This window comes from Vibrio sp. V08_P9A1T1 (assembly GCF_963874405.1).
Classification (GTDB): Bacteria; Pseudomonadota; Gammaproteobacteria; order Enterobacterales; family Vibrionaceae; genus Vibrio; species Vibrio anguillarum.
In genome coordinates, this window is sequence record NZ_CAWNIB010000250.1 from 1 (window position 1) to 57,671 (window position 57,671).

Genomic DNA, 57,671 nt, shown 5'->3' on the forward strand with positions numbered 1-57,671 from the left:
TGGCAATGACGAGCAGGATCGTTAAACTAGTTGGATATTGGAATCAATATCACGAGAATGAATTTGTTACGTATCTACTTGCTGTTAATTTTAGCAATTAACTTACTTTTTAATACTGTTTATGCCGCCGATTATTTATCAGATTCGGAACGTACCTATTTAAAAGCAAAAAAAGTCATTGTAATGGGTGTATTGTCTGAACCTTGGCTACCTTATTGGGGCGGCATTGAGAATACAATCGGTATTCAACATGATTATGCGGTAGGGATAGGAAAAGAGCTTGATGTCAAAATTGAATATCGTAGCTATCAATCGATAACTGATCTTGTTGCTGCTGTGCATGATGGTGATGTGGATTTTGCTATTGGTTTTAGCAAAACAAAAGAGAGAGAAAAAAACATTTTATTCAGCTTGCCACTCTATAATAACCTACGAGTGATTTGGCTAAGGGACAAAAAATTAAATCAGCAAGATATGAATCATTTGAAATGGGTTTGCGTACAAGGTTCATCTTATTGTGAAACATTAGAGCAGAGCCATTACCCACACATATTACTAGCACAAAGTTTCTTAGAATCAGCAGAAATGATGAAGCAAGGTTTAGCCGATGCAACGATAACCAACTATATATCACTCAATCATTATATCAGCCCTAATTCTGGATATGACGGTGAGATTATTGCAGATGGTCGATTAGGTGTCGAAATAAATAGAATTATTTTGCCGATGGGAAATAATGAATTAAAAAACATTTTTGATAAACTCATTCTTGCTGAAGCAACAGGAAATACAGCTAATAAGATAGACTCGACTAATATTTATTTTTTGAATAATAAAGACAGCCTAAAATTATTAAGTCAAGAAAATAGCAATCAAATTGTCAGATACACCATAGAAGAAGATATATATCCACTCTCTTATTGCGATGAGGGGGATAATCAGGTGAAGGGATATGTCCATGATTTACTCAAGCTCATTGAGTCAAAAAGCTTTCTTAAATTTCAGTATGTGCCGGCCAATGGTAGAGATATTAGACAAATGCTTATCGATAATGAAGTCGATTTATTGCCTTCATTAAATGTCGATGACATCGATAATCGTGATTTTATAGCGACCCCACCTTACACTAATTTGCAATTTGGTTATGTGGTCACTAAAAAGCCTTTTCAACAGAAAAAATTAGCGATATTAGATCGTACTGGTTACTTATATAGCCACTTAAAAATCTATGAAGATAATAAAAAAGTTAAAGTTTATAGAGATCTTAAAAAGGTTATTCTAGATTTAAAATCAGTAAGATAACTCATGCCTTAATGAATCAAGATATTATAAATCAGCAAATGGCATACCTTGGTGATAAGTTTTTGATACTTCCAGCAATAGATAATGAAGGTTACTCTATTAATATCGGTATGGTCTTTCGAAAGGACGAGTCGATATTGTTTGAAATGCTCAGCCGATCTTTAACTATGGTAACTGAGTCTGAGATTAATGCACTAAAATCACTCCATAAGAAAGTAAATGTGAATTATGGTTATGATAAGCAGCAAGTTATAATCTATTCTTTGATTGCAATGTGTATTTTTCTGTTTTTATTATTATTTGGAATAATTATATTTTATAAGTTAAAAAGTTCCTTAAAATACAGTCAAATCAGTTCAAAACTTTCAGAAGTTCAAGTGCAATGGCTGACAGATTTGCTCGATAAAATACCCAGCATGATCTTCATTTCAGATGTGAATGGGAAAGTAGTGTTATCTAACCGTTCATATAAGCAATGTAGCAAGGCTTCTCTAATTAGTGATGATGTGAATTGCCTCATATGTACTGGCATCGGATCTGTCGATCTGTCGAATAAACACTATCAGATTGATGAGAAATATTATGTCATTAATCATGAATCGATTGCGCATCCCAAGAGTGGGGATACTCATTACTTGACCGTTTGCAGTGATATCACAGAACTCAAGCTCTCAGAATTGGCATTACGTGATTCTAATAATAAGGCACTAGAAGCTGTAGATGCGAGGAATCATTTTTTAGCTGTAATGAGTCATGAGCTTAGAACGCCAATTGCGGCCATGCTAGGGTTGATGGAGATTTTATCAACTCGAATTAAAAACGATGAGAGCCGTTTGTTATTGACGAATGCAATTCGTTCTGCCGAGAGAATTAAGCACCATGTCCATGAGATTTTAGATTTTTCAAAAATGGAAGCTCAGCAATTACAATTAGATATACGCCAGCATAATATTTTAGAAGAGTTATGTCCCACGATTAGAAGCTTTGAAGCGAGTGCTAAGTTGAAAGGCGTTGAGTTCGTTGTTGATTGGGTGCCGACAGCTATTATTTACGCAAAGTTTGATGCATTACGCTTAAATCAGGTTCTTACCAATGTATTAGCCAATGCTGTTAAATTCACTACGGCAGGTACGGTTTCCATCCACGTTGAATTGACGGAAGAACAGATAGTCTTTGCCGTAAAAGATACGGGGTGCGGAATGAATGAAGCGCACTTGGATTCGTTATTTAAGCCATTTATGCAAGCGGATAAAACCATTACTCGCCAATATGGCGGTACTGGGCTTGGTATGTCAATAGTATCGAATTTAGTCAATCTAATGGATGGTCATATTACAGTTTCCAGTACGCTGAATGAGGGGACTCAAGTAACAATAGTGCTTCCCATTTGTGGTGAGCCGCTATCTGAACCGTTGAGTCAACGTAACTACCGTTGCACTAACGAACGCATTATCGAGTGGTTGAAGTGTTGGCAAGTTTCGGTGAGTCAAGGTGGTGTATCCTTGGTCGATTTTGACGCGATAATGACCAAAAAACATCTCTATCCTGACCTTCTTATTGATAAGATAAAAGATAGTGAACAAGTGCTGGTTCAACCGAAAAAAATGAAACTTTGTGGGCATGTTTTGGTGGTTGATGATGACGCTATTAACCGTTTGTTATTAAAAAAACAGCTACATGAACTTGGTGTGCAAGCAACCATTGTTGGTGATGGAGAAGAGGCATGCCATCTTTTACAAAACGAAGACAGCCAGTTTGATTTACTACTAACGGACTGCCATATGCCTAAAATGGATGGTTTCGCTTTAGCAAGATTTGTTAAAAATCATATTCCGCAAGAGAGATATAAGGTGGTTATCGGTTGTACGGCAGAAGACTCACGGTTGATCGCAGAGAAGGCTCACCAGTCTGGTATGGAACACGTGTTGTATAAACCCTACTCGTTGGCGTCGCTGTATACTATGTTGAGTGGTTATCTTTCTATGTATCCTTTAGTAAATGCTGACTCAAAAAGCTGGCTTGAGAGCTTTTTACCGGGTGAAAAAAGTGAAATTGCTTCTGTTGTGGCAGAATCTTTAGCGGCCGAGGTCGATAGACTCGAAAAGCATGATTCTGATTACAAAATGATAGCCCATCGTGTTAAAGGCTCTGCCGGAGCGCTTCAACTGGATTATCTCGCGAATCTTGCGGTTAGCTTGGAGCGCGAATTAGAACCACAAGCTGTTGTATCTGCAAAACAACGACTGATAATGGAAATGAAAATCGTGATTACACAAGCACAAGAATGGTTAGATAAACAGCAACGAGTAGATGACGAATGAACATTTTGATTGTCGAAGATGATCGAATTCAAGCCACGAGTTTGAAACTGAAACTCAGACAGCTTGGGTTGAATAACGTCGATATTGCAGCAAATGGACACCAAGCGTTGGCTTTATGCTTGCGCAAAGAGATATCGCTGGTTTTTTGTGATATTCATATGCCGGAAATGGACGGAGTTACGCTTTTGTCGATGCTTGGGGATAAACATCCTTCACTCGGAATTATTATATTGAGTGCTGTTGACGATGCCGTGTTAGACCTTACTTATAACATGTGCTGTTTAGCGAGCTTTAATTTTGTCGATGTTTTGCGAAAGCCCTATTCTATTGAGCAACTTGAAACTGTGATTCATGCGTTTCATGTGAAGTGTGAACAACAGGCCGCAAGCATTACGCCTATCTCATTAGGGTACAAAGAGATAGAAACAGCATTCAGTGAAGATTGGTTATTCAATTACTATCAACCTCAGTTTGATTTTAAAACGGGTGCCATGGTTGGAGTCGAGGCACTTGTCCGACTCGATCACCCAGTTCATGGTGTATTAAGCCCTGCGCATTTTCTGCCTCTTATTGAAGAGCTGAATTTGATGGATAAGCTGTTTTTAATTGTTTTGGATAAAGCATTATCGGCTTTAGGCAGTTTGTCAGCCGATCTTCAGTTATCAATCAATATCTCCCAGAGTAATTTACAACAGCTGATCTGTGACCCTATTCTTACTCTCTGTCACAAATACGCGTTTCCCACTGATAAACTCACGCTCGAGCTGACGGAAGATCATGTCTATAACGGTACGACAGCATCACTGGCTAATCTTGCGCGTTTAAGAATGCATGGTGTTGGTTTATCCATTGATGATTTTGGCACAGGCTACGCCTCTCTAAGTCAGCTTTCGAAATTACCCTTTACAGAACTTAAAGTAGATCAAAGCTTTGTCCGCGATCTCTCCACCAATTATAAAAACCAGCAACTCACCAACATGTGCTTATTGCTAGCGCAATCCTTAGGCTTGCATTGTGTTGTCGAAGGTGTGGAGGACGAAGATACTTGGCAATATTTACGTCATTTAGGCGTGGATACTTGTCAAGGTTATTATTCGGCGATGCCGATGCCGATTGGCGATCTCGCTGAACTGTATAGCAAAAATATCAGCAAGCAGTTAAGCCATCAAAGTATTGAAGATGGTGTGTATTGCTTATTAGTTGGAGAAAATTCGACTAGCGCTAATGCCCTAAGAAAAATGTTGATGAGAGAAAAACGCGTTACGCAAGTGGTCGTTGCCAGTGATCTCGCTTGCGCTGTAAAGAGATTGCGTGATTTACCTTTTAATTTAGTGGTTGTGGATAGCTACTGCAGTAAAGACGCTAGTTTGCAGTTGCATCAGCATATTGAATCGATGAATTTTAAGGGAAGACTTATTTTTCTCAATGAATATCATGAAGCAATATCTGCAGAACTTGCACATGCGCGCCACATTGTGAAATCAGCTGCATTGACTGACACCATTCAGAGCATAATGGGGGAGGTTGGGCGAACAGTTAATTTTCAACCTAGTTTTCGACTCAATGAAAGACTATCCAGCAGAGAGTTGAGTGTGGCAAATTTGTTGATTCAAGGTTTGACCAATAAGCAGATAGCTAATCAACTGGATATTAATCAGAAAACAGTCAGTACTTACAAAGCGAGAATTCAAAGTAAATTGGGCATTCGTTCGGCCATGGAGCTGATTCGTTACATTGAGCTCGATCATCTTAGTGCCAGTTTGAGCATCGCTTAAACTGAATGTCGATTTGCGTAAGCATTAGATTACACTTTTCGGTGAAAGTGTTTATTTATTATTACCAATCAACACGTTGTTAATTTATTGTTAATCGATTTTAGTGACACTCTTCACGGATTTTATTTTCAGATGGCAGGATTATCCCTTTAAGTTAGATCTAACGTAACTAAGATGTTAAAAAAAGGCTGATTTTCCAGTGAAACGTGCTGAAAATGTACTCAACACTAGATGATTTAGCACTATGGTCTGACCAGATAGCGCTTGGTAACTTTAATTCACTGAGTTTGAGTTAATTGTTGGGCTATTTATCTATTCCATTAGGTAAACCATGGAATTATGCATTTTTTTGCTACGATTTTATGGCAAATTACTTCAATGGTTGCTAATGTGTGCCGCTATCCTTAGGAGTTTTTAGATTTTTCTGCTTAGTTTTTGCGCTAAATAAATCTAAAGTTCTAGCGATGCTAGAGAGCTCTCAAGGAAGTCATGGATGCAAAAATAAAAACTTGGAGTTTATGCATGTATAAAAATAAAATCACCCAAGCCCTTCTTCTAGGGGCGGGTATGGCAGTGGCTGCCACTTCTACTTTTTCTATCGCGGCTGATGTTCCAGCCGGCACCAAATTGGCCAAAGTTCAGGAAATCGTTCGTGGTAACGGTACTGAAGTCGCCACACTCGATCCTCACAAATCCCAAGGTGTTCCTGAGTCGCACGTAATTCGTGACTTATTGGAAGGGCTTGTGAACCAAGACGCGGATGGTAAAACCATTCCTGGGGTTGCAGAAAGTTGGGAAACGGCAGACAACAAAACATTCATTTTCCATTTGCGCAAAAATGCAAAATGGTCAAATGGTGATCCTGTCACGGCTGGTGATTTTGTTTTCAGCTTCCAACGTGCAGTCGATCCTGTAACGGCTTCTCCTTATTCTTGGTATATGGAATATACTAAGATGAAGAATGCAAAAGATATTGTGGCAGGAACGAAAGACAAAAGTGAGCTTGGCGTTAAAGCTAAAGATGACCACACACTCGTTGTTGAGCTTGAAGATGCTGTGCCTTATTTCGTCATGATGATGGGCCACACAACCGTGAAACCCGTTCATAAAGCAACCGTAGAAAAGTTTGGTGACCAATGGACCAAGCCTGAGCATTTTGTTGGTAACGGTGCCTACGTTGTTGATCAATGGGTTGTCAATGAGCGTTTAGTACTAAAGCGTAACGAGCAATACTGGGACAATGACAAAACAGTCATTAACAAAGTTACCTTCCTGCCTATTGAAAACCAAGTATCAGAAATGAACCGTTTCTTATCAGGTGAAATCGATATCTCTTATGAATTACCCACCGAGCATTTTAAGCGTCTGAAGAAAGAGCATCCAGAATCAGTATCGATTCAGGGTAACTTGTGTACTTATTACTACCTGTTCAATACCAAAAAGGCACCATTTGACGACGTTCGTGTGCGTAAAGCGATTTCTTACGCTATCGACCGTAACATTGTGAGTGATGCGATTTTAGGTCAAGGCCAAAAACCAGCTTATTTCTTAACACCTGAAATTACGGCGGGCTTTAATCCTCAAATGCCAGCATATGGCAAGATGACGCAAAAAGAGCGCGATGCAGAAGCGGTAAAATTGTTGGCTGAAGCGGGCTTTAATAAAGACAACCCTCTGAAATTCAGCCTCCTCTACAATACATCGGAAAACCACAAGAAAATCGCTGTAGCACTGGGTTCTATGTGGAAAAAAACGCTCGGTATTAATGTCGTATTAGAGAACCAAGAGTGGAAAACCTATCTAGATTCTAAAGATCAAGGTAACTTTGAAGTGGCACGTGCTGGTTGGTGTGGTGACTATAATGAAGCGTCTTCATTCCTAACCTTAATGGTGAGCAATAACACCACGGGTGGTTTGCACTACCAAAGCGCTGAATACGATGCAATTATTGATAAAGCGTTAAAATCAACCTCTGAAGAGGAGCGCACTAAGCTATATCTGGATGCAGAAAAACTATTAACCAAAGATATGCCGATTGCCCCTATCTATCAGTATGTTAAATCTCGTTTATTATCTCCTAATGTAGGCGGCTTCCCGATGAATAACGCGGAAGAGAAGATCTACTCAAAAGATCTTTATATCACAGCAAAGTAAGTCCACTTACGCTGATAAAAATATAACGACTTAGACACTGCATGTAGCTATCTTCAGATAGTAATTTACATGCAGCGTCTTTCTAATTTTCATTGTCACAGACTGAAAGAGTGAGTTTATGCTTAAATTCATCGCAAAAAGGATATTAGAAGCGATACCAACCATGTTGGTGTTGATCACGGTATCTTTCTTTCTCATGCGTTTCGCTCCTGGTAACCCATTCTCAAGCGAACGTCCTTTACCACCGGAAGTGATGGCCAACATTGAAGCCAAATATGGCTTAGACAAACCCGTGTCTGAGCAATACTTCACCTACTTGACCAATATTTTGCAAGGTGATTTTGGCCCATCATTCAAATACCAAGATTATACGGTGAATGAATTGATCGCCGTTGCCTTGCCTGTCTCGGCAAAAGTCGGCTTTATCGCTTTTATTTTTACCGTTATCGCGGGTGTTTCCATTGGTACGATTGCCGCACTAAAACACAACACTTGGATTGACTACACCATCATGTCGACGGCAATGATTGGCGTGGTGATGCCGTCGTTTGTTCTCGCCCCAGCTTTAATTTATCTCTTCTCCTTGCATTGGAAAATATTCCCGGCTGGTGGTTGGTTAGATGGAAGTTTCCAATATTTAGTACTGCCAGTGCTGGGTATGTCGATGCTCTATATTGCCACCTTTGCCCGTATCACCCGTGGCTCAATGATAGAAACACTCAACAGTAACTTTATTCGCACGGCACGCGCGAAAGGGTTGAGTTATCCCTATATCGTTGTTAACCATGCTTTGAAGCCTGCTTTACTGCCTGTTGTGTCGTACATGGGACCTGCGTTTGTCGGTATTATTACGGGGTCTGTGGTGATTGAAACGATTTTCGGTCTACCGGGTATCGGTAAGCTGTTTGTTAACGCTGCATTTAACCGCGATTACTCATTGGTGATGGGTGTAACCATTTTAATTGGTTTCCTATTTATTCTTTTCAACGCCATTGTTGATATTTTGCTTGCGGTCATTGACCCGAAAATTCGCTACTAACAGGGACGTATGGTTATGTTAACGAAAAGAGAAAACCTAGCCGCGGTTGAGAAGTTTTCTGAAAACTTAGAAATAGCTGGCCGCAGCTTATGGCAAGATGCGCGAATTCGCTTTATGCGTAACAGAGCGGCAATGGTCAGTTTGTGTATTTTGACGATGATGACCCTTGCGGTGATCGTACTACCGATGATGGCCCCGTATACCTATGACAATACGGACTGGTATTCAATGCACGTTGGGCCCAATGCGGATCATTGGTTCGGCACCGATAGCCTTGGGCGTGATTTGTATGTGCGTACCTTAGTGGGTGGGCGAATTTCGTTGATGGTTGGCGTAATGGGCGCGTTGGTTGCTGTTCTGATCGGCACACTTTATGGTGCGGCGTCGGGCTTCATTGGCGGTAAAGTAGACCGCATTATGATGCGTATTTTGGAGATTCTATACGCTGTTCCTTTCATGTTCCTTGTGATTGTGTTGGTGACTTTCTTTGGCCGAAATATCGTGCTTATCTTCGTCGCTATCGGTGCAATTGCATGGCTTGATATGGCGCGAATTGTGCGTGGCCAAACCTTGAGCCTACGCAGCAAAGAGTTTATTGAAGCGGCGCATGTGTGTGGCGTCAGCAACTGGAAAATTATTACACGTCATATTGTGCCAAACGTGTTGGGTATTGTAGCGGTCTATTCGACGCTGTTGATCCCAAGTATGATTTTGACAGAGTCATTTTTATCTTTCCTTGGTCTTGGTGTTCAAGAGCCGATGACAAGCTGGGGAGCACTTCTACAAGAAGGTTCACAAACAATGGAAGTCGCTATTTGGCAACTTGCTTTCCCAGCCGCGTTCATGGTGGTCACCCTGTTTTGCTTTAACTATGTCGGTGATGGTCTGCGCGATGCGCTTGATCCTAAAGACCGATAATTAAAAGATTAAGGAAGCAATAATGAGCTTATTAGATGTCAAAGATCTGCGGGTCGAATTTACCACTCAAGATGGTATTGTTACCGCTGTCAACGATTTAACTTTTTCACTGGAGCAAGGCGAAACCCTCGGTATCGTAGGGGAGTCTGGCTCTGGTAAATCGCAAACCGTGTTCGCTATTATGGGCCTACTTGCCAAAAATGGTATTATCACGGGTAGCGCAAAATTTGAAGGGAAAGAGATCCTCAATTTGCCAGAAAAAGCCTTGAATAAAGTGCGCGCTGAACAAATTGCGATGATCTTCCAAGATCCAATGACGTCACTGAATCCCTATATGAAAGTCAGCGAGCAGTTGATGGAAGTGCTGATGCTGCACAAAGGAATGAGCAAGTCGGCCGCGTTTGAAGAGTCGGTACGTATGCTAGAGGCGGTTAAAATCCCCGAAGCGCGTAAGCGAATTACCATGTATCCGCATGAGTTTTCTGGCGGTATGCGTCAACGCGTTATGATTGCAATGGCGTTGTTATGTCGGCCTAAGTTACTGATTGCCGATGAACCCACCACCGCATTGGACGTAACGGTGCAAGCCCAAATTATGGATTTGTTGAATGAACTCAAAAGCGAATTCAATACCGCCATTATCATGATCACCCATGATCTGGGTGTGGTTGCGGGTTCATGTGACAAAGTATTGGTAATGTATGCAGGGCGTACGATGGAATATGGCTCTGTGGATGAAATTTTCTACAACCCGAGTCACCCTTACGCTGAAGGTTTATTAAAAGCCATTCCTCGTTTGGATACGGAAGGTGAAATCTTACCAACGATTCCTGGAAACCCACCTAACTTGCTACGATTGCCACCGGGTTGCCCTTATCAAGAGCGCTGCCACCGAGTGACAGAACGCTGTAAACGTGAAGCACCTATTTTATTGCCATTTGCCGATGGTCGCCAACGTGCCTGTTTTTCTGATTGGGAGGCTTGGGTTAAATGAGCGAACAAAAACCATTATTACTGGATGTAAAGAACCTCAAAGTTCACTTCAACATTGCCTCTAAATCCGCGTGGCCGTGGTCTAAACCATCCAACCTAAAAGCCGTAGATGGCGTTAATGTGCGCCTATATGAGGGTGAAACTCTCGGTGTAGTAGGCGAATCAGGTTGCGGAAAGTCTACTTTTGCGCGAGCGATCATTGGTTTAGTCGAAGCCACCGAGGGTGAAGTGGTGTGGCTAGGAAATGATTTGACGAAAATGCATGAGGTTGAGCGTCGCAAAACCCGTAAGCAAATTCAGATGATTTTCCAAGACCCACTGGCGTCATTGAACCCAAGAATGTCGGTTGGCGATATTATTGCAGAGCCACTTCAAACCTTTTATCCAGAACTTTCGAAGCAAGAAGTAAAGGATCGTGTAAAAGAGATGATGACAAAAGTCGGTTTATTGCCGAACGTCATTAACCGCTATCCCCATGAATTCTCTGGTGGTCAGTGTCAACGTATTGGTATTGCCCGTGCGCTCATTTTAAAACCGAAAATGATCATCTGTGATGAGCCAGTTTCTGCTTTGGATGTTTCAATCCAAGCGCAAGTGGTTAACCTGCTCAAAGAGCTGCAAAATGAGCTTGGTTTAAGTTTGGTTTTTATTGCCCATGATTTATCGGTAGTGAAACACATCTCTGATCGTGTACTCGTGATGTATTTAGGCAATGCGGTCGAGCTTGGCACCTCGGAGGCGTTGTTTGCGAATCCATCACACCCTTACACCAAAGCTTTGATGTCGGCTGTGCCAATTCCAGATCCAAAACTGGAGCGTGCTAAGAAAATTCAGATGCTAGAAGGGGATTTACCCTCGCCAATCAACCCGCCTTCTGGATGTGTTTTCCGTACCCGCTGTCCTCAAGCGACGGAAATTTGCGCACAGCAAAAACCGCAGATTAAAGGTAGTGATGAACATGCTGTGTCTTGTTTGCATGTCGAACTCTAAATTTAGCCTGTGACAGGCTTAAGCGCGGCGCATTTCTGGGTCGCGCTTTTTTTATCTGTGCGCTTAGCGGGGTAAATCGCACTGTTCAAAATTTCTGAATAACAAGGACAACTTCCTCCGGTTTTACCATTTTCTATCCTACTTATAATAAAAAAGTCATCGGAATGAGGAGTGGAGATCATGGGAAAATTAGTTGAAGGCGTCTGGCACGATGTTTGGTATGACACCAAAAGCAGCGCTGGGCATTTTGTACGCGAAGACGCAGGATTCAGACACTGGGTCGACAGCCAGCCAGATGCACGATTTCAACCAGAATCGGGCCGTTATCATTTGTATGTCTCTTTGGCATGCCCTTGGGCTCACCGTACATTGATTTTTCGCCAACTCAAATCACTCACCGAACACATTGATGTTACGGTCGTTTGTCCTGACATGCTAAGTGAAGGCTGGTCTTTTGGTATTCCTGAACCTCTGTTCGGCTATACCAAACTCCACCAAATCTACACCAAAGCAAAGGTAGATTATTCAGGGCGAGTAACTGTGCCTGTGCTGTGGGATAAGAAGACCAATACTATTGTTAGCAATGAATCTTCTGAGATTATTCGCATGTTTAACAGTGCATTTAATGAGTTAACGGGTAACCAGCAAGACTACTATCCGCAAGCACTCAGCAAAGCTATCGATGAATGGAATGCGTATATCTACCCCAATATTAATAATGGCGTCTATCGATGTGGGTTTGCGACCACGCAAGAGGCCTATGACGATGCTTATGATGCACTCTTTACGGCATTAGATAAGGTCAACAATCATTTAGCGACGTATCGCTACTTGGTCGGTAACCAGATCACCGAGGCGGATTGGCGTTTATTCACTACACTTATCCGTTTTGATGCTGTTTACGTCGGTCATTTTAAATGCAATAAACAGCGGATCGCCGATTATGAGAACTTAAGCGGTTACTTAAAAGAGCTTTACCAAATCGACGGTATCAAACAAACGACCGATTTTTACCACATCAAACGCCACTATTATTTCAGCCATATCGGCATTAACCCAACGCAAGTGGTACCTAAGGGGCCGGATCTTGATCTTGATACGCCCCATGAGCGCGGCTTTATTGGGTTATAACGAGGGTGGAAGTGTGCTATAAAAAAGGCTCTTATGTGATACATAAGAGCCTTTTAATCAGCAAGTTAAGCTAAGAATTTTATTTTGTTTCTTGGCTTGCTTGAATCGCCGTTAACGCGATTGTGTAAACAATATCGTCAACCAACGCACCGCGAGACAAATCGTTTACTGGTTTACGCATGCCTTGCAGCATTGGACCGATAGAAACAAGGTCTGCTGAGCGTTGTACCGCTTTGTAAGTTGTATTACCTGTGTTTAGGTCAGGGAAGACAAATACCGTTGCTTTACCAGCGACTGGAGAGTTTGGTGCTTTAGAAGCCGCCACGTTTTCCATGATTGCAGCATCGTATTGCAAAGGACCGTCGATAATAAGATCTGGACGTTTCTCTTGAGCAATGCGCGTCGCTTCACGCACTTTATCTACATCAGCACCTTTACCTGATTCACCCGTCGAGTAGGAAATCATCGCCACGCGCGGGTCAATGCCGAATGCTGCCGCAGAATCGGCCGATTGAATCGCAATTTCAGCAAGCTGTTCAGCATTTGGATCTGGGTTGATGGCGCAGTCGCCGTATACCAACACTTGATCAGGCAATAGCATGAAGAAGATAGAGGATACAATCGAGGCATTTGGCGCGGTCTTAATGATTTGGAATGGAGGAACAATGGTGTTGGCTGTGGTATGAACCGCACCAGAAACCAAACCGTCAACTTCATCCGCTTCAAGCATCATTGTGCCAAGGAATACTGAATCTTGCAGTTTTTCACGAGCCACAACTTCCGTCATACCTTTTGAACCACGCAGTTCAACCAAGCGAGCAACGTAGTTTTCGCGCACTGAGTCAGCATCGATAATTTCAACGCCTGCACCTAACTCAACACCTTGCTGCGCAGCAACGCGGCGGATTTCGTCAGGGTTACCAAGTAAAACACAAGTCGCAATACCGCGCTCAGCACAAATAGATGCCGCTTTCACTGTGCGTGGTTCATCCCCTTCAGGAAGCACAATACGTTTACCTGCACGACGAGCATACTCAGTTAACTGGTAACGGAATGCTGGTGGGCTAAGGCGACGAATACCTTGCGTGCCCTCAGTAAGCGAATTAATCCAAGGGCCATCGATGTGGCTAGCAACATGATCGCTGATGAACTCGATACGTTCTTTATCGTCAGCTGGAACTTCTAGGCTAAAGCTTTGTAGGTTGAGTGACGTTTGCCAAGTGTTACCTTGTGCTTTAAAAATAGGCAATCCGCTTTCAAAGGCTGGTTTACATAGGTTCACAATCTCTTGTGGCATATCGTAACCGCCAGTCAGCAGCACCGCACCAATTTCAACGCCATTCATTGCGGCCAGAGAGGCGGCAACAATCACGTCAGGACGATCGGCTGATGTTACTAAGAGTGACCCTGGCTTAAAGTGCTCAATCATGTGTGGCAAAGAACGCGCACAGAAAGTGATGCTCTTAATACGGCGAGACTTAATTTCACCTTCATTAATGATTTCAGCTTTCAGGTGTTTGGCCATATCAATAGCACGAGTCGCGATAAGATCGATACTCCAAGGCACGCAACCTAACACACGAATTGGGCTAGTGTTGAAGATCTGCATCACTTCTAAATTGGCTTGTTTCGCGCTATCTGCATCATCAAAAATTTCTGATAAGTCAGGGCGAGTACGGCCTGCTTCATCAACAGGGGCATTAAGCTTGTTGATAATAACACCTGAAATGTTTTTATTTTTTGTTCCACCAAAGTTTGAGCACGCAACTTCAATACGCTCTTTCAACTGAGTTGGGTTGTCTGTTCCCGGTGTCGCGACAAACACAATTTCTGCGCCCAGTGTTTTGGCAATTTCTGCGTTCACTTGGTTCGCGAATGGGTGTTTGCGTGTTGGCACAAGGCCTTCAATCAGCGTTACTTCAGAATCTTTATTGATGTGGTTGTAACGCTCAACGACGGTTTCAAGCAACACATCCATCTTTTCGCTACCGATCAACGTTTCTGCCGCTGACATCATCATCGGTTCTGCAATGCTGATGTCGCTGTTGCGACCGATAATCGTTGAAGTGAGATCAGGTTGATCGCCACCCGAGCGAGGTTGTGCAATAGGCTTATAAAAAGAAACGCTAACACCTTTACGCTCCATGGCGCGAAGGACACCCATGCTCACGCTGGTAAGACCAACACCAGCGCTGATAGGGATAAGCATAATAGTACGGGACATGAGTAGAGTACCTCAAACTATTGAAATCAATCTAACCGAAACTAGATTGAAAAAGGAACAAAGCCCAACATGACCTTCTTTGGAAATAAGCCTGCTGACCTAAATCGCTAGAAACTAAGGGTTGAGCCCCGGTAAAAAACTGGCTAACTCAGAGAGTTAGCCAGAAAGTCAATTAAAGGCCTGCCAGACGAGCAGTATCTTCAGCAATCACTAGCTCTTCATTGGTCGAGATAACCATAGCTGGAATACGGCTGTTTGCCGTTGTGATCACACCTTCGCCGCCAAAACGTGCTTTTAGGTTTGCTGCGCTGTCGACTTCGATACCGAAGATAGCCAAACGGTTTAGTACCATTTCACGGATAGGGCCTGAGTTCTCACCGATACCACCAGTGAAGACGATAGCGTCTAGGCGACCGTCAAGGCTTGCTGTGTAGCCAGCCACGTATTTTGCTAGGCGGTGGCAGAACACGTCCATTGCACGAGTTGCTTCTTCTTTCTCACCGTAGTTATCTTCAACAAAACGGCAATCCGAAGTCACTTGAGTTAAGCCTTGTAGGCCAGACTCTTTGGTTAGCATAGTGTTGATTTGATCAACAGAGTAACCCAGTGCATCGTGCAGGTGGAAGATGATTGCAGGGTCGATGTCACCACAACGTGTGCCCATCACCAAACCTTCAAGCGGCGTTAGACCCATTGAAGTATCAACTGATTGACCGTTTTTGATCGCACAAACAGAAGCACCATTGCCTAGGTGACAGTTGATGATGTTAACTTCTTCAACTGGCTTGTTGAGTAGGCCTGCAACTTCACGAGTGATGAATAAGTGTGAAGTACCATGCATGCCATAACGACGGATACCATGCTCTTTGTATAGATTGTACGGAAGAGCGTATAGGAAAGACTCTTCAGGCATAGTTTGATGGAACGCAGTATCAAACACAGCTACGTTTTGAAGCTCAGGGAAGTTTTTCTTAGCGGCTTCGATACCGATGATGTGTGCTGGGTTATGAAGCGGTGCAAAGGTTGCAGCGTCTTGAATACCTTTCAGTACATCATCAGAGATAAGTGCAGATTGAGTGAACTGCTCACCACCGTGTACGATACGGTGACCGATAGCGCCAAGGTTAGCTTTAAGCTCTGGCTTAGAAGCAAGAATAGTTTCAACCATAAACACGAGTGCTTCTTCGTGCGCTGCACCTTCGCCTAGTTGCGCTTCGTGTTTACCGTCAAGTTTCCACTTGATACGTGCTTCAGGAAGGTGAAGACATTCAGCAAGACCTGATAGGTGCTCAGCACCTGTTTCTGCATCGACAACAGCAAATTTAAGAGAAGAACTACCGCAGTTTAAAACTAAAACTAGCTTAGACATGTGTGACTACCTGTAATAATCGGTTAGGATAAAAATCATTCACAAGAATAGTAGAACCGTTGTGGAGCGCTACTAATCTTGGCCAATAAAACTTGAATTTCCGTATAATGAGACGGGGCTTTTAACGTAAAGTCGTCGATGCATTCCTTGCAGATTTCATCTCGGAGTTGCCTAAATTGTAAATAACGGCAACAATGAGATTGAGGGCTCGCAAAGAATAGCGATAATGGGCCAATATAACAAAAAAAAATTGAAATAATATTAACTTCTATCAATTTTTTACTAGATTAGTTGAATCATTAAACTATTTTTTAGTTGAATGGCAGCATCGAGAGTGAGGGCGCGCTATGAATAACAAAGTTGGAATCGTTCACAGCCTGAAAGATGGTCAGAAATATATGGATGTTTGGCCTGTGCGCAAAGAGCTAGGCCTCATTTTTCCTGAGCAACGGATCATTAAAGCCACGCGTTTTGGCGTTAAGGCTATGCCAGCTATCGCCGCAATCAGTGTACTGACACAGATGGTTTTTGAAAATACACAGGCGATGCCCCAAGCAGTGGTAGTGGCACTTTTTGCCATAAGCTTACCGCTACAAGGTATGTGGTGGCTGGGAAACCGCGCCAATACCCAACTTCCACCTTCGCTTGCTGGGTGGTACCGAGAGCTGTACCAGAAGATTGTCGATACTGGTTTTGCTTTAGAGCCAATCAAAGCGAAGCCGAGATACAAAGAGCTGGCTGCTATCCTCAACCGAGCATTCCGTCAGTTAGATGACGCCGCGTTAGAACGCTGGTTCTAGCCACCCAGGTAGCATGTGAATAAAAGGCAAAGAGGACTTCCGCAGTGAACTCCTCTTTGTTATTCAACTTTCGCCTTATTCTTATCTCTCTTTTTGTTACTTTACTGTTAAACCTCACTTCCCTTTAGCCTGAGTTACTGGTAATAATGTTGTCAGCGACGCTCAGTGCGCGTACATAAAAATATTAAAAACACAACATCCAACATGTATACCTAAACAATATGAAGTTGTAAGCAATCTGCAATGGGATGAATCCTAATGTGGCACAGGTTAACTGTGTTTAACGGGATGAGCGCATTTGCTAGCACTGCTACCGCTTTAAGTAGGAAGGGTATAATGCTTAAATCAAGGAGTTAAGATGAAAGCAGGCAAAGCCATTGTTACCGCCGTTTTTGCAGGAGCAGTATTACTCTCTTCCACAAGCATCATGGCCAAAACAGCGAAAGTCGCCGTATCGCAAATTGTTGAGCACCCAGCTTTAGACGCAACCAGACAAGGTTTACTTGATGGTTTAAAAGCAAAAGGTTATGAACAAGGCAAAAATCTAGATTTTGATTTTAAAACCGCGCAAGGCAACCCAGCCATTGCTGTTCAAATTGCGCGCCAATTTGTCGGGGAAAATCCTGATGTGTTAGTCGGCATCGCAACCCCCACGGCGCAAGCGCTCGTCTCTGCAACCAAAACTATTCCTGTCGTGTTCACGGCGGTGACCGATCCTGTCGGTGCTAAATTGGTGAAAAAACTTGAGCAACCGGGTAAAAACGTGACCGGGCTTTCTGATCTATCGCCAGTTGAACAGCACGTTGAGCTGATCAAAGAGATCATGCCAAACGTGAAATCTATCGGTGTAGTGTATAACCCCGGTGAGGCTAATGCAGTGAGCTTGATGGAACTGCTTAAATCGAGCACTCAAAAACATGGCATTAAACTTATTGAAGCGACAGCCTTAAAAAGCGCAGACGTACAAACTGCGACACAGGCGATTGCCTCAAAATCAGACATTATCTATGCCTTGATTGATAATACCGTTGCCAGTGCGATTGAAGGGATGATTGTTTCGGCAAACCAAGCTAAGACCCCAGTATTTGGCGCAGCAACCTCTTATGTTGAACGCGGAGCGATTGCTAGCCTTGGCTTTGATTATTACCAAATTGGCGTACAAACCGCGGACTATGTTGTCGCTATCTTGGAAGGCCAAGCACCGGGTAAACTGGATGTTAAAGTGGCCAAAGGGTCTGATTTAATGATCAACAAAACCGCAGCGGAAAAACTGGGCGTAACGATTCCTCAGTCAGTACTTGATCGTGCTACGAGCGTAAAATAAAGACCATTCAGAGCTAGAGCGAAGGCTTTAGCTCTGTTTAAGCAGAGAAAGGAGTTGTTATGTCTGCTTTTGCTTTTTTTGGCGCTCTAGAGATAGGGCTGCTGTACGGATTAGTGGCATTGGGTGTTTACCTCACTTTCCGTGTCCTTGATTTCCCCGATTTAAGCGTTGATGGCAGTTTCCCGATGGGCGCTGCGGTGGCCGCAACGGCGATTGTGGCAGGTATTAACCCTTGGGTTGCTACAGGAATGGCGATACTTGCGGGTGCCTTTACCGGTTGGGTGACTGCATTTCTTGCGGTTCGCTGCGGTATTTTGCATCTATTGGCGTCGATTCTCACCATGATTGCCGCCTTCTCCATCAATATTCGTATTATGGGACGCCCCAATATTGCTCTGCTTGGGGAGGAGACCATTCTTACGCCCTTTGAAGCCATGGGTGACTCGGTTTACATTCGCCCGCTGGTCGTGGGTGTATTGGTCTTGATTTCGGCCTGGTTTGTGGTGCGATTATTAAACAGTGACTTTGGACTTGGACTGCGTGCTACGGGCGTTAATGCCCGTATGGTGAGAGCACAAGGCGGAAGCACCTCGTTTTATACCTATTTTGCTCTTGCGTTATCGAATGGTTTTGTCGGTTTTGCTGGGGCACTGTTTGCGCAAACCAACAGTTTTGCTGATGTAACTTCGGGCGTAGGGACGATTGTCGTTGGCCTTGCTGCTGTGATCTTGGGGCAGACGTTGATCCCTGGTCGCCGGATCTGGGTTGCAGTGCTGGCGGTCATCGTCGGTTCAGTGCTGTACCGTTTAGCGGTCGCCTTTGCTTTGAGCTCGGGCATGTTCGGTTTGCAGGCGTCTGATCTCAACTTAGTTACTGCTGTGCTGGTGGCCATTGCACTGATTGCGCCAAAAATGAAAAGGAACTTCAAAGCAAAAAAGGGTAATTCTCCTACTCAGAAGTCGGTTGTTGCTAAGCAGGATAAAGCGTCAGGAGAAACATTATGATTCGTTTAGAAGATATTCAAGTCACGTTTAACCCTGGCACAATTTTAGAAAATAGAGCGTTAAGAGGTGTTCACCTCGAAGTACCTGAACATCAATTTTTAACTGTGATTGGCTCAAATGGTGCTGGGAAATCGACATTATTAGGCGCTGTAACGGGCGAAACGCCCATGATGGCAGGCAAAGTACTCATCGATGAAGTCGATGTCACGCGCCAGAGCGTGGATCAGCGTGCACGTTTATGCGCTCGCGTGTTCCAAGACCCACTTGCCGGTACATGTGGCGATTTAACCATTGAAGAGAATATGGCTTTAGCCTACATGCGCGGCAGGCGCCGAGGGTGGGGGCTGTCACTTTCTTCATCACGTCGCAAGTTGTTTCAAGAGCGAATCGCTATCCTTGGTTTGGGATTAGAAGATCGTTTAGGCGATAACATCGGCCTACTGTCTGGTGGGCAGCGTCAAGCGGTTAGCTTAGTGATGGCAACTTTATCTGACAGTAAATTGTTACTGCTTGATGAGCACACTGCGGCTCTGGATCCTAGAATGGCGGCCTTTATCATTGATTTGACCAAAACAATCGTCAAAGAATTTAACTTGACGGTGATGATGGTAACGCACTCGATGAAAGATGCCTTAGCGTGTGGTGATCGCACTGTGATGCTTCACCAAGGTGAAATTGTTCTTGATGTGTCTGGTGAGCAGCGTGCCAATATGAAAGTGCCTGATCTACTGGAAATGTTTTCGAAAGTTCGAGGCGAAGAGCTGGCAGATGATAGCCTTCTACTCAGTTAATGGTTTTACTTCGTTATCACAGAGGGTTAGTTAACACAGTGGTTGACTAAGCATCAACAGGCTTTCTCGGCGTGAGGTTGAGAAAGCCTGAAGAAAACGCATCACAACGTGTTTTGTAACCGATCACGGTAACGCTGAATGTGCTCCACGATAGGTTCCGATTTGGTGAATGTCCTGATTTCGCGAAATAGCTCGTTAGCTTGAGGATATTCTTGACGCAAGTAGGTAAACCATTGCTTGACTCGGTTGGGATAGTAAAAGCCTTTATCGCCTCTAATTTCAAATTGCGAATAGCGCAGGAGCAGATCAACCACTTCATGCCAAGGCATCACTTTATGGTTATGTTTGACCACATTGCCTAAATTGGGAACGTTGAATGCGCCTCGACAAACCATCAATGACTCTACGCCCGTCGCTTTAATACAGGCTTGACCATCGTCATAGTTCCAAATTTCGCCATTAGCGATCAGAGGCAGAGACGTCTTCTGGCGTATCTGATTAATGTAATCCCACTTAATTTCACTGGCGCGATAACCGCCCGCTTTTGTTCGGGCATGAACTGTGAGCTCGTTTGCTCCAGCTTGTTCAATCGCATCGACAATTTCAAAGCAGTCGTTAGGGTCTTCCCAACCTAAGCGGATTTTAGCCGAAACAGGGATCGCTTTCGGTACCGCATCTCGGCATGATTTTACCACTTGATAAATCAATTCCGGATGTTGTAACAGCGCCGCACCGCCTTTGTGTTTGTTGACCGTTTTCGCTGGGCAACCAAAATTCAAGTCAATGCCGTGCGCGCCTAATTCAGCAACTCGTGCGGCATTTTCTGCCATCCAATGTGGCTCTTGGCCGAGCAGTTGGACGTGCACGGGAACACCTGCTTGTGTTTTTGAGCCTGTTTTCAGTTCAGGACAAAGGCGATAAAAAACGTGGTCAGGCAATAATTGGTCAACGACACGCACAAATTCAGTCACGCACAGATCGTAATCATTCATCTGGGTGAGCAGTTCACGCATCAAGTGGTCTAGCACACCCTCCATCGGGCCCAAAATTACACGCATCATCATTTCGCCTTAAAAATTCGAGGCGAGATTGTAGTGGTTACCGAATCAAAAGTCACTAAATGCAAGAGTTGGTATATAATCCTTGGTCAACCATTTTAACTGTACAGATTTTCATGACCTACTCATTGCTCTCTCTTCCTCAATCAGCTCCTCAATCCGCTCATTTTTTTGAAGGGGCTATTTTGGCATCCAATTTCGCCACTAAGCCGTTAGAACCCACAACCTGGCTAGAACCTTTAGTGGGGGAGCAAGCCAAAGCACTTGAACCAGCGGTGATGGCGCAAATTAATCTGCAATATAACTTGCTCAAACGTAGCGAATATTCGGCGTTAGCCTTGCTAGATAATGCGACTCAGTGGGCTGATTTTGCTGAAGGGTTTATGAGCGTCTGGCCAGTCGTTGAACCGCAATGGTTAGAGACTCAAATTGGTGATGGCAGCCTGCGCATGCTGCAAGCTTTGTTGACCACCTTCATGTTAGCCATCGATGAAACACAAACACAGCAGCAGATGAGCGAAGCGGGTTTTGCAACACCACCCAGTTTGAGTGATTTTGCTGAGCAGTTGGATGTCATGATCACTGAAGTGGCGTTAATGGCTGATGAATTAATGCTCGGCATGAAAACGCAGCGGGTTAACCCATTTAAAGGGATTGGACGCAATGATCCTTGTCCGTGCGCTAGTGGCAAAAAATTCAAACAGTGCTGTGGCCAGTAAAGTACGCCGCCTGAGGTTTAATCTCAACAAAACGCTGACAAACCCAAGCAAATAAGCCCTTATAAACGAGTTATTCTGATAAATAAGTTGTTCTGATAAGCGAATGCTTCTTAAGAGAAGAGGGCCTTATCAATAAACGTTATAGAAAACGTTATAGACAAAAAATTGTTATCCATGGAGTGTGGTAATCATGAAAAGAGTGTTAGCCCTGTTGCTGTGTAGTTTTTCTGTCGCTGTTTTGGCTGCGCCAAAAGACGAGTTGAGCCAACGCCTCGCGCTGAACGCTGGTTTTAGCGCTACCTTTGCCCAGCAAGTGATCAGCCCTGAAGGTGATATTGTGATGGAAGGTCAGGGGAAAGTTGATATTGTTCGGCCAAGCCTTTTCCGTTGGCAAACGACCGCTCCTGATGAAAACTTACTGGTGTCTGATGGTAAAACCTTGTGGTATTACAGTCCATTTATCGAACAAGTGAGTATTTATAATCAAGAACAAGCGACGGAACAAACTCCTTTTGTGTTGCTGACTCGTAATCGCGCCAGTGATTGGGATCACTACAAGGTTGCACAAAACGGTGATGATTTCACCCTAACGCCAACCGCGGTAGATTCAAACCAAGGGCAGTTTCAGATAGCGATTGATGAGAAAGGGATCGTGAAAGGTTTTAACGTGATTGAACAAGATGGACAGAAGAGTCTGTTTACGTTTAGCGATGTACAACTAACACCGGCCGCTAAAGCGCGTTTCACGTTCCAGATCCCGCAAGGTGTCGAGGTTGATGATCAACGTAATTGAGATAGGGACTAAGGCGTGAGTAATTATAGTGTGGGTAACTACAGCAGTGTGGGTAACTACAGCTTAGATTTTTCGGGTGATGAAGATTTCCGTCCGTTGGCCGCGAGAATGCGCCCTCAGACGGTTGAGCAGTATATTGGCCAGCAGCACATTTTAGGTGTGGGTAAACCCTTGCGGCGTGCATTAGAGGCTGGTCATATTCATTCGATGATCTTGTGGGGGCCGCCCGGTACGGGTAAAACGACCTTGGCTGAAGTGGCGGCGAATTACGCCAATGCAGAGGTTGAACGTGTTTCTGCGGTGACTTCTGGCGTTAAAGAGATCCGTGCTGCCATTGAAAAAGCACGCGAAAATAAAATGGCGGGTCGACGTACTATTTTGTTTGTAGACGAAGTGCATCGTTTTAATAAATCTCAACAAGATGCTTTTTTGCCACACATTGAAGATGGCACTGTGACTTTCATTGGTGCCACGACAGAGAATCCCTCTTTTGAGCTCAACAACGCTTTGCTATCTCGTGCTCGGGTGTACAAATTAACCTCGCTGGCTAGCGATGAAATTTTGCTGGCGCTCAATCAAGCAATCAACGATGCCGATCGCGGTTTAGGTAAAGTTGCAGCGCAGTTTATGGATAACGTGCTCGAACGTTTGGCTGAATTGGTCAATGGTGATGCGCGCATGTCACTCAATTATCTTGAGCTGCTGTACGACATGGCCGAAGAGAATGCGCAAGGTGAAAAGCTCATTACGCTCAAACTGTTGGCCGAAGTGGCAGGCGAAAAAGTGTCGCGCTTTGATAATAAAGGCGATATTTGGTACGACCTTATCTCTGCGGTGCATAAATCGATTCGAGGTTCCAACCCCGATGCGGCGCTGTATTGGTCGGCCAGAATGATCGCAGCAGGTTGCGATCCACTTTATATCGCTCGTCGTTTATTGGCGATAGCTTCGGAAGATGTTGGCAACGCCGACCCAAGAGGCATGCAGGTGGCGCTCGCTGCTTGGGACTGTTTTACCCGCGTTGGTCCTGCGGAAGGTGAACGTGCTATTGCACAAGCGATTGTCTATTTAGCGTGCGCGCCCAAAAGTAATGCCGTGTATAGCGCGTGGAAGCAAGCCTTAGCTGATGCGCATAATTTGCCAGAGTATGAGGTGCCGCCTCATTTGCGTAATGCACCAACCAGTTTGATGAAAGATCTTGGTTATGGAGCACAATATCGCTATGCCCACGATGAACCGGGAGCTTACGCGGCTGGCGAAAGTTATTTGCCGCCTGAAATGAGCGATACACGCTACTACCAGCCAACAAATCGAGGTTTAGAAACCAAAATTGGTGAAAAGTTAGATTACTTGGCTAGTTTAGATGCAAAAAGCCCACAAAAGCGCTATGAAAAATAGTCTCTTTTCGTTATCTTTGTCGGGTTCAATTTTCTCTACGCGTCGCTCTTATTAGAAAGGGATGCAGGCGCGTTTTTCATAACTAAAAGCATAGGATTAGCAATGCTGGATTCTAAATTACTTCGCACTGAGCTGGATGAAACAGCTGCAAAATTAGCGCGTCGCGGTTTCAAACTCGACGTTGAGACAATTCGTCAACTTGAAGAACAACGTAAGTCCATTCAAGTAGAAGTTGAAAATTTACAATCCTCGCGCAACTCCATCTCCAAAGAAATTGGCCAAAAAATGGCCGCCGGCGACAAAGCGGGCGCAGAAGCAGTCAAGCTACAAATCGGCTCTCTAGGCAGTGACTTAGACGCGAAAAAAGCGCAGTTGAATGACATCCAAGCACAATTGGATGCGATTACTATGTCTGTACCCAACGTACCAGATGAATCGGTTCCTGACGGTAAAGATGAAAATGACAACGTAGAAGTTTCTCGTTGGGGCGAACCTAAAACTTACGATTTTGAGCTCAGAGATCACGTTGATCTTGGCGAAATGGCTGGTGGTTTAGATTTTGCTAGTGCGACTAAAATTACTGGCGCTCGCTTTATCGTGATGAAAGGCCAATTTGCTCGCCTACACCGTGCGATTGCTCAGTTCATGCTGGACTTGCACACACAAGAACATGGTTATACAGAAATGTATGTCCCTTATCTTGTCAACGCTGACAGCCTGTTTGGTACTGGTCAGCTACCTAAATTTGGTCAAGACCTATTCCATACTGAGCCACTAACTGAAAAAGTGAATGATGAAGAGCCACGTAAACTGTCTCTTATCCCAACGGCTGAAGTACCGGTAACGAACTTGGTGCGTGACACCATTTCTGACGAAGCCGATCTGCCACTTAAAATGACGGCTCATACACCTTGTTTCCGTTCTGAGGCGGGATCGTATGGTCGCGATACACGTGGTCTTATCCGTATGCACCAATTTGATAAAGTCGAATTGGTTCAGATTACGCGCCCAGAAGATTCAATGGCGGCGCTGGAAGAGTTAACGGGTCATGCGGAAAAAGTGCTGAAATTGCTTGAACTGCCGTACCGTAAAGTGGTGTTGTGTGCAGGTGACATGGGCTTTGGCTCTCGCAAAACTTACGATCTAGAAGTGTGGGTTCCTGCGCAAGGCACATACCGTGAGATCTCCTCTTGCTCAAACATGTGGGATTTCCAAGCGCGTCGTATGCAAGCCCGTTTCCGTCGCAAAGGCGGCAATAAACCTGAGCTTGTACACACGCTGAACGGTTCAGGCCTTGCTGTGGGTCGTACTATGGTAGCCATTTTGGAAAACAACCAACAAGCCGATGGCCGTATTGCCGTTCCTAGCGTACTGCAACCATACATGGGTGGCGCAACGCACATCGGTTAATCATGATGCGTTAAACACAGTAAAAAAACCGACTTGCGAGTCGGTTTTTTTATGCATCAATATTCTATGTCGGTTCTATTTAAGCCCCATCGATTTGAAAGCATTGCGAATTTTGCAATGCCACCGCTACAGCGTTGATCAGTTTTTCAATGTCATCTACTTGGCTAATAAACGGTGGCATCACATAGATTAAACAGCCAAAAGGACGGATCCAGACCCCTTGCTCAACAAATAGCGCTTGAATGACTTCCATATTGACAGGGCGATGCGTTTCAATCACGCCGATAGCGCCCAGCCAGCGCGTCTCTTTTACCATCTCAAAACGGTTAAGCATGGGCAGTAAATGAGCAAATTGCGCTTCAATACGCTGGGTTTGCTGTTGCCAATCGCCCTGTTCGATGAGCTCTAAGCTAGCGCAGGCGACGGCGCACGCCAATGGATTAGCCATAAAGGTTGGCCCATGCATAAAGCAGCCCGCTTCGCCAGCACAAACCGTATCGGCGACTTGCTTGGTCGCCAGTGTGGCCGAAAGCGTCATATAGCCACCCGTTAAGGCCTTGCCGACACATAAAATATCAGGCGCGATATTAGCGTGCTCACAGGCGAAGAGCTTTCCAGTACGGCCAAACCCAGTTGCAATCTCATCGGCAATCAGTAGCAAACCATATTGATCGCAAAGTGCACGCACGCCTTTTAAAAACTGAGGATGATAGATACGCATACCGCCAGCACCCTGCACAATTGGTTCTAAAATTACCGCCGCAAGCTCTTGATGAGCGTGCATTATTTTCTCTCGAAAATCATCGAGATCGCGTTCATCCCACTCATCCCAAAAACCGCAAGTTGGCGAATCGGCAAAAATATGCTGCGGCAAAAAACCTTTGTAGAGCGAATGCATCGAGTTATCTGGGTCAGTGACTGACATTGCGGCAAACGTATCGCCGTGATAGCCATGACGTAAGGTGAGAAATTTCGCTCGTGGTTGACCTTTTGCATGCCAGTATTGCAGCGCCATTTTTAAACTGACCTCCACGGCGACGGAGCCAGAATCGGCTAAAAATACGTGCTCAAGATTGCTTGGCGCTAATGCCAGTAATTTTTTACAAAGCGTAATGGCGGGTTGATGTGTGATACCGCCAAACATCACGTGTGACATTTTATCAATTTGCTGATGCGCAGCGTAATTAAGGTGTGGATGGTTATAACCATGAATAGTTGCCCACCAAGAGGACATTCCATCAATCAAGCGTCGCCCATCTTCCAAATAAAGATGGACACCTTGAGCGTGAGTGACGGGATAACAAGTCAATGGCGTCAGCGTTGAAGTGTAGGGATGCCAGATATGTTGGCGGTCGAAGAGTAAATCCATGATCAGTCCATATTGCTGGGTTTGTTTAAAAATCAATCAAACGTAAACTTATGTTTTCTTTGTTTGTTGACAGTTTATCGCTTGTCAGTAGACTAGCCAAGCAACAAAATAATAAAACTGAATAAGGAAGAGATGTGGAAGTTCGTCATAACTGGACCGTTGCTGAGGTGAACGCACTGGTCGAAAAGCCGTTTATGGATCTACTGTTTGAAGCGCAGCAAGTACATCGTCAATACCATCCCAAAAATTATGTTCAGGTCAGCACGTTACTTTCTATTAAGACGGGGGCGTGTCCTGAAGATTGTAAATATTGCCCGCAGAGTGCGCATTACCGGACTGATGTTGATAAAGAACGGTTGATGGAAGTCGAGCGGGTGTTAGACGCGGCGCAAAAAGCGAAGCGCTCTGGCTCGACCCGCTTTTGCATGGGAGCGGCGTGGAAAAACCCGAAAGCGCGTGATATGCCTCTCTTGAAAGAGATGATTAGTGGCGTGAAAGAGATGGGCTTGGAAACGTGTATGACGTTGGGCATGCTAACGCCTGATCAAGCAAGTGAGTTGGCCAGTGCAGGGCTTGATTACTATAACCACAACCTAGATACCTCACCTGAATACTATGGCAACATTATCACCACTCGAACCTATCAAGATCGCCTTGATACTTTATCGCACGTGCGCGATGCAGGAATGAAGATCTGCTCTGGGGGAATTATCGGTATGGGAGAGAGCGCTAATGACCGCGCTGGCCTGTTGGTGGAATTAGCGAACTTACCAACCCATCCTGAAAGTGTACCGATTAATATGCTGGTCAAAGTGAAAGGCACACCGTTAGAGCAAGCTGAAGATGTCGAAGCGTTTGATTTTATTCGTCTGATTGCCGTTGCTCGGATCATGATGCCACAATCGGCGGTGCGTTTATCGGCTGGACGTGAAAATATGAATGAGCAGATGCAAGCGCTGTGCTTTATGGCAGGTGCAAACTCCATTTTCTACGGTTGCAAGTTGCTAACGACTCCTAATCCTGATGAAGATAGCGATATGCAGTTATTTAAAAAACTGGGTATCAATAGCCAACAAGTGAGCCAAAAACCGGATGAAGTTGCAGAAAGTGAGCTGCTTGAACGTGTCGTAAAACGGGTGGCAGCTCGTCCTACTAAAGATGATCTTTTCTACGATGCCAGCGTTTAATTCACGTATTTCAGCGGCGCTCAGTGCTCGTCACGATCTTGGGCTTTCTCGTTCTCTTATCGAGCTTGAGGGAGGCAACCAGGTTCGATTGTGCAAAGATGGCCGCCAGTATCTTAACTTTTCCAGTAACGATTACCTTGGCCTTGCACATGACTCAGAATTGATTGCCGCTTGGCAGCAAGGGCTGAGTATGTATGGTTGCGGTAGTGGCGCGTCTCCTTTGGTCACAGGCTTTAGCTCAGCCCATCGCAACCTTGAAGCTAACTTGTGTGAGTGGCTAGGTTATGAGCGAGCCATTTTGTTTGGATCGGGGTTTAGTGCCAATCAGGCACTGTTGTTTAGCCTGCTCAATAAAGACGATTTGCTACTGCAAGATAAACTTAACCACGCCTCTTTGATGGAAGCAGGAATGCTTTGCGCAGCCAGTATGAAGCGTTTTCGGCACAACGATGTCACTCATCTTAAGCAACAGCTTAACAGCGATAGTCATACATTAGTGGTGACTGAAGGGGTCTTTAGCATGGATGGTGATTGTGCACCGCTGTGCGAAATCACGGATGCACTGCAAGGTGAAGCGTGGTTGGCAGTCGATGATGCACACGGCATCGGTGTGTTGGGCGAGGGTGGGGCCGGCAGTTGCAGTGCGGCAGGAATAAAACCACAGCTCTTAGTGGTGACCTTTGGCAAAGCCTTAGGGTTATCGGGTGCAGCTATCTTATGCAATCAAGAGGTGGGTGACTTTCTTACGCAGTTTGCTCGTCACCACGTCTATTCTACAGCCATACCGCCAGCGCAAGCTTATGCAGTAACTCATGCTATTTCAATGGTCACTCAGCAGCCGTGGCGCAGAGAAAAACTGACTGAGCTGCAAGCTTATTACGCTGAATCTATGCAAGGTTTCGATGGCTATGTTGAAACGCTAACGCCAATCAAGCCCTACCTTGTTGGTGAGGCGCAAACAGCATTGAATATCGCCGAACAATTGCGACATCACGGGTGTTGGTTGACCGCGATTCGCCCACCAACGGTGGCTCAAGGTCGTGCCCGATTGCGTATCACTCTAACTGCCAATCACACTATTGCTGACATAGAGCAACTAACCACACAACTGCAACGTGCGCTAGAGGAGAGCTGAATATGTCACAAACTCATGCAATAGAGATAAATACGCTGCATGACAAAGCTGCCATTGCCCACTCTTTTAGCCGCGCGGCAAAGCATTATGATGTACATGCCGCTTTTCAACGTGACGTAGGGCACCGTTTATTGGACAAAATGCCGCGCAATCTAGTAGGAAAAAGAGTGCTCGATCTTGGTTGTGGTACGGGCTATTTTTCAGAGCAACTGCGGCGTAGAGGGGCGTATGTGGTATGTGTTGACCTCTCAAGTGAGATGCTAGTACAAGCTAAAATACGTTGTGGTGATGTTGGCGTCACCTATTATCAAGCCGATGCTGAGGCGCTTCCTTTCGCCAACGCCTCTTTTGATTACGTTTTTTCTAGCTTAGCGCTGCAGTGGTGTGATGACCTTGTTCTACCACTGCGACAAATTCACCGCGTATTGAAACCACAAGGGACGGCTTATTTTTCGACATTATTGGACGGTTCGCTGTTTGAACTGAAACAAGCGTGGACAAAAATTGATACACATCAACACGTCAATGATTTCATCACACTCAATCAGGTAAAAATTGCGTTAGCGCAATCTCACGGTTACCACCATCAACTAGACTTGCCTTCGATCACAGTTTGGTATGACAAAGCTTTTTCCTTGATGAGAGATCTTAAAGGAATTGGTGCAAATCACGTAAGTGGACGCTCACAAGGGTTAACAAGCCGCAAGGCTCTACTGCAAGTTGAGCAGGCATACCAAGCATTTCAAAACCATCAAGGTCTTCTACCTGCAACTTATCAGGTTTGTTTAGGGGTTATACATCGATGATTGATGCATTTTTTATTGCGGGTACGGACACCGACGTTGGAAAAACGGTCGCTTCAAAAGCGATTCTACAAGCATTAGCCGCCAAGGATTTGGTGACTATTGGCTACAAACCCGTTGCCGCTGGTAGCGAAAAAACGGAATTTGGCTTACGCAACTCAGATGCATTACATCTGATGAAAGCGGCAACCAAAGAGATGCCCTATGGTGATGTGAATCCATATTCTTTAGCGCTCCCTACATCACCACATATCGCAGCAAAACATGAACAGGTCGAGATTGATTATGGCGTACTCAGTAGCAAATTAGCTAAGCATAAAGCGAATGCTGACATTGTGTTGATCGAAGGTGCTGGTGGTTGGCGTGTTCCGATCTCTGATACGGACTGCTTGTCTACTTGGGTTAAACAAGAACAGCTACCAGTGGTATTAGTGGTAGGGATTAAACTAGGTTGCTTAAGCCATGCAATTTTAACAGCGGAAAGTATTATTGCCGACGGGTTGAAGATTGTTGGCTGGGTAGCCAACCGAGTGAACCCAGGAACTGAGCATTACGCTGAAATTATTGCAATGTTGGAATCGCGCATTCCAGCGCCTAAGCTTGGTGAAATACCCTATGTGCCAACGGTAAAACGGCAACAAATTGGTAAGTATATTAATGTTGATCCGCTGCTTGCGTCAGAGTAAGCGATGTGAATCGGCCAAAGGGCATCTCTTAGCGAGATGCCTTTTTTGATCAAGCAGGTTATTACCGCAGCTTATTGACGTGGGTTTTCGTGAACTGAGCTAAAACAACAAAAGCGAGCACCAGCAAGTTAGCAGCATAGATGACCACTAGCCACTGTGGCATGGAAAGCGTTAAAAATTGCCATACCACTTTCGAACAGTCACCGTAAGCTTCGAACATCCAAGGTGCCCATTGATTGAGTGGTGCCCAACTGGGGAAAGTGACAAATAAATCACAAGTGGCAAAAGGAGAAGGGTTGAATTGGTAATCCACATGTTGCAGAGCTAAGGTCAAACCTTTATAAGCACTGGCTCCCCAAGTAACGAGTCCAATCCAACGAACAATCGGATTATTGGGTGCGATTAAGCCAAGCAGAGCCGCTCCGCCAATTCCTAGCATCGCCACACGTTCATAAATGCACATCACACACGGTGCGAGCATCATGATGTGCTGAAAAAAAAGCGCACAAGCCTCAAAAAAAACCACAAAAAGAAGTAATAAAAACCAAGATTTTCTCGATTGAGAGAACAGTTTCAGAGTAGAAAAAAAAGTCACATTCAATACCTGTAAAGAATAAAAAGCCCTGATAGTTCAGAGCTTTTTAACTTAGATAAGTTTCATTATCAACCGAATATTTTAATGCCCGGCAGAGATGGCTTGAACTGCTTTGGCTGAATGGTGCGTAATCCACCCTAAGTCATAAAAATGCGCAGTCATGGGTTCAACTAAGAAGACAATGCCAAACAGGCCAACTAATGCCAATACAATCGTGTAGGGCAGAGCCATGATGACCATTTTGCCATAAGAAAGGCGGATCAATGGTGCAAGTGCTGATGTTAATAAGAATAAGAAAGCGGCTTGGCCGTTTGGTGTTGCTACTGACGGTAAGTTCGTACCTGTGTTAATCGCGACAGCCAATAAATCGAATTGGTCACGCGTGATAACACCTTCTAGTAGCGCTGTTTTGACTTCATTAATATAGACAGTGCCAACGAAAACGTTATCCGAAACCATCGACAAAAGCCCGTTAGCCACATAGAAGAGAGCAAGCTGAGCCCCTTTATCTTCAACATTCAACACAGCATCGATAACTGGTTTAAAGAGTTGTTGATCGATAATTACGGCTACGATGGAGAAGAATACCGCCAGCAGCGCCGTAAAGGGTAGGGCTTCTTCAAATGCTTTGCCTAGCGAATGTTCTTCTATCACACCAGTAAATGCTGTCGCCAAAATAATAACTGAAAGACCAATCAATCCCACTGCCGCTAAGTGCAGTGCCAATCCAACAATCAGCCAGACAGCAATAGCGCCTTGGATCCAAAGTTTTGCGACGTCTTGATTGGTTCGATTTTTGCGCTCAGCCGTGTCAAAATCGACCAGAATTTGACGAACGTTAACGGGTAATTCTGCGCCGTAACCAAATAGCTTCAGCTTTTCAACCAATACACAGGTCAAAATACCACAGAGAAAAACAGGTACGGTTACCGGAGACATACGGATGATAAACTCGCCAAAAAACCAACCTGCTTGATCGGCGATGATCAAGTTTTGTGGTTCACCAACCATGGTCATCACCCCGCCTAAAGCGGTACCTACGCCAGCATGCATCAGTAGTGAGCGCAAAAACGCACGATAGTTTTCTAGGTCATCACGTGTTAGTTCTGATATATGCTCATCTTGAGTATGGTCATGAGCGGAGCTTGTCCCTTGTCCCGATGCCACTTTGTGATAAATCGAGTAAAACCCGACGGCGACACTGATGACCACGGCAATAACTGTTAAGGCATCCAAAAATGCAGACAGGAAAGCAGCTGTAATGCAAAAGGCGACCGAAAGCATCGCTTTTGAACGAATACCAAGTAGTATTTTGGTGAAGATGAACAGCAATAGCTGTTTCATGAAATAGATACCAGCCACCATAAACACCAGTAGCAGCAGAACTTCGATGTTATTCACAAGCTCATGTTTTACTTGCTCTGCACTGGTCATCCCAATGGCGATAGCTTCGATAGCCAGTAAGCCACCAGGTTGTAGGGGATAGCATTTAAGCGCCATCGCTAGGGTGAAAATGAATTCAACCACAAGTAGCCAACCAGCAATAAATGGGTCGACCAAAAAGAAAACAATCGGGTTGATAATGAGAAAAGCAATAATGGCAACTTTGTACCAGTCAGGGGCTTTACCAAGAAAGTTCTTGAGAAAAGCGCTTCCGAGGGACATCGGCATGGGTAGTTCTCTTACTGTTGAGATGATAGACGCTGTCAGCTTATCTTTAATTCATTATGTGAAGTGGCCAAATAGAACGTGTTAAACACGAAAACAGTATCTATCGGCAATGTTCTAGCGAAACAACAAACCGTTTAGGGATTATGGTTTTACCAAGACACTCCTTGAGTGAGACAAGCAATCCTTACTTCGACCGTCACTCTACTCCGCAAGCTTTTTTAGTCAATAATAATCAGGTTATTGATAAAACACTTACCGATATTTTGGTCAAAAACGCGATCAAAGTTGGGTAAGCATAGCATAAGAGTTGTGAAAAATTCACGCCGAGCCGTATTTTGAAGTGGAGTTAAGGTAATAGGCATCTAAATGACTAAAAAGAGCGAATTTTGCAAGCTTAAATTGATTATTTTAAGTTTATTAATGTGAGTTATATCTCTTTATTTTTTCTACTCTTATGTGTTCTTCCTTTTGAAGAACTGCTAAAAAATACTATTTCATTGACTCGGTATTGTTCATAAACGAGATGAATAAATTAGAGTTTAAGCTCTATTTTGTTTGTGATAACTTCGCGGATGGTTTGTTTCCGATAACGTTCAACTAGTGGTATGATGAGTCCCATTCGACCCAAATAAATAGAAAACTGGATAAGTACTTAATGGTCATTAAGGCAAAAAGCCCAGCAGGTTTTGCTGAAAAATACATAATTGAGAGCATTTGGAATGGTCGCTTTGCACCGGGTTCTATCTTACCTGCAGAGCGCGAACTTTCAGAATTAATTGGTGTAACACGTACAACGCTTCGAGAAGTATTACAACGCTTAGCCCGTGATGGTTGGTTGACTATACAGCATGGTAAGCCAACAAAAGTAAACCAATTTATGGAAACTTCCGGTTTACACATATTAGATACATTAATGACGCTCGATGCTGAAAATGCCACCAGTATTGTGGAAGACTTACTTGCGGCTCGGACAAATATTAGCCCCATATTTATGCGTTATGCATTTAAAGTGAACAAAGAGCCTGCCGAGCGCACTATTACTAATGTTATCGAAAGCTGTGAAGCACTATTAAGTGCCAAATCTTGGGATTCTTTTATGGAGTTATCTCCTTATGCACAGAAAATCCAGCAGCATATTAAAGATGATGGTGAAAAAGACGAATATAAACGTCAGCAAATATTGATTGCGAAAACCTTTAACTTTTACGATTACATGTTATTTCAGCGTTTAGCGTTTCACTCAGGAAATCAAATTTATGGTTTGATTTTTAATGGGCTAAAGAAATTATATGACCGAGTCGGCAGCTATTATTTCTCTAATCCAGAAGCACGCGAGTTAGCCTTGCAGTTTTACCGTGAATTATTAGCAGTATGTGAAAGTGGCAATCGTGAGCAGTTACCGATTGTGATCCGTCATTACGGCATTGACAGCGCTCACATATGGAATCAAATGAAAACAACGTTACCGACAAATTTTACAGAAGATGATCATTAGAAAATTCGTTTTACTGTAAAAAAAGCCCGTATGAAACGGGCTTTTTTGTAGGTTAGATATCTTCGTTACCACCCGCTTCTTTAAACCAAGCGGCTAAATGTAATTTTAAATCTTTCAGTTCATCTGGGCCGATTAAGGCCAACCCTAAATCTTCTGCACGAGTAATGTCATTATGGCGGAGTGGGCGAAAGCTCACGAGCATAGCGCGAGCTTGTAGCCCACCAAGCAAATCACGTAATGATTCTAGCTTGTAAAGCGTATCATCGCCGTCATCACGCATACCTTTCGTTTTACATTCAATAATATGCAGTTTGTTATTCACCACTGTAGCGACATCGAGTTCATTTCTGACTTCTCGCTCACCTAATTGACGGTAGACTTGAACATTCAAAGAGCGATCTTGAATGGTTGGCATATCATCTTGGATCTGTCTTATTGTACTGTGCACTAATGTTTCTAACCATTCTCCATTGGAAAATCGGCGCGCATCTTCGTTGGCGAAGGTTAAAATGCCATTTTGATAGGTGGCGATTTGTGCTTCGACCAGATCGGTCAACAGAATATGAAGTTCACGATACCCTTGTTGTTTTTCTGAAAGTGCAACATCTAGCCGCTGCTCTTTGCGGCATGTCGTCGCTAAATAGTTTAATGTGGCTAAACCAGGACCAAGTTCTAATGCATTACTTGCCCAGCGCTCGCCGAGTTCGTAAAGTTTTTGGTCAAGTTGTGGCGGAATATGATGCTCACTAAATTCACCCCGTGCACCAAAAATGGTTAAGTAATCTGAAATGGTAATGTGGTCTTGCACTTGGGTATTATTTTGACCATCGGGATAAAGCCAACACAGCTGATCACTGTTCGGTTCGACGACAAAAATAGGCCATTGATAGCTACGGAACACCTCATAAACGGATAATAAACGATGTCTCAAACCACAACTTGCGTTCAGCTTGACTTCGTCGTATCTGGCTTTCAAATCTTCCGCTAAAAACTGGATAGCTTGTTTGATTGCTGAGGTATTGGAACCTGATGGGATTTCAAAAAACTCAGAAGTGATGTCGCGCTGACTCAATACCGAGTGTAAACGTAAATACATTGATTTTTGGTCTTGATCACCGATGAAGACAATGTGCGAACTTACCGTTCGATTATCAAGCAGGGGAGTAACCAAGCGAATAGGGTCTTGGTCGATAATGCCAACATGAACAGCCATAGATCATCCTCATGTTTGGCTTGCAAAGAGTAGGAGGTAGATAATAATGCGCAAGCCGATAGTTATCATATAACGATGTGGCATCAAAAAAACAAGGGCGACTTTAGATTAAAAGCCGCCCTTGAGACATAATTTACATGTAACTTACAAATGGGGTTGAGTTTGTTAACGGTCACTCATAATGTAAAACGATGGACTAATTCATTCTGCTGATTAGCAAGCTGAGTTAGGTTGGCGCTTGCCTGTGCAATTTGAGACATGGCTTGATAGCTACCATCAGCGATTAAATTAATATCCTCGATACTGCGTGCAATGTCACCGGTTGTTTCACTTTGCTCGGCGGCCGCTTGTGTAATATGAGTACTCATCTGACTGATTTCTAGAATTAACGCTTGGATCTCTTCCATTGCGCTATTCGCCGTTGATGCTTGTTCGACAGAAAGTTCCATATCAGTCATGCAGCTTTCAATAACAGTACTGGCAGAAGATGAGCTGGATTGCAAGTTGCTGATCATACTTTCAATTTCAGACGTCGAATCTGTTGTGCGTTTTGCCAAAACACGAACTTCGTCAGCTACGACTGCAAACCCGCGCCCTTGCTCTCCAGCACGAGCAGCTTCAATCGCGGCATTGAGCGCCAATAAGTTAGTTTGTTCTGCAATATTACGAATCACATCCAAGATAGAACCAATTTGGCTGCTCATCTTTTGTAGTTCACCGACAGCATCAACCGATTGATTTAAGCGAGTCTCCAATTGATTAATAGTAGTGATATTGTCACTCATAATTTTACGGCCCGATTCAGAAGCCGATTCAACTTTCTGCACCATCTCTAGCGAACTTTGAGCACTTTGCGCTACTTCTTGCACTGAATGAGCCATTTCTGTCATTGCGGTTGCCACGCTCGCGGTTTGCTCACGTTGGGTGCTGAGTTGTGACTGTGCTTTTGAAGAGGTGGTTTGGTTATGGTTAGCTGTGTTGGTTAAATTTTCAGAAGCATCATTCAACTGCACCAAAATATGGTGCAAATTATCTGCTAGCGAATTGATGTGGCCACTTAAGCGACTAAACTCGTTGTTGTAACGAATTTCAATGCGTTGTGTCATATCCCCTTTTGTCAGCCCTTCTAGCGTTTTGAGTATACGATTTAACGGCTCACGAACACTTTGCGCAATGTGGTAACCAATTCCTGTAGCCACTAGCACAACCGCAATACCAATCACGATCGCTTTAATAACTCCTTGCTTATAGACTTCCCCGGCTTCTCGCAGAGAGGCATTTAAACCGTCGGTCGCAGTATCGTTAAAAGAGTCTAAAATCGTCATTGCTTTATCGACCTCGATAGCCAAATTCGCAATGTTTTCATAAAGGGCTGTTTTCGCTAGTAAGTAACTATTGTGTTGATCAAGCACACCACCCTTTTGCCCAATATCTTGAGAGAACTTTTGGACGAGATCGTCAAATGTTTTTTTCAGTTCAGGTAATTGGGTCGATAAGCCTCGGTAAGCGTAGTTGAGGTGCGTGACCGCTTTTTTATTCATGGTGACGGCCTTGTCAACAAAGGCGACATCCGAACTGGCCAAAGCGTCTGAAGTGATTAATTCCGCATCTTTCAATTTAATGAAATAACTTTTCGCCATGACTTTAACTGAAATACTATTTTGCCCATCGACAAAATCTTTCATTCCGGTGCTTAAATCGGCATGAAGTCTTTGAAATTCACGAGTTGATTTTTGCACTTGAGCTTGCGCCTCAAACATCGCCTGATAATTATTCATGGCTTGTTCTGCTTCTGAAAAGTAGCGGAGTTCCATCTGTTTAAGTTGGCTTATCCGCTCTTCAAGAGAGGGGTTCATTGCACTTGCTTGTTGGAGCTGGTTTAGCACGTCAGCAAAATCTTGTTTTGCTTTAGCAAATTCTGAACGCATCACATTCATGCGATCTTGGTTTTGTGTCGTCAAAAAGTCCTTAAAAGATTTATCGGCAGAAAGCAGTTGAACACTTGTTTTGTTTGACAAAGAAACGAGCGGTAAGGCGGTGGTTGATACACTTTCGAAATTAGAATGAATTTGATTCATTCCTCCCATCATAATGGCGGTCGTTACTGCAAACATGATGATGATCAGTGTGAAACCAGCGTACATTCGCCTAATCACTGAACCCTTCATAATCCTCTCCCTAGAAAAATAGTGTTTTGTTTTAAAAAATAACAAAATAATGAGTATTGTATTGAATGTGAGACGTACATTTTATGACGGGCCTGGCAAAACGCATTTTTTATATTAGTGTTCTGTCATTTATGCTACGCGTACGGTGTTTTTTATTGAGCTTTTGACAGGGTTCACGCATACTCAAATCCAACTACACACCTATTATATTCAGTAGCATTAAGGTCAAATTAGTGTCGGTTCTATCGGTTGTCGATATGTTGTCGTGACCCACTTAGGTATTAGCCTTGAACCACTTATCTCGATCTAATGTACTTTGATGTGACTGCGTAATCCTATTTATTAGTGGAGTATTTCATGGCTGAAGAAACCATTTTTAGCAAAATTATCCGTAAAGAAATTCCTGCAGATATCCTCTATCAAGATGATTTAGTGACCGCCTTTCGGGACATTAACCCTAGAGCGCCTAGCCATATTCTTATCATTCCCAATGCGTTTATTCCGACGACCAACGATGTTGAACCTGAGCATGAAGCGGCTATGGGACGTATGTTTACAGTGGCAAAAAAAATCGCTCAACAAGAAGGTATTGCACAAGATGGCTATCGCTTGATAGTGAATTGTAACGCTCATGGTGGCCAAGAGGTTTACCACATTCATATGCACTTGGTTGGTGGTCGCCCGTTGGGTCCGCTTTTGATGAGCTAATGCATGGGTCGCCCAGCCACTATTGGGCGCTCGATTGATACGATTAGAGTTAAATATGGAGTATTGAGTGAAGCGTTACGTGCGACATATTACGGTTTTTTTATCGCCTTTTTTTCTCAATGCCTGTGCTAATTTTTCTGCGGGAAACTTGTTTAGTCATTACAGTGCTCAAAATGGCTCTGTCTATCAGTCAGTTAAATCTGGGCAGTATCAAGATGCGGAGAATGAACTTGCGGAATTTGTCGCGGGTGACATTCTGGACAATCTGGAAAAAGGGCGAGTCCATTTTCTTAACCAGAATTATGTAGACAGTAAGCGTAGTTTCGAATTGAGTGATTCTGCGGTTAAAATTCAACAAGATAAGGCATTGATTTCACTAAGTGATACGGCGACAAGTGTCGGTGCGTTGGCTGTGAATGATAACTTGATGGAATACGTTCCTGCGGATTATGAACTCGGTTTTTTACATCTTTATCTCGGTTTAAATTATTTACAACAGAATGATTTGGATGGAGCTCTGGTTGAGGTTCGGCGAGCGAATCAGGTACAAGAGCAAGCAAGGCAGGCTAGAGAAGCGGAACTTGAAAAGGCGCAAAAAGAGCTAAAATCACAAGGTGTGACACCAAACTTAGGCAGCGTACTAGCAAACTACCCTGATGCAGGAAAAGCTTTGCAGGCGGTGCAGAATGGTTACCTTTTTTACCTTTCTGCTTTGCTTTATGAAGCCTCTGGTGATCTTAACAGTGCCTATGTCGACTATCGACGCGCTTTGGCAGTCACTCCCGATAATATTGAGGTTATAGAGGGTACATTACGCGTTGCGAAACGATTAGGGATGAGAGAAGACCTAATCCAATTAGAGAAACGCTACGGGAAATCTCATTCACTGACTGCTTCTCAAGGTCGTGTGCTTATAATAGAAGAGCAGAGTGTGGTGAAAGCCTTAGATAGCTGGCGTCAATCTTTACCCTTGTATGACAGCAGAGGAAATGGTGCATTGTATTCTCTTGCCTTACCTTATTATCCGAATACACCCGCTGAATCATTTTCATCACTGAAGATGAATGACAAAGTACTCACTTCTCATTTTCTGACGGATGTGAATTTAATGGCAAGTCGAAACTTGTCTGAGAAAATGCCCTCTATAGTAATAAGGCAAGTGTTGAGAGTGCTGGCGAAAGATCAATTGCGCAAGGAAGCGGCCAAAGATGACAATGTTGGTAATTTAGTCTTCAACGTTTGGAATCTGCTGACAGAGCAGCCCGATACGCGCAGTTGGCTAACGCTGCCAGGGCTGGTGCAAACGGCCAGTCTGCAAGTCAATGCAGGCGAGCAACAGATAAGGGTGGGAGAGCAAGAATATCAGTTTTCTGTACCGGAAAAAGGCACCACTTTGGTGTGGGTTTCTCGTCAGGGACGTCATTCAACCATCTGGCATAAACAACTAGGAAGATTGTAATGAAAAAGTGGATATTGGGACTGTTAGTCACATTCTCATTGATTGGATGTGCTGAAAATACCGCAGGATTAAGAGTTGATGGCGCTTCGCAAAAAGTGCTATTTGGCGACAATGTATTAGGTAATCGCTTGGTTGTTGAAGACATTGCAACTAACCAAGTGGATGGTCATACGAGGGGACTTGTGCGTTTAGTGAGTCATTACCAAGGTGACCAAATTATCGAGTACCGTTTTTCTTGGTATGACGATGATGGGCTTGAAGTCAATAACAGACAAAGTCCTTGGAAACAAAAGATAATCAGTGGGATGGAGACGGTGTCGTTGTCGGAGATTTCTGTCAATCCAAATGGAAAACAGTTTCGCGTACAGATCCGTGGGTCAAATAATTAAATTGGGAAAGTAAGGAACCAATATGAACAAAAGTATTATCGCATTGCTAGGGCTCGCTGTCATTTTGGGCGGCTGTTCAAATAAAGTCAGCTACGGAGATGCACAATCCGTTGAAACGACGACAGTTGATTTTGGTTCAACAGATTTACAAAAAATCGCGGGGGAAATGGTTGATAGCATGATGATGTCAGGTTCGGTAGCAGCGATTACCCGTGATTCTCGTCCTATCGTGTTTGTCGAGCGAATCAAAAATAAGACCAGTGAGCACATTGATACTGAATCTATCACTGACACCATCAGTACTAAGATGTTGAATTCAGGTAAGTTCCGCTTCGTCGACATGGATCGTGTTGAAGCCGTGCGCGAACAGCTCAATTTCCAAAATAATGATGAGTTGGTCAACCAAAGTACCGCTATTCAGTTTGGCAAAATGGTTGGCGCACAATATATGCTGTATGGCAACTTGTCGAGTATTGTGAAAAACGCAAGCAGTGATAAAGATGTATATTACAAAATGACGATGCGTTTAATGGATCTTCAAAGCGGCCTTATTGAATGGGCAGATGAAACCGAAATTCGTAAACAGCAGTCAAAAAGTTTACTCGGTTTTTAATCACAAAATTGAGTAATTGAGAGAAGAGGTCCTTATGGCGAGAATGTCTTGGCGTGAAGCTTGTCAGCTTGATCGTACCTTAACGTCGCTAGAAGGATTCTTCTCTACTCCCCCTGACTACGCACAAACGCTGACAGGGGGGTTAACAAACCGATGTTGGAAAATTGTCACGGAGGAACGCAGCTTTGTTTGGCGGCCTAATACGCCGATCACTCAAGCCTTTTCCATTTCGCGTTTTCAAGAATATCAAATTCTCTCTGCTATCGAATCTTCTAACTTAGGCCCCAAGCCACTTTCCATTAATGATCAAGGATTATTGGTTGAATGGATTGATGGCCAATCCCTTACTGGTGGTTTACCTTTCGATTCTCTATTAAAAACACAGATAAAGATCCATAATCTCAGTACAGCACGCATCCCAGTTGCCCTTTTCAGTTTTATCGCTCGGGTTGATCATTATTGGCTACAGCTCAAAGCTGAGTATAAAAGTGAGGACTTGTCGGCTTTATATCAACGTTGGCGCACCGCACCTAACCTTGCTGATGTTGGTCAGACTTTGTGTCACTTTGATTTAGCTGGCTACAATATGGTTAAAACCGATGAAGGTAACCGCGTGATTGATTGGGAATACGCCTCAATTGCCGACCCCCGGCTCGACCTGGCTTTAAGCATTGATGTTGCAGAAGAAAAACCATTAGAGGCGGTCTACCGTTATTGTCAATTGCGTGAGATTGTGGGGGTCGATGATTGGGTCGAAGGTGTGGTGGCTTGGCATCCAAGAGCAACAATGATGGCCATGTTATGGTATTTGTTAGCACATCAATTATGGGGTGATGACTATTATCGTCAACAAGCCGAACATCTAAAACGCACATTATGTAGCTAGGATCACTGTTTCGTCGTTTTGTTGCAGTAAATTAAGGTTAAAGTCTTTGAAACCACAATCTTCGTGGTAGATTAAAACCTCAAGGAGTGGGGAGTTATTATGATTATTTATCTGCACGGTTTTGATTCAACAAGCCCAGGAAACCATGAAAAAGTACTGCAATTGCAATTTATTGACAGCGATGTCCGTTTTATTAACTACAGTACACAGCATCCCAAACACGATATGCAGCATCTTCTAAAAGAAGTGCATAAAGTGATTGAGTTGTCTGATGACCCACATCCGATTATTTGTGGCGTAGGCCTCGGCGGCTTCTGGTCTGAGCGGATTGGATTCTTATGCGGAATTAAGCAAGTGGTGTTTAATCCTAACTTGCATCCGGAAACAAACATGACTGGACGCATCGATCGCCCTGAAGAGTATGAAGATATTGCGACTAAGTGTGTTGAGCAATACAGGGTAAAAAATAAAGGACGCTGTTTAGTGATTTTATCTAAAGAAGATGAAATTCATGACAACAGCAAAACAGCAGCAGAGCTCGAAAACTACTACGATATCATTTGGGATGAAACCCAGAACCATAAGTTCAAGAAAATCTCACAGCATTTGCAAGCGATGAAGGCATTTAAAGAATCAAATTAAGCATCCGTGCATCATAGTTTCGACTGAACGACTCACAATTGTGAGTCGTTTTTTTATGGCCCAACCCCCCTATGTCTCGTAGTGAAATAGAGGAATTCTTTGGTTGCACCATGAGTTTTGCTCTATATAATGATTAAATTATAAATATTTTGATAAATATCAAAAAAAATTGAGAGCAAGTCTTAAATTTGCCTAATTTGTGTGTAGTTACATGCATTTATCCTAATGAAACGTGCTGCGAAGATAGCTTCATTTGCTGAACAAGATTTATCTGAAGCAAGCGCATTACTGAGAATTCCTTCAGTGTGAGATTTCACGCTGAATCATGTTTATTTCTTTTTGAGGATTATTGTTGTGACACGAATTATCGTAGTCGGTGGTGGCGCGGGTGGTTTAGAGCTCGCGACTAAACTTGGTCGCACTCTTGGCCGTAAAAATCGCGCAGAAATCACATTAGTAGATCGTAAAGCAAGCCACTTATGGAAACCGTTATTGCATGAAGTGGCAACGGGTTCATTAGATGAAGGAGTGGATGCGCTAAGCTACCGCGCTCACGCAAAAAATCATCGTTTTGATTTCCAAATGGGTAGTCTTGCTGATATCGATCGTGAACGCAAAGTGATTGTTCTTAGTGAATTGCAAGATGAGCATGGTGAATTGTTAATGCCAAGTCGTGAGCTTGAATATGACATTTTGGTGCTGGCAATCGGTTCAACGTCTAACGACTTCAATACTCCAGGAGTTCGTGAGCATTGTATCTTCCTTGATAGCCCTGAACAGGCAAATCGTTTTCGTACTGAAATGAACAATGAGTTTCTAAAACTTCATGCGAAAAATGGTAACGGTACAGTTGATATTGCGATTGTTGGCGCAGGTGCAACGGGTGTTGAATTATCTGCAGAGCTACATAATGCAGTAAAAGAGCTGCGGACTTATGGTTTTGGCGATCTTGATTCAAGCAAACTGAATGTCAACCTTGTGGAAGCGGGTGAGCGTATTCTACCCGCTCTTCCACCTCGCATTTCTAGTGCTGCGCACAGCGAATTAACGAAATTAGGTGTCAACGTTCGTACTGCGACTATGGTCACGCGAGCAGATAAGGATGGCCTAACAACTAAAGATGGCGAAAAGATTCCCGCTCAGATCATGGTGTGGGCTGCTGGTATCAAAGCACCGGACTTTATGAAAGAGATTTCCGGTTTGGAAACAAACCGCATTAATCAGTTAGTGGTAAAAAACACCTTACAAACCACAAGAGATGACGATATTTTTGTGATCGGTGATTTAGCACAATGTACACAAGCCGATGGTTCATTTGTGCCACCTCGTGCACAAGCAGCGCACCAAATGGCAAGCCAAGCGTTCAAGAATATTGTTGCTAAGCTTAACGGGCGTGAGCTCAAACCGTATGTTTATAAAGATCACGGTTCGTTGGTTTCATTAAGTCGTTTTTCTACCGTTGGTAGCTTAATGGGTAATTTAACCAAAGGCTCGATGATGGTTGAAGGTCGTATTGCGCGAGTAGTGTACATTTCTTTGTATCGCATGCACCAAATGGCGCTACACGGTATGTTCAAAACAGGGTTGATGATGTTAGTTGGCCGTATTAATCGTGTGTTGCGTCCAAACTTAAAGCTTCACTAATATTCCCAGCGTACTAGCCATAAAAAACCTCGCCTTTGTTAAAAGGCGAGGTTTTTTGTTGTCACCCACCACCACCGCCTTGGGCGATAGTGGTGGTTATATCAAATTCAAGTTATTTAATGGTACTTGAGCGATAAGTGTTATGTGTTAGCCAACTAGGCTGAGCATTGGTTGGTACTGAGCCATCTTGGTTAATGTTTGAGAAATGGAATGAATGTTGGTTCCAAATTCTCGTTGCATTTTTCCATGGTTTATCAGCATCGGCTGATTCATAAACGTAGACGCCGTGGTTGATTGCGCTTTCTTTTGCATAATCATTTGCGACCACAATAAGCGATGCATTGTTGTTGCCTTCGAGATCCGCCACAACAGGATATTCCCACAAGGTGTTCGACGAGTTAGCAATCGTTGCTAATACTGCTCCTGTGCGCCCATCAAGAATACGGACTCTCAGAAGATCTTGTACGATAACTTCATCAATGCCATCACCAGTGAAATCGTAAGCCGAGACACCAATTTTACCGCTGTTATAGTCATCATTTGCTACAGACCAAACTTTGCTACCTTGTGCATTATACATATCAACAGCATGATAACCTGCATAGACAATACCAGTGTTCAGGTAACTATCATTAATGCTTTCCCCAACAACAAACTGAACTGCATTAACGTGTTTTTTGAAGGTAAAGATAGGTTTTGGTTTGCTCCAAACATTTAAGCCTACCAATTGGGTATTGCTTGGGACTGTGTATCGTTCAGTGGTTGCTTTGCTCTTCATGACGGGAACAGCATAAGGAATCGTTTTAGTTTTCCAAACAGGAGCTAGGTAAGAAACTGTTTTGGTATGCCAGCCAAAGAACCAGTAAGAAACTTGTTTTGTTCTCCACTCCAATCCAAGATATGGAACTTCTTTGGTTCGCCACTCTAATGCTGGGTATTTAAAGGCTGAGTCTTTTGAACCTAACGTTATTTTCGAACCATCATTGAGAGTGAATTCCATCTCGAGTACGCCATATGTCCACCACGTTTTATATTTGCCGTAGGTTACATCGATAGAGCGGACTTTGCTTGCATCAATAGTATGCAGTGAACCACCTTGACCACCCACCATATTACTGGCTGTTGATCCAATCGCGTCAATCAGATCTCCTGAGCGGATTTTAAGTTGGTTGTCATCTGCTATTTTAACTGGATGGCTGTGATGTAAATGGGTATATCCATAAACAGGGGACTTAGCTATTTCATTGGTAGAGTTAGTTGCTGCATTACCAAGGAAATTAGAGATAGCTTGTACACCACCGCCTGGATTTTCAAGGTTATTAACCTCCCATTTTACTGAGCCGTCATGCTCTAATACGGCAAAGCTACTATTTTGTGCAGAGCCTTTCGAGGCTGGAACTGATACCACAATTTCTGGTTTATTGTCGCTATCTAGGTTGGCAACGGAAGAAAACCAAACCGTATCATTCGTTTGATATTGCCAAGTAAATGAGCCATCGCTTTTATAAAGAGCGCCGTTTGAAAATACTTCTTGGATACCATCGCCATCCGCATCAAAACTAATCGGTGATGGAGCCCACTCTAAACTAAATAGCAAACCAGTATCGTAATTATAAACACCATCGGCAGAGAGAATATCAATTGAACCATCATTGTTTAAATCAGATAGTGAAATTGCGCCAACCGAGCGCCATCCAGAAGCACTCTTCAGGATTTGTTTTTTTATCTGGCCTTCATTATCTAATATATTGATGTAAGGGCTGATTGTACTCGTTGTCACAATTTCAACTACACCATCTCCATCAAGATCGGCAACTGCAGGAGAGTAGCGAGCATCGGCTATAATGCCACCATTATTATATGACCAAAGCTCAGAACCATCGATGCCGCTTAATGCTCTAACTAGCCCACCTTGTGTATATTTGTTATTTTCAAACGTCACAACAATGATATCAGCGATATCATTCTCGTCGATTTTTCCATCACCATTATCATCATTTAACTGAGCAACGATAGGTGCCGCTATAACTTGGTTAGACTCAGGTTTAAATGAACTGCCTTGCCAAGACCATTTTAATTGGGTGTTTATCTCACTAGGGCTTGATGCGATTGCAATGTTACTTGCTGTGATACTGCCTATTGACAGTAGCCCGACCGCACATAACGAAAATTTAGAAGTCATTAGGTAACATCTCTCTCAGTATGTTTGTGTAAATTCCGATTTAAATTGATGTTGTTAACCTGTGCTGCACTTCAACGATAGGTCTTACGGTAAATAAGTTGAACATGGCACAACACGAGATGGAGGGATTATCAAGACTTAATAAGAGAGATTCAATCTAACATGGCTCTCATAAATGAGAGGTCTTAAAAATGAAACACTCACTAATGAAATACATTGTCAGTTTAACTTTTAGAAGATCACGTACCCAAACCATTGGAACGGTCTGTAGGTGGGTTGTGTTATTGGTTTTAATAAGAATAGTTAACAACAGAATAGCTCTAACCGGTAAGGATATTAAATCAGTGAGCTAAACTGTATGAGAGATGAATAAAAGAAAAAACGCCCAGGCAAGGGCGCTTTGTTAGGCTTTATTCTGCAACGCGGCGAACTTGAATGATCATTCCCATTAATGGATGGTCTAGATAGTGGGTTTCGTTGCTGCGCATACGGCGTTTTTGGTCCATCCGATAGCTCTTTAAAAACTCTTCCTTTTCCACTGTTGGGGAGATAGCTTCTAGGTTCCCCAGTTGAACCTCGGCATTTTGCTCTTCAGGTGTAATGTCTAACTCTAATGGTTTACTTTGGAGCACGATTTCTCGCACACTCGGGGCTTTAAGGTCGAGCGTGGTTTCAGCATAAAGATAGTGCTGCACATAGATTTGTAATTTACCGTCGAGTTCGTAAAGGGGACTCGCGATGCTTTGTTCTAGCACACCGTTTACTGGCGATTCTTCTAGTACGGCCACTTTTTCACTGCCGTCAGTATTGAATTTAGCGGAGTAATCTTTACCCGCTTGAATATGGAAAATCGGTGCGGAAGCTCTGCCTTGATCGCCTTGACGCCAAGCCGTATGCAATAGCACTTCAAAGCCGGCGTGGTTTTTCAGTTTTTGTGCTTGGTCGTTAAGTTGGTAGTCGGAAAAAGGCAGCATTTTCACGCCTTTTTCTTGGCGATAGTTTAAGTCACTAAAACTGCCCGCGCGTTGAATATTGATTTCAGGCAATGAGTTAGGCCACGACTCACTGACCTTCTCTGCATCAATTGCACGCTTAAAAATGATCACTTCTATGTCAAATTGCCGTTGTGCCAGACTTGGCATCGAAATAAGCAAAAGTAGGAGTGGGATCAGTTTTTTCATTATGGCTCCATCATTTTTTGTGCGTAATTTATGCTCTAGGCATCAGGTTTTGTTGGAATTCGCTGAGCATACTCGACACAAATTGAATTCGTTCACGTCTATCAGCTAATGGTACAGCAAACTTAAACTTAGTTGGCCCTTCCATTGCAAATTTTTTCGGTTGTGATTGCAGAAGTCTAACCAAAAAGACGGGATTAATGTCAGCATCTGGATAGAACTCAATGTAGCCACCTTTTTCATGCGCTTCGATTTTCTTCACTTTTATACGTGCAGCATCAATTTTGACTTCAGCAACGCCGAGTAAGTTATTTGCAGCATCAGGTAATTTACCAAAGCGATCAATCAACTCGACTTTGAGCTCGGCGAGCTCATCTCGGCTAGCGACACTCGCTATCTGTTTATACATGGAGAGGCGAGTATTTACATCAGGAATGTAATCATCGGGTAATAGCGCAGGCAAACGCATTTCTACTTCGGTTTGTTCACGAAGCAAATCGTCAAGAGAAGGTTCTCTGCCATTTTTTAATGCTTCAACCGCTTGCTCTAGCATCTCCATATAGAGAGTAAAACCAATCGATTGGATCTGACCGCTCTGTTCATCGCCCAATAATTCACCCGCTCCACGGATTTCTAAATCGTGCGTTGCTAGAGTAAAACCGGCTCCAAGATCTTCAAGAGATGCAATCGCTTCTAAACGTTTCACGGCATCTTTAGTGATGGCTTTAGGATGTGGAGTGAGTAAGTAAGCATAAGCTTGATGGTGAGAACGTCCTACTCGGCCACGAAGTTGGTGTAGCTGCGCTAAGCCAAGGTTATCTGCTCGGTCCATAATGATGGTGTTCGCGGTTGGGACATCAATCCCGGTTTCAATGATGGTTGTGCAAACCAATACATTGAATCGTTGGTGATAAAAGTCGTTCATCACTTTTTCCAGCTCACGTTCACGCATTTGTCCATGGGCGACGGTAATACGAGCTTCAGGGACCAGCTTTTCTAAATCGGCGGCCACTTTGTCGATAGTTTCTACTTGGTTATGTAGAAAATAAACCTGTCCACCGCGCATGATTTCACGTAATAGAGCCTCTCGAATCGTATTGTCATCATGCTGGCGCACAAAGGTTTTGATGGCTAAGCGTCGTGCGGGTGGTGTGGCGATAATCGATAGATCGCGCATTCCGCTCATCGCCATGTTTAACGTGCGCGGAATCGGCGTTGCCGTTAGCGTGAGGATATCCACATCAGCACGCATCGCTTTCACTTTTTCTTTTTGGCGAACACCAAAGCGGTGTTCTTCATCAACGATCAAAAGACCAAGATCGCTAAATTTTAGCTCGCTGGAAAGCAGTTTATGCGTGCCAACTAAAATGTCGACTTTGCCGTCGGCGACATCTTGTAGAATCTGCTTTTGCTCTTTTGCTGATTTGAAGCGTGATAAAACTTCGACACGGATCGGCAGGTTAGCGAATCGGTCTCGAAAGTTCTCAAAATGCTGCTGTGCGAGTAAGGTTGTCGGCACTAATACGGCCACTTGTTTATTGTTGTCGGTGCAAACAAAGGCGGCGCGCATGGCGACTTCTGTTTTGCCAAATCCAACGTCACCACACACTAATCGGTCCATCGCTTTTTTCTGACACATGTCCGATAGCACGGCGTTGATAGCTGTATTTTGATCATCGGTTTCTTCAAATGGGAAACCTGCTTTAAAGGTCGCGTATTGGCCACGATCCAGAGCGAACTTATAGCCTGGTTTGAGCTCTCGCTTGGCGTAAACATCCAGCAGCTCTGCAGCGACATCGCGGACTTTTTCGGCCGCTTTTCGTCGTGCCTTGGTCCATGCTTCACCCCCGAGCTTATGCAATGGTGCGCTTTCTTCCGCGCCGCCAGAGTAACGACTAATGAGATTCAATGAAGCGACAGGGACATAAAGTTTGGCTTCGTTTTGATACTCAAGGGTGACGTATTCGGTCATCATGCCACCCGCTTCAAGCGTCTGTAACCCGAGATAACGGCCGATACCATGATCAATATGAACAACGGGTTGCCCTGGTTTTAGTTCGGCTAAGTTACGAATGACAGCGTCACTATTGGTGACTTTACGGTCTTTCTTACGGCGAAGAATGACACGGTCACCGAGTAAATCACTCTCGCAGATGAACGCTAAGTTGGCATTGTTATCAATAAAGCCGTGCTCAGATGCCCCTAATACGAGACATTGTTTTTCTTTTGCTTGGCACGCTTGCTGGAAGGTTTCTTTTTCGATAGGGCGCAGTTTTACGCGTTGCAATAGCTCTAGTAATGCTTCGCGACGGCCTTCTGATTCGACGGAAAAAATGATTTTCCCAGTGAAACTTTCACTAAATTGCCGGATGGCGGCTAAAGGCTCTTTATTTTGATGCATGACCGCCAAGTCGGGTAATGCACTGACCGTTAAATTGATCCGCCCTTGCTTTTCTGAAATCGGTTCTACACTGAGTTGGAGCTGAGCCACGTTTTTGAAAAGACTGAAAAGCTCATCTTTTTTAAGCCACAATTCATGAGGCGGCAGTAACGGGCGAAGAGGGTCAACTTTACGCTGCTGGTAACGATATTCGACGTCGGTTAAAAACTGGTCAATCGCTGTTTCGATATTTCCTACGACAATTAGTTGGCTTTCTGGCGCGATATAATCGAACAAGGTTTCGGTGTGTTCAAAAAATAGCGGTTGCCAGTATTCAATACCGGCTGGCCAAACCCCCTTTGAGACTTGCATATAGACAGATTCTAGTTCACGACGTGCTTCAAATCGTTGACGCCAGCGGGTGCGAAAATCTTCAATTGCACTTTCTGTGGTGGGAAATTCATGGGCAGGTAGCAAGCGTATCTCACTGATCTCTTCAATTGAGCGTTGATTCTCAGGATCGAAGGTGCGTATGGTGTCGATTTCATCATCAAAAAAATCAATGCGATAAGGATCGCTGCTGCCCATTGGAAATAAATCAAGAATCGAACCTCGGCTGGCGTACTCGCCTGGGCCAAACACTTGATCAACATGACGATAGCCCGATTTTTCCAGCTGAAGACGCAGTTTATCTAAGGAAAACTGGTCGCCAGTTTTAACCATCAGGGTATGCTGTAGCAGAAATTCTCGCGGCGTCTGACGCTGCAATATGGTGCTCACTGGCACAATGGTAATGCCTGTTTTCAAGCTCGGTAATTGATATAGGCGCGCGATGCGATCAGAAATGATCTCTTGATGAGGCGAAAAACTATCATAAGGCAAAGTTTCCCAATCAGGAAACAGCGCCACTTCGGCGTCACTGAACTGCTCAATTTCGTGCTGCAGCTTTAAGGCGGTTTGAGGATCAGGTACAGCCAGTAAAGTGTGGCTATTATGCTGGTTGGCCAGCTCTGCAATTGCCAATGCAAGGCTTGCACCACGTAGGTTACCAATGTGTTTTTTGTCGCCCGCGCCAGCAGGTTTAATCAGAGTCAGTAAAGAGTGTGTAGTCATGAGAACGCTTATGGTTTATTTCGGTCTAAAGAGCGTTGACGCAGCAATTTTTGCTGCTGGTACAGTGCGGCTTTAATCAAGAGATCTTGGTCAGTATCTCGCAGTAAATCGTATTTCATCGTGATGAGATAGTGTTGCTCGTCCGCTTGGCAATCAATCACCGAACTATAGCAATAAATAGCGGCTGCAGGGTGGTCCAAAAACAGTTTACAGCGGGCTTGGGTACCAATTTCTAGTGCGTTTGGATAACGAAGTGAGAAGCGACTGGCCCCAAATGTGCTGGTGATGAAGCGTGAATGTGGCTCATCTTGCTGTGATAACATAAAGGTCAGCAACAAATTCAGTTTCGAATTTTGAGTATCAAGTAACTGAACGACGTGCTTGAAATCACTATTTTTCAGTTCTAGTCGTGCACTTTCGGTGAGTGCATCCAATTGGCTAAACTCACTGGCCACAATAAATGGGGCAGGAATCTCCGCTTCAAATATTGATTGGGAAGGTAGCATAAATGTGCTGTCTAAAAGTTCAATATTGGTTGTCAGTCCATAGTGAACCGTAAAAAATTCTTGCTCGGTCATAAAGGCATCCTTCTCATCGCTTTGTTGATTATCGTCATACCGGCGAACTAATCAAGGTATGTCCTTGTTATCGAGTCTATTTAACCGATTTTTGGCAAATTAAAGCTACAACCTTCCACCGTTTCTCGTTACAGTACTGAGCATCACTTTTAGGCGGTTTTTCTTATGTTTCATCCTATTTCGGCGTTCATCGGCTTGCGTTATTTACGTGGGCGATCCGGTGATAGATTCAGTCGATTTGTCTCTTATATGTCTACGGCGGGGATAACCATTGGCGTGATGTCACTGGTGACGGTGCTTTCGGTCATGAATGGTTTTGAATCCCAGCTCAAAAATAGAATTTTAGGTGTGTTGCCTCAGGCTGTAGTTTCGCAAAACGGCGATCGCACTTTGCTCACGCAAGATGTGCCTCAATTCATTAGCCAGATCTCTAGCGCCAGAGCGGCTGAACCGATTGTACGCAGTGAAGCGGTTGTTCAAAGCTCATCGCAACTGGCCGCAGGTTTGTTGATGGGAATTGAACCGAATCAAAATGATCCGATTGCGGCGCACTTGATTGCGGGTCAAGTGAGTGCGCTCAAGCCGGGCGAATATCAACTCTTCCTTGGCCATTCATTGGCGCGGGCGCTCAACGTGACAATTGGCGATAAAGTGCGTTTGATGGTCACTTCAGCTAGCCAATTTACCCCCTTAGGTCGTATTCCTGCGCAGCGTAATTTTACAGTCGCAGGCATCTTCAATACGGGGTCTGATGTGGATGGACAGCTGATGCTGACGCACATCAAAGATGCAGCGCGATTGCTTCGTTTACCATCAAATACTGTGTCGGGATGGCGGCTCTTTTTTGATGATCCTTTTGTCGTTGCAGACCTAGCTAGCGCACCTTTGCCTGAGGGATGGCAATGGAGTGACTGGCGAGATCAGCGTGGCGAGTTGTTCCAAGCTGTTCGCATGGAAAAAAATATGATGGGTTTGATGCTTGGGTTGATTGTTGGCGTGGCGGCTTTCAATATCATTTCCGCGTTGATCATGGTGGTGATGGAAAAACAAGCTGAGGTCGCGATTTTGAAAACGCAAGGCATGACAGATCAACAAGTACTGGCCATTTTTATGGTTCAAGGCGCGAGTAGTGGAGTGATTGGTTCGCTTGTCGGTGGTGTGTTAGGCGTATTGCTGGCGGATAACCTCAATGGATTATTAGAAAGCATGGGTGTAGCGCTGTTCTCTGTGGGGGGAACGCTGCCCGTAGTGATTAACCCCATGCAAATTATGTTGGTGGTGATAGCGGCCATCACGCTCAGCTTATTCGCGACACTGTTTCCTTCCTACCGCGCGTCATCCGTAAAACCTGCCGAGGCTTTAAGATATGAATAACCTTTTACAATGCCATAACGTATGCAAAACCTACCAAGAAGGGGAGCTACGGACTCAAGTGCTAAAAGGCGTCAGTTTTGGCATTCAAGCGGGGGAGTTAGTCTCAATTATTGGGACTTCTGGATCTGGGAAAAGTACGTTATTACACATTCTGGGTGCACTAGATGAGGCAACCGAAGGTTCAGTGTCGTTTTTAGGTCAGGATTTATCGAGCTTAAGCTCCAATAAACAAGCGAACATTCGCAATCAACATTTGGGTTTTGTGTACCAGTTCCACCATTTATTAGCCGATTTCACCGCTCTTGAGAATGTTGCCATGCCGTTGCTTATTGGTGGCCAAAAAGCATCGCGTGCTAAACAGGCCGCGCAAGCACTGTTAGAAAAAGTGGGGTTGGGACATCGTTTATCTCATCGACCCTCTGAGCTCTCTGGTGGAGAGCGGCAGCGGGTAGCGATTGCGCGAGCGCTTGTCAATCAACCCGATTTGGTGTTAGCCGATGAGCCTACGGGCAACCTTGATCACAAAACGGCGCTGGCGATTTATGATTTGATGCGTCAAATGAATCAAGAGTTTGGCACGGCATTTTTAGTGGTAACGCATGATAGCGAACTTGCTGCAAAAATGGACAGACAGATGCACATGCAAGATGGTTTGTTGACTAATGTGGAGGCATCGTAGATGTTCACCTCGCTCTCGTTAGTGATTGGTCGGCGTTTTAGCCTGGCAAAGCAGCGTAATAAAATGGTGTCGTTTATCTCGCTCTCTTCCATTATCGGTATCGCTGTGGGCGTTGCGGTGATCATCGTGGGTTTGTCGGCGATGAATGGTTTTGAGAGAGAGCTGCAGAACCGCGTGTTATCTGTCATTGCACACGGAGAGTTTGAAGGGGTTCAACAACCCATCGCGAACTGGTCGTCATTAGTCAAGCAAGCCGTGCAGCATCCAAAAGTGGAAGCGGCCGCTCCTTATGTAAAATTGACGGCGCTGGCAGAGAAAGGCGCACAACTGAAAGCGATTGAGGTGCGTGGAATTGATCCGCAAATGGAGCGCGCCGTGTCGCGTTTATCTCAATTTGTCTCTTCCGATGCATGGCAAGGTTTTGTCGCAGGTCAGCAACAGGTCATTTTAGGCAAAGGAGTGGCGGATAAATTGGGCGCGGCAGTCGGTGACTATGTCACTTTGATGATCCCCTCTGCGAATGAGAGCGCTAAAGTTCAAGCGCCAAAGCGCGTGCGCGTCAAGGTCTCAGGGCTTTTGGAACTCAATGGCCAAATTGACCACAGCCTTGCATTAGTGCCATTGGCAGATGCACAAGCTTACGCCAAATTAGGAGAGCGAGTGACGGGCGTTGCTATCAAGGTCTCAGAGGTATTAAATGCAACTCAAATTGTAAGAGAGGTCGGCAATACGCTTGATCAATACGTCTATCTACGCAGTTGGCAGCAAAAGTTTGGCTTTTTGTACCGTGATATTCAGCTAGTCAGAACCATTATGTATTTGGTGATGGTGTTGGTGATTGGTGTGGCGAGCTTCAACATCGTTTCAACACTTATGATGGCGGTCAAAGATCGTGCGGCTGAAATCGCCATTTTGCGCACTATGGGCGCGAGCGATGGATTAGTAAAACGAATTTTTGTCTGGCAGGGTGTTTTCTCTGGTGTATTAGGCAGTGTGATAGGTGGCGTGTTAGGTGTGTTGATTGCGTGGAATTTAACAGCGTTAATCAAAGGATTAGAACGATTAGTCGGCCATCAGTTTTTGTCTGGTGATATCTATTTTGTCGACTTTTTGCCATCACAAGTGAACCTATCGGATGTGGTGCTTGTCTCTTCCACGGCGATTGTGTTGAGCCTACTAGCTACTTGGTATCCGGCCTCTAGGGCCAGTCAACTGAACCCGGCGTCTGTGCTTAGCGCTAAATAATCTCAACTCGGATTCTTTTCGTTCATCAGCATTGAGCTATTTTTAGCAAACAAAAAGGACCACTTGGTCCTTTTTCAACATCATGCGACATCGTTTTACATGCTCAGTTGTATAACCAGTCTCAATCTCTTGAAGCTTTTATCTCGCTTGGCGCTTTTGCCAGCTTCTTACGACAGAATAGCGCCATAAACCGTGAATGCCGAAGTAGCCGATTATGGCGGATATCACTCCGCACATCATGCACCCCAAAAGGAATGGCGGACCAATGGTACTCATTTGTTGCATGATAAAATGCCAAGAGAGTTCAAAGTGAAATGGTTGTGGTGGTGTTTGCATTACCCATGCGCCAAGCTTGTAGGCGAAGTAGAACAGCACTGGCATGGTGATGGGGTTGCTAATCCAGACCAAGGCTACAGAGAGCGGTAAATTGACGCCGCACATAATGGCAAGGCCAGCGGACATGATCATTTGACTCGGAAGTGGAACAAAAGCCATGAACAAACCTACGGCGAAGGCGCCCGCTGCTGAGCGGCGGTTCAAACACCATAAATTGGGGTTGTACAGCACATTGCCAAAAATTTTTAATGCCTTCTGACGCTTAATCACTTCATGGTTAGGCATAAAACGTTTGATGAACTTTCTTGGCATCGTGACATGACTCTCTTATCTAATTACTGGACCCTAGCTTCGTTTTCGCTAACCGCCATTTCTGCTTCTTATTGGCCTTGGATGCCAGATTGGAAATGGAGTATGCCTCTATTCGCCATTCTTATACTCTCTGTCGGTTATAGAAAACTGCGCTTTCTCTCAGGAGTAACAATGGCTTTAATGGTCATTGTGATCAGCGGGAACTTATTACGTGAGCAGTCCAACACTATTTTTCAGACAGGTTCGAATATTACCATAAACGGGCAGGTTAACAGCTTTTTTAGACAAATTACTCATGGTTATGAAGGAACAATTTCGATTCGATCAATCAATGGTCAAACCTTAGGCATTTTTTTGCGGCCCAAGGTGCGATTAATTGCTCCTTTACCGTTGAAGTATGGTGACGTGGCTGAATTCTCCATCACAGTAAAACCTATCTTTGGTCGGTTAAATGAGACCGGGTTTGATGCAGAGGCGTACTCTTTGAGCCAAGGTATTGTGGCTCGTGCAACGGTTAATAATGGACAGTCTTATCGCATTGAATCATTGCCAGAATGGCGAGCACAATGGTACCAGAAGATCAAAACCTGGCTCGCTGATGATCCCAATCTTGGTATTTTAATGGCGCTTACGTTTGGTGAGCGTAGTGATATTTCAACGGCACAGTGGAAAGCATTACGAGACAGTGGGCTGATTCATTTGGTTGCCATTTCTGGTCTGCACATTGGCATCGCGTTTGGTTTTGGTTATAGCCTTGGGCTCGTATTGATGCGTTTGCATCATCGCATGGGGTGGTCGCCATTCGTCGTAGGAAGCTTGTGCGCACTAGGCTATGCTTGGTTGGCTGGCTTTACCTTGCCCACTCAACGCGCGCTGATCATGTGTTTGCTCAATGTGGCGATGATTGTCCTCAATGTCCGTATCAATACTTTGCAGCGACTGCTTATGACGTTATCGGCGGTGCTGCTTATCGATCCTTTTGCTGCGTTATCCAGTAGCTTTTGGATGTCCTTTATTGCTGTCTCGGTTGTGTTCTACCAACTTTCTCTACCTCAAACTAATCGATTTTTTTTATGGCGTTTATTGACGATGCAGATTGGGTTAGTGCTGTGTATGCTTCCGGTAACCGCTTATTTTTTCGGTGGGGTCAGTACCAGTGCGGCGCTCTATAACTTAGTGTTTATTCCTTGGTTCAGTTTTGTGGTTGTTCCGGCGATCTTTGTTGCTTTAGTGTGTACGGTTTTGACTTTTGATGGCGCACCTATGGTGTGGCATTGGGTGGCCAAATTACTCATTCCAGTTGATTGGTCAATACATTATTCAAGCCTCAGTTGGTTTCCTATTTCTGGGTCTGTTTTGGCTCTGTTGAGCAGTGCTCTGTTGCTGTTTGTGTTTTCACCGTTGATCTCGCGTTTTGCACTTGCGGTTTACAGCCTCATTGTGATGGTTTCTTGGCTCACCATTCCGATAAAAACAGGTTGGCGGATTGATGTGTTAGATGTTGGGCATGGGTTGGCGGTGTTGATCGAAAAAGAAGGACGCTACGTGCTTTATGATACTGGTGCAAGTTGGCAAGGCGGTGATCACATCCAGGCAACAGTTGCCCCCGTGTTAAACAAACGGGGAGCTACGCAATTAGACGGGTTGATTTTGAGTCACTTGGATAACGACCATGCAGGTGGAAGAGCGGAAGTTGAGCGTGTTTGGCAGCCCAAATGGAAACGTGCTAGTCAAACGATAGCGGGTTACCAACCTTGTATTGCTGGCGAACAATGGCAGTGGCAACAACTCTCTTTTGATGTTATCTGGCCACCAAAAACTGTAGCGCGGGCTTACAATCCTCACTCTTGCGTGATTCGAATCTTTGACCAAAATACCGGTTTTTCAGTGCTTTTACCCGGGGATGTGGATGCTATGAGTGAGTGGTTACTTGCGCGAACAGAGCGATCCTTACAAAGTCATATCCTGCTTGTACCACACCACGGTAGTAGGACATCTTCTACTGTTGCTTTGATTAGTAAGGTGAATCCTGAGGTCGCTATTGCCTCGCTCGCCAAAGGCGGACGCTGGCAATTACCTTCCGCACAGGTTGTTCAACGCTACCAACAACATGGAGCA

General features: G+C 44.2%; 46 protein-coding genes (1 of these 46 running past the window's edge). 33 read left to right on the plus strand and 13 right to left on the minus strand.

Going from position 1 to position 57,671, the window contains the following annotated elements; genetic code table 11:
• Nucleotides 1-57 precede the first annotated feature (57 nt).
• The 9 genes from AACT21_RS10595 to AACT21_RS10635 all read left to right on the plus strand — a co-directional run bounded on the left by AACT21_RS10595 (nt 58) and on the right by AACT21_RS10635 (nt 12,623).
• Complete coding sequence (locus AACT21_RS10595) at nt 58-1,302, plus strand: transporter substrate-binding domain-containing protein (RefSeq protein ID WP_339373636.1); 1,245 nt, start codon at nt 58-60, stop codon at nt 1,300-1,302.
• An 11-nt stretch (nt 1,303-1,313) separates the two neighbouring features.
• A complete protein-coding gene (locus tag AACT21_RS10600; protein WP_254917178.1) occupies nt 1,314-3,623 on the plus strand; it encodes a hybrid sensor histidine kinase/response regulator in 2,310 nt (769 codons plus the stop codon).
• Nucleotides 3,620-5,398, plus strand: a complete 1,779-nt coding sequence (locus AACT21_RS10605) for an EAL domain-containing protein (RefSeq protein WP_017048098.1) — start codon at nt 3,620-3,622, stop codon at nt 5,396-5,398. The genes AACT21_RS10600 and AACT21_RS10605 overlap by 4 nt, the downstream gene beginning before the upstream one ends.
• A gap of 522 nt (nt 5,399-5,920) precedes the next feature.
• Nucleotides 5,921-7,552, plus strand: a complete 1,632-nt coding sequence (locus tag AACT21_RS10610) for an ABC transporter substrate-binding protein (protein ID WP_141192786.1) — start codon at nt 5,921-5,923, stop codon at nt 7,550-7,552.
• A 118-nt stretch (nt 7,553-7,670) separates the two neighbouring features.
• A complete protein-coding gene (gene oppB / locus AACT21_RS10615; RefSeq protein WP_013856495.1) occupies nt 7,671-8,591 on the plus strand; it encodes an oligopeptide ABC transporter permease OppB in 921 nt (306 codons plus the stop codon).
• Nucleotides 8,592-8,606: 15 nt separating this feature from the next.
• Nucleotides 8,607-9,509, plus strand: coding sequence for an oligopeptide ABC transporter permease OppC (gene oppC / locus AACT21_RS10620; RefSeq protein WP_026028150.1), 903 nt, complete (start codon nt 8,607-8,609; stop codon nt 9,507-9,509).
• 22 nt (nt 9,510-9,531) lie between these two features.
• Nucleotides 9,532-10,503 (plus strand): ABC transporter ATP-binding protein, encoded by a 972-nt coding sequence (locus AACT21_RS10625; RefSeq protein ID WP_010319733.1) that lies wholly within the window; start codon nt 9,532-9,534, stop codon nt 10,501-10,503.
• A complete protein-coding gene (gene oppF, locus AACT21_RS10630; protein ID WP_010319732.1) occupies nt 10,500-11,492 on the plus strand; it encodes a murein tripeptide/oligopeptide ABC transporter ATP binding protein OppF in 993 nt (330 codons plus the stop codon). Before AACT21_RS10625 ends, oppF begins: the two co-directional genes overlap by 4 nt.
• 180 nt (nt 11,493-11,672) lie before the next feature.
• Entirely contained in the window at nt 11,673-12,623 is a 951-nt protein-coding gene (locus AACT21_RS10635; protein ID WP_029388200.1) for a glutathione S-transferase family protein, read from the plus strand.
• Between the two features lie 79 nt (nt 12,624-12,702).
• On the opposite strand, the gene pta is transcribed toward AACT21_RS10635, so the two are convergent.
• Both pta and AACT21_RS10645 read right to left on the minus strand, forming a co-directional pair.
• Entirely contained in the window at nt 12,703-14,847 is a 2,145-nt protein-coding gene (gene pta / locus AACT21_RS10640) for a phosphate acetyltransferase (protein WP_013856498.1), read from the minus strand.
• A gap of 172 nt (nt 14,848-15,019) precedes the next feature.
• Entirely contained in the window at nt 15,020-16,216 is a 1,197-nt protein-coding gene (locus AACT21_RS10645) for an acetate kinase (RefSeq protein ID WP_094163849.1), read from the minus strand.
• 347 nt (nt 16,217-16,563) lie between these two features.
• Between AACT21_RS10645 and yfbV the strand changes: the two genes are divergently transcribed.
• The 4 genes from yfbV (at nt 16,564) to AACT21_RS10665 (ending at nt 20,135) form a co-directional block, all read left to right on the plus strand.
• Nucleotides 16,564-17,016 carry a terminus macrodomain insulation protein YfbV gene (gene yfbV, locus AACT21_RS10650; protein ID WP_013856500.1) on the plus strand — a complete coding sequence of 151 codons (453 nt, stop codon included), beginning with the start codon at nt 16,564-16,566 and terminating at the stop codon, nt 17,014-17,016.
• A gap of 358 nt (nt 17,017-17,374) precedes the next feature.
• Nucleotides 17,375-18,340, plus strand: coding sequence for an ABC transporter substrate-binding protein (locus AACT21_RS10655; RefSeq protein ID WP_013856501.1), 966 nt, complete (start codon nt 17,375-17,377; stop codon nt 18,338-18,340).
• 59 nt (nt 18,341-18,399) lie between these two features.
• Nucleotides 18,400-19,344: an ABC transporter permease gene (locus tag AACT21_RS10660; RefSeq protein ID WP_094128854.1), complete on the plus strand. Its 945-nt coding sequence runs from the start codon at nt 18,400-18,402 to the stop codon at nt 19,342-19,344.
• Nucleotides 19,341-20,135 (plus strand): ABC transporter ATP-binding protein, encoded by a 795-nt coding sequence (locus tag AACT21_RS10665; RefSeq protein ID WP_094163851.1) that lies wholly within the window; start codon nt 19,341-19,343, stop codon nt 20,133-20,135. The genes AACT21_RS10660 and AACT21_RS10665 overlap by 4 nt, the downstream gene beginning before the upstream one ends.
• A gap of 101 nt (nt 20,136-20,236) precedes the next feature.
• On the opposite strand, the gene dusC is transcribed toward AACT21_RS10665, so the two are convergent.
• The gene (gene dusC, locus AACT21_RS10670; protein WP_088718024.1) at nt 20,237-21,193 is read right to left on the minus strand and encodes a tRNA dihydrouridine(16) synthase DusC; all 957 of its coding nucleotides are present in this window, start codon (nt 21,191-21,193) and stop codon (nt 20,237-20,239) included.
• A gap of 62 nt (nt 21,194-21,255) precedes the next feature.
• Between dusC and AACT21_RS10675 the strand changes: the two genes are divergently transcribed.
• The 4 genes from AACT21_RS10675 to serS all read left to right on the plus strand — a co-directional run bounded on the left by AACT21_RS10675 (nt 21,256) and on the right by serS (nt 25,513).
• Nucleotides 21,256-21,912 (plus strand): YecA family protein, encoded by a 657-nt coding sequence (locus AACT21_RS10675; protein ID WP_094163853.1) that lies wholly within the window; start codon nt 21,256-21,258, stop codon nt 21,910-21,912.
• Between the two features lie 190 nt (nt 21,913-22,102).
• Complete coding sequence (gene lolA / locus AACT21_RS10680) at nt 22,103-22,705, plus strand: outer membrane lipoprotein chaperone LolA (protein ID WP_047687948.1); 603 nt, start codon at nt 22,103-22,105, stop codon at nt 22,703-22,705.
• A 48-nt stretch (nt 22,706-22,753) separates the two neighbouring features.
• The gene (locus AACT21_RS10685) at nt 22,754-24,103 is read left to right on the plus strand and encodes a replication-associated recombination protein A (protein ID WP_026028684.1); all 1,350 of its coding nucleotides are present in this window, start codon (nt 22,754-22,756) and stop codon (nt 24,101-24,103) included.
• Between the two features lie 102 nt (nt 24,104-24,205).
• Entirely contained in the window at nt 24,206-25,513 is a 1,308-nt protein-coding gene (gene serS, locus AACT21_RS10690; RefSeq protein ID WP_013856507.1) for a serine--tRNA ligase, read from the plus strand.
• Nucleotides 25,514-25,592: 79 nt separating this feature from the next.
• Here serS and bioA read toward each other — a convergent pair whose 3' ends face one another.
• Complete coding sequence (gene bioA, locus AACT21_RS10695) at nt 25,593-26,882, minus strand: adenosylmethionine--8-amino-7-oxononanoate transaminase (protein ID WP_094123342.1); 1,290 nt, start codon at nt 26,880-26,882, stop codon at nt 25,593-25,595.
• A 134-nt stretch (nt 26,883-27,016) separates the two neighbouring features.
• Here bioA and bioB point away from each other — a divergent pair, with 134 nt between their 5' ends.
• The 4 genes from bioB to bioD are packed head-to-tail and all read left to right on the plus strand — an operon-like array spanning nt 27,017 to nt 30,693.
• Entirely contained in the window at nt 27,017-28,069 is a 1,053-nt protein-coding gene (gene bioB, locus AACT21_RS10700; RefSeq protein ID WP_013856509.1) for a biotin synthase BioB, read from the plus strand.
• Nucleotides 28,041-29,204 carry an 8-amino-7-oxononanoate synthase gene (bioF, locus tag AACT21_RS10705; protein ID WP_094163855.1) on the plus strand — a complete coding sequence of 388 codons (1,164 nt, stop codon included), beginning with the start codon at nt 28,041-28,043 and terminating at the stop codon, nt 29,202-29,204. Before bioB ends, bioF begins: the two co-directional genes overlap by 29 nt.
• Nucleotides 29,205-29,206: 2 nt before the next feature.
• Entirely contained in the window at nt 29,207-30,010 is an 804-nt protein-coding gene (gene bioC, locus AACT21_RS10710; protein ID WP_094163857.1) for a malonyl-ACP O-methyltransferase BioC, read from the plus strand.
• The gene (gene bioD / locus AACT21_RS10715; RefSeq protein ID WP_170898594.1) at nt 30,007-30,693 is read left to right on the plus strand and encodes a dethiobiotin synthase; all 687 of its coding nucleotides are present in this window, start codon (nt 30,007-30,009) and stop codon (nt 30,691-30,693) included. The genes bioC and bioD overlap by 4 nt, the downstream gene beginning before the upstream one ends.
• Nucleotides 30,694-30,754: 61 nt before the next feature.
• On the opposite strand, the gene dsbB is transcribed toward bioD, so the two are convergent.
• Both dsbB and nhaB read right to left on the minus strand, forming a co-directional pair.
• Nucleotides 30,755-31,294 (minus strand): disulfide bond formation protein DsbB, encoded by a 540-nt coding sequence (dsbB, locus tag AACT21_RS10720; RefSeq protein ID WP_094163859.1) that lies wholly within the window; start codon nt 31,292-31,294, stop codon nt 30,755-30,757.
• A 75-nt stretch (nt 31,295-31,369) separates the two neighbouring features.
• Nucleotides 31,370-32,959, minus strand: a complete 1,590-nt coding sequence (nhaB, locus tag AACT21_RS10725) for a Na(+)/H(+) antiporter NhaB (RefSeq protein ID WP_094163861.1) — start codon at nt 32,957-32,959, stop codon at nt 31,370-31,372.
• A gap of 655 nt (nt 32,960-33,614) precedes the next feature.
• Here nhaB and fadR point away from each other — a divergent pair.
• Entirely contained in the window at nt 33,615-34,454 is an 840-nt protein-coding gene (fadR, locus tag AACT21_RS10730) for a fatty acid metabolism transcriptional regulator FadR (protein WP_010319711.1), read from the plus strand.
• 52 nt (nt 34,455-34,506) lie between these two features.
• On the opposite strand, the gene AACT21_RS10735 is transcribed toward fadR, so the two are convergent.
• Nucleotides 34,507-35,667 (minus strand): DUF1887 family protein, encoded by a 1,161-nt coding sequence (locus AACT21_RS10735; protein ID WP_017050397.1) that lies wholly within the window; start codon nt 35,665-35,667, stop codon nt 34,507-34,509.
• 176 nt (nt 35,668-35,843) lie between these two features.
• Nucleotides 35,844-37,835 (minus strand): methyl-accepting chemotaxis protein, encoded by a 1,992-nt coding sequence (locus tag AACT21_RS10740; RefSeq protein WP_026027184.1) that lies wholly within the window; start codon nt 37,833-37,835, stop codon nt 35,844-35,846.
• A 357-nt stretch (nt 37,836-38,192) separates the two neighbouring features.
• On the opposite strand from AACT21_RS10740, the gene hinT reads away from it, so the two are divergent.
• The 7 genes from hinT (at nt 38,193) to AACT21_RS10775 (ending at nt 44,176) form a co-directional block, all read left to right on the plus strand.
• On the plus strand, nt 38,193-38,543 hold the full coding sequence (gene hinT, locus AACT21_RS10745; RefSeq protein WP_026027183.1) for a purine nucleoside phosphoramidase: 351 nt from the start codon (nt 38,193-38,195) through the stop codon (nt 38,541-38,543).
• A gap of 67 nt (nt 38,544-38,610) precedes the next feature.
• Entirely contained in the window at nt 38,611-40,002 is a 1,392-nt protein-coding gene (locus AACT21_RS10750; protein WP_094163863.1) for a COG3014 family protein, read from the plus strand.
• The gene (locus AACT21_RS10755; protein WP_013856520.1) at nt 40,002-40,391 is read left to right on the plus strand and encodes a YcfL family protein; all 390 of its coding nucleotides are present in this window, start codon (nt 40,002-40,004) and stop codon (nt 40,389-40,391) included. The genes AACT21_RS10750 and AACT21_RS10755 overlap by 1 nt, the downstream gene beginning before the upstream one ends.
• 22 nt (nt 40,392-40,413) lie before the next feature.
• On the plus strand, nt 40,414-41,004 hold the full coding sequence (gene lpoB, locus AACT21_RS10760; protein ID WP_013856521.1) for a penicillin-binding protein activator LpoB: 591 nt from the start codon (nt 40,414-40,416) through the stop codon (nt 41,002-41,004).
• Between the two features lie 34 nt (nt 41,005-41,038).
• Nucleotides 41,039-41,890, plus strand: a complete 852-nt coding sequence (locus tag AACT21_RS10765) for a phosphotransferase (RefSeq protein ID WP_231140414.1) — start codon at nt 41,039-41,041, stop codon at nt 41,888-41,890.
• 99 nt (nt 41,891-41,989) lie between these two features.
• A complete protein-coding gene (gene ycfP, locus AACT21_RS10770) occupies nt 41,990-42,532 on the plus strand; it encodes an alpha/beta hydrolase YcfP (protein WP_013856523.1) in 543 nt (180 codons plus the stop codon).
• Between the two features lie 354 nt (nt 42,533-42,886).
• Entirely contained in the window at nt 42,887-44,176 is a 1,290-nt protein-coding gene (locus AACT21_RS10775; RefSeq protein WP_029189790.1) for an NAD(P)/FAD-dependent oxidoreductase, read from the plus strand.
• Between the two features lie 112 nt (nt 44,177-44,288).
• On the opposite strand, the gene AACT21_RS10780 is transcribed toward AACT21_RS10775, so the two are convergent.
• The 4 genes from AACT21_RS10780 to AACT21_RS10795 all read right to left on the minus strand — a co-directional run bounded on the left by AACT21_RS10780 (nt 44,289) and on the right by AACT21_RS10795 (nt 51,607).
• Nucleotides 44,289-46,358, minus strand: coding sequence for a beta-prism lectin domain-containing protein (locus AACT21_RS10780; RefSeq protein ID WP_094163867.1), 2,070 nt, complete (start codon nt 46,356-46,358; stop codon nt 44,289-44,291).
• A gap of 410 nt (nt 46,359-46,768) precedes the next feature.
• Nucleotides 46,769-47,539 (minus strand): peptidoglycan binding protein CsiV, encoded by a 771-nt coding sequence (locus tag AACT21_RS10785; RefSeq protein ID WP_094147409.1) that lies wholly within the window; start codon nt 47,537-47,539, stop codon nt 46,769-46,771.
• A 28-nt stretch (nt 47,540-47,567) separates the two neighbouring features.
• Nucleotides 47,568-51,029: a transcription-repair coupling factor gene (gene mfd / locus AACT21_RS10790; RefSeq protein WP_094163870.1), complete on the minus strand. Its 3,462-nt coding sequence runs from the start codon at nt 51,027-51,029 to the stop codon at nt 47,568-47,570.
• Between the two features lie 8 nt (nt 51,030-51,037).
• Nucleotides 51,038-51,607 carry a hypothetical protein gene (locus AACT21_RS10795; protein ID WP_017048079.1) on the minus strand — a complete coding sequence of 190 codons (570 nt, stop codon included), beginning with the start codon at nt 51,605-51,607 and terminating at the stop codon, nt 51,038-51,040.
• A gap of 165 nt (nt 51,608-51,772) precedes the next feature.
• Here AACT21_RS10795 and lolC point away from each other — a divergent pair, with 165 nt between their 5' ends.
• The 3 genes from lolC to lolE are packed head-to-tail and all read left to right on the plus strand — an operon-like array spanning nt 51,773 to nt 54,905.
• Nucleotides 51,773-52,981 (plus strand): lipoprotein-releasing ABC transporter permease subunit LolC, encoded by a 1,209-nt coding sequence (gene lolC / locus AACT21_RS10800; RefSeq protein WP_094163872.1) that lies wholly within the window; start codon nt 51,773-51,775, stop codon nt 52,979-52,981.
• On the plus strand, nt 52,974-53,660 hold the full coding sequence (gene lolD / locus AACT21_RS10805) for a lipoprotein-releasing ABC transporter ATP-binding protein LolD (protein ID WP_094163874.1): 687 nt from the start codon (nt 52,974-52,976) through the stop codon (nt 53,658-53,660). Before lolC ends, lolD begins: the two co-directional genes overlap by 8 nt.
• On the plus strand, nt 53,661-54,905 hold the full coding sequence (gene lolE, locus AACT21_RS10810; protein ID WP_094128817.1) for a lipoprotein-releasing ABC transporter permease subunit LolE: 1,245 nt from the start codon (nt 53,661-53,663) through the stop codon (nt 54,903-54,905).
• Nucleotides 54,906-55,043: 138 nt separating this feature from the next.
• Here the strand turns inward: lolE and AACT21_RS10815 are convergent, their stop codons facing one another.
• Complete coding sequence (locus AACT21_RS10815; RefSeq protein WP_010319231.1) at nt 55,044-55,553, minus strand: DUF2062 domain-containing protein; 510 nt, start codon at nt 55,551-55,553, stop codon at nt 55,044-55,046.
• 6 nt (nt 55,554-55,559) lie between these two features.
• Here AACT21_RS10815 and AACT21_RS10820 point away from each other — a divergent pair, with 6 nt between their 5' ends.
• Nucleotides 55,560-57,671: the 5' portion of a DNA internalization-related competence protein ComEC/Rec2 gene (locus AACT21_RS10820; RefSeq protein WP_094163876.1), read on the plus strand. It continues 132 nt past the right edge of the window; the window shows 2,112 of its 2,244 coding nt (coding positions 1-2,112); the start codon lies at nt 55,560-55,562; its stop codon lies off the right edge, out of view.

Bases quoted from the DNA above. Each gene is read 5' to 3' on its own strand.
- bioF (WP_094163855.1), top strand. From the start codon at position 28,041: ATGATCTTTTCTACGATGCCAGCGTTTAATTCACGTATTTCAGCGGCG.
- AACT21_RS10735 (WP_017050397.1), bottom strand. From the start codon at position 35,667: ATGGCTGTTCATGTTGGCATTATCGACCAAGACCCTATTCGCTTGGTT.
- oppF (WP_010319732.1), top strand. From the start codon at position 10,500: ATGAGCGAACAAAAACCATTATTACTGGATGTAAAGAACCTCAAAGTT.
- serS (WP_013856507.1), top strand. From the start codon at position 24,206: ATGCTGGATTCTAAATTACTTCGCACTGAGCTGGATGAAACAGCTGCA.
- AACT21_RS10610 (WP_141192786.1), top strand. From the start codon at position 5,921: ATGTATAAAAATAAAATCACCCAAGCCCTTCTTCTAGGGGCGGGTATG.
- AACT21_RS10660 (WP_094128854.1), top strand. From the start codon at position 18,400: ATGTCTGCTTTTGCTTTTTTTGGCGCTCTAGAGATAGGGCTGCTGTAC.
- bioC (WP_094163857.1), top strand. From the start codon at position 29,207: ATGTCACAAACTCATGCAATAGAGATAAATACGCTGCATGACAAAGCT.
- lpoB (WP_013856521.1), top strand. From the start codon at position 40,414: ATGAACAAAAGTATTATCGCATTGCTAGGGCTCGCTGTCATTTTGGGC.
- oppB (WP_013856495.1), top strand. From the start codon at position 7,671: ATGCTTAAATTCATCGCAAAAAGGATATTAGAAGCGATACCAACCATG.
- bioA (WP_094123342.1), bottom strand. From the start codon at position 26,882: ATGGATTTACTCTTCGACCGCCAACATATCTGGCATCCCTACACTTCA.
- pta (WP_013856498.1), bottom strand. From the start codon at position 14,847: ATGTCCCGTACTATTATGCTTATCCCTATCAGCGCTGGTGTTGGTCTT.
- lolD (WP_094163874.1), top strand. From the start codon at position 52,974: ATGAATAACCTTTTACAATGCCATAACGTATGCAAAACCTACCAAGAA.
- lolA (WP_047687948.1), top strand. From the start codon at position 22,103: ATGAAAAGAGTGTTAGCCCTGTTGCTGTGTAGTTTTTCTGTCGCTGTT.
- ycfP (WP_013856523.1), top strand. From the start codon at position 41,990: ATGATTATTTATCTGCACGGTTTTGATTCAACAAGCCCAGGAAACCAT.
- AACT21_RS10665 (WP_094163851.1), top strand. From the start codon at position 19,341: ATGATTCGTTTAGAAGATATTCAAGTCACGTTTAACCCTGGCACAATT.
- hinT (WP_026027183.1), top strand. From the start codon at position 38,193: ATGGCTGAAGAAACCATTTTTAGCAAAATTATCCGTAAAGAAATTCCT.
- nhaB (WP_094163861.1), bottom strand. From the start codon at position 32,959: ATGCCGATGTCCCTCGGAAGCGCTTTTCTCAAGAACTTTCTTGGTAAA.
- lolE (WP_094128817.1), top strand. From the start codon at position 53,661: ATGTTCACCTCGCTCTCGTTAGTGATTGGTCGGCGTTTTAGCCTGGCA.
- dusC (WP_088718024.1), bottom strand. From the start codon at position 21,193: ATGCGTGTAATTTTGGGCCCGATGGAGGGTGTGCTAGACCACTTGATG.
- AACT21_RS10755 (WP_013856520.1), top strand. From the start codon at position 40,002: ATGAAAAAGTGGATATTGGGACTGTTAGTCACATTCTCATTGATTGGA.
- AACT21_RS10605 (WP_017048098.1), top strand. From the start codon at position 3,620: ATGAACATTTTGATTGTCGAAGATGATCGAATTCAAGCCACGAGTTTG.
- AACT21_RS10785 (WP_094147409.1), bottom strand. From the start codon at position 47,539: ATGAAAAAACTGATCCCACTCCTACTTTTGCTTATTTCGATGCCAAGT.
- AACT21_RS10635 (WP_029388200.1), top strand. From the start codon at position 11,673: ATGGGAAAATTAGTTGAAGGCGTCTGGCACGATGTTTGGTATGACACC.
- AACT21_RS10780 (WP_094163867.1), bottom strand. From the start codon at position 46,358: ATGACTTCTAAATTTTCGTTATGTGCGGTCGGGCTACTGTCAATAGGC.
- AACT21_RS10765 (WP_231140414.1), top strand. From the start codon at position 41,039: ATGGCGAGAATGTCTTGGCGTGAAGCTTGTCAGCTTGATCGTACCTTA.
- yfbV (WP_013856500.1), top strand. From the start codon at position 16,564: ATGAATAACAAAGTTGGAATCGTTCACAGCCTGAAAGATGGTCAGAAA.
- AACT21_RS10645 (WP_094163849.1), bottom strand. From the start codon at position 16,216: ATGTCTAAGCTAGTTTTAGTTTTAAACTGCGGTAGTTCTTCTCTTAAA.
- bioD (WP_170898594.1), top strand. From the start codon at position 30,007: ATGATTGATGCATTTTTTATTGCGGGTACGGACACCGACGTTGGAAAA.
- AACT21_RS10815 (WP_010319231.1), bottom strand. From the start codon at position 55,553: ATGCCAAGAAAGTTCATCAAACGTTTTATGCCTAACCATGAAGTGATT.
- oppC (WP_026028150.1), top strand. From the start codon at position 8,607: ATGTTAACGAAAAGAGAAAACCTAGCCGCGGTTGAGAAGTTTTCTGAA.
- AACT21_RS10595 (WP_339373636.1), top strand. From the start codon at position 58: ATGAATTTGTTACGTATCTACTTGCTGTTAATTTTAGCAATTAACTTA.
- mfd (WP_094163870.1), bottom strand. From the start codon at position 51,029: ATGACTACACACTCTTTACTGACTCTGATTAAACCTGCTGGCGCGGGC.
- AACT21_RS10795 (WP_017048079.1), bottom strand. From the start codon at position 51,607: ATGACCGAGCAAGAATTTTTTACGGTTCACTATGGACTGACAACCAAT.
- fadR (WP_010319711.1), top strand. From the start codon at position 33,615: ATGGTCATTAAGGCAAAAAGCCCAGCAGGTTTTGCTGAAAAATACATA.
- AACT21_RS10600 (WP_254917178.1), top strand. From the start codon at position 1,314: ATGAATCAAGATATTATAAATCAGCAAATGGCATACCTTGGTGATAAG.
- AACT21_RS10655 (WP_013856501.1), top strand. From the start codon at position 17,375: ATGAAAGCAGGCAAAGCCATTGTTACCGCCGTTTTTGCAGGAGCAGTA.
- AACT21_RS10675 (WP_094163853.1), top strand. From the start codon at position 21,256: ATGCAAGAGTTGGTATATAATCCTTGGTCAACCATTTTAACTGTACAG.
- AACT21_RS10740 (WP_026027184.1), bottom strand. From the start codon at position 37,835: ATGAAGGGTTCAGTGATTAGGCGAATGTACGCTGGTTTCACACTGATC.
- AACT21_RS10625 (WP_010319733.1), top strand. From the start codon at position 9,532: ATGAGCTTATTAGATGTCAAAGATCTGCGGGTCGAATTTACCACTCAA.
- lolC (WP_094163872.1), top strand. From the start codon at position 51,773: ATGTTTCATCCTATTTCGGCGTTCATCGGCTTGCGTTATTTACGTGGG.